Source organism: Curtobacterium pusillum (assembly GCF_013359865.1).
Taxonomy (GTDB): Bacteria; Actinomycetota; Actinomycetes; order Actinomycetales; family Microbacteriaceae; genus Curtobacterium; species Curtobacterium pusillum.
In genome coordinates this window covers 1-52,637 of sequence record NZ_JABMCE010000072.1, presented here as the reverse complement: position 1 = coordinate 52,637, position 52,637 = coordinate 1, and the positions used below count along the sequence as shown (strand labels likewise).

The 52,637-nt window shown below is 71.3% G+C and carries 48 protein-coding genes and 2 tRNA genes; 35 read left to right on the top strand and 15 right to left on the bottom strand.

The features are described 5' to 3' along the window. The 5 genes from HP507_RS17565 to HP507_RS08110 form a co-directional block, all read left to right on the top strand. The coding region (locus tag HP507_RS17565) for a hypothetical protein (RefSeq protein WP_217508607.1) at positions 1 to 205 on the top strand (205 nt) is incomplete at its 5' end. Further along, positions 202 to 999 carry an isoprenyl transferase gene (locus HP507_RS08125; RefSeq protein WP_175351280.1) on the top strand — a complete coding sequence of 266 codons (798 nt, stop codon included), beginning with the start codon at positions 202 to 204 and terminating at the stop codon, positions 997 to 999. The genes HP507_RS17565 and HP507_RS08125, both read left to right, overlap by 4 nt. A 114-nt stretch (positions 1,000 to 1,113) precedes the next feature. Beyond that, positions 1,114 to 2,499: a glycine--tRNA ligase gene (locus tag HP507_RS08120; RefSeq protein WP_175351279.1), complete on the top strand. Its 1,386-nt coding sequence runs from the start codon at positions 1,114 to 1,116 to the stop codon at positions 2,497 to 2,499. Between the two features lie 167 nt (positions 2,500 to 2,666). Next, positions 2,667 to 3,404, top strand: a complete 738-nt coding sequence (locus HP507_RS08115; RefSeq protein ID WP_175351278.1) for a DsbA family oxidoreductase — start codon at positions 2,667 to 2,669, stop codon at positions 3,402 to 3,404. Continuing rightward, positions 3,401 to 3,652 (top strand): hypothetical protein, encoded by a 252-nt coding sequence (locus HP507_RS08110; protein ID WP_175351277.1) that lies wholly within the window; start codon positions 3,401 to 3,403, stop codon positions 3,650 to 3,652. Before HP507_RS08115 ends, HP507_RS08110 begins: the two co-directional genes overlap by 4 nt. A gap of 9 nt (positions 3,653 to 3,661) precedes the next feature. On the opposite strand, the gene HP507_RS08105 is transcribed toward HP507_RS08110, so the two are convergent. Beyond that, the gene (locus HP507_RS08105) at positions 3,662 to 4,144 is read right to left on the bottom strand and encodes an aminoacyl-tRNA deacylase (RefSeq protein WP_175351276.1); all 483 of its coding nucleotides are present in this window, start codon (positions 4,142 to 4,144) and stop codon (positions 3,662 to 3,664) included. A gap of 47 nt (positions 4,145 to 4,191) precedes the next feature. Between HP507_RS08105 and dusB the strand changes: the two genes are divergently transcribed. The 11 genes from dusB (at position 4,192) to HP507_RS08050 (ending at position 17,825) form a co-directional block, all read left to right on the top strand. Further along, positions 4,192 to 5,364, top strand: a complete 1,173-nt coding sequence (gene dusB / locus HP507_RS08100; protein ID WP_175351275.1) for a tRNA dihydrouridine synthase DusB — start codon at positions 4,192 to 4,194, stop codon at positions 5,362 to 5,364. Beyond that, positions 5,361 to 6,650, top strand: coding sequence for a deoxyguanosinetriphosphate triphosphohydrolase (locus tag HP507_RS08095; protein ID WP_175351274.1), 1,290 nt, complete (start codon positions 5,361 to 5,363; stop codon positions 6,648 to 6,650). Before dusB ends, HP507_RS08095 begins: the two co-directional genes overlap by 4 nt. Positions 6,651 to 6,963: 313 nt before the next feature. Next, the gene (dnaG, locus tag HP507_RS08090; protein ID WP_175351273.1) at positions 6,964 to 8,895 is read left to right on the top strand and encodes a DNA primase; all 1,932 of its coding nucleotides are present in this window, start codon (positions 6,964 to 6,966) and stop codon (positions 8,893 to 8,895) included. Between the two features lie 451 nt (positions 8,896 to 9,346). Continuing rightward, entirely contained in the window at positions 9,347 to 10,963 is a 1,617-nt protein-coding gene (locus HP507_RS08085; protein WP_175351272.1) for an ABC transporter substrate-binding protein, read from the top strand. 72 nt (positions 10,964 to 11,035) lie between these two features. Beyond that, the gene (locus tag HP507_RS08080) at positions 11,036 to 12,133 is read left to right on the top strand and encodes an ABC transporter permease (protein ID WP_376984204.1); all 1,098 of its coding nucleotides are present in this window, start codon (positions 11,036 to 11,038) and stop codon (positions 12,131 to 12,133) included. A gap of 2 nt (positions 12,134 to 12,135) precedes the next feature. Beyond that, on the top strand, positions 12,136 to 13,131 hold the full coding sequence (locus tag HP507_RS08075; RefSeq protein WP_175351271.1) for an ABC transporter permease: 996 nt from the start codon (positions 12,136 to 12,138) through the stop codon (positions 13,129 to 13,131). After that, complete coding sequence (locus tag HP507_RS08070) at positions 13,128 to 14,828, top strand: ABC transporter ATP-binding protein (RefSeq protein ID WP_175351270.1); 1,701 nt, start codon at positions 13,128 to 13,130, stop codon at positions 14,826 to 14,828. Before HP507_RS08075 ends, HP507_RS08070 begins: the two co-directional genes overlap by 4 nt. Positions 14,829 to 14,974: 146 nt before the next feature. Continuing rightward, positions 14,975 to 15,907 (top strand): ATP-binding cassette domain-containing protein, encoded by a 933-nt coding sequence (locus HP507_RS08065; protein WP_175351269.1) that lies wholly within the window; start codon positions 14,975 to 14,977, stop codon positions 15,905 to 15,907. Positions 15,908 to 16,071: 164 nt separating this feature from the next. Further along, a complete protein-coding gene (locus HP507_RS08060; RefSeq protein WP_175351268.1) occupies positions 16,072 to 17,046 on the top strand; it encodes a D-isomer specific 2-hydroxyacid dehydrogenase family protein in 975 nt (324 codons plus the stop codon). 112 nt (positions 17,047 to 17,158) lie between these two features. Further along, positions 17,159 to 17,231 (top strand) — tRNA-Asn (locus HP507_RS08055). Between the two features lie 105 nt (positions 17,232 to 17,336). Beyond that, positions 17,337 to 17,825, top strand: a complete 489-nt coding sequence (locus tag HP507_RS08050; RefSeq protein ID WP_175351267.1) for a hypothetical protein — start codon at positions 17,337 to 17,339, stop codon at positions 17,823 to 17,825. A gap of 29 nt (positions 17,826 to 17,854) precedes the next feature. Here the strand turns inward: HP507_RS08050 and def are convergent, their stop codons facing one another. After that, entirely contained in the window at positions 17,855 to 18,430 is a 576-nt protein-coding gene (gene def, locus HP507_RS08045; RefSeq protein WP_175351266.1) for a peptide deformylase, read from the bottom strand. A 39-nt stretch (positions 18,431 to 18,469) separates the two neighbouring features. On the opposite strand from def, the gene HP507_RS08040 reads away from it, so the two are divergent. The 6 genes from HP507_RS08040 (at position 18,470) to HP507_RS08015 (ending at position 23,420) form a co-directional block, all read left to right on the top strand. Next, entirely contained in the window at positions 18,470 to 19,381 is a 912-nt protein-coding gene (locus HP507_RS08040; protein WP_175351265.1) for a multidrug DMT transporter permease, read from the top strand. 121 nt (positions 19,382 to 19,502) lie between these two features. Then, positions 19,503 to 20,714 (top strand): glycosyltransferase, encoded by a 1,212-nt coding sequence (locus HP507_RS08035; protein ID WP_175351264.1) that lies wholly within the window; start codon positions 19,503 to 19,505, stop codon positions 20,712 to 20,714. A 13-nt stretch (positions 20,715 to 20,727) separates the two neighbouring features. Beyond that, positions 20,728 to 20,802 (top strand) — tRNA-Ile (locus tag HP507_RS08030). 1 nt (position 20,803) lies between these two features. After that, a complete protein-coding gene (locus HP507_RS08025) occupies positions 20,804 to 21,937 on the top strand; it encodes an AI-2E family transporter (RefSeq protein WP_338085073.1) in 1,134 nt (377 codons plus the stop codon). Continuing rightward, complete coding sequence (locus tag HP507_RS08020; protein ID WP_175351262.1) at positions 21,934 to 22,749, top strand: DUF1684 domain-containing protein; 816 nt, start codon at positions 21,934 to 21,936, stop codon at positions 22,747 to 22,749. Before HP507_RS08025 ends, HP507_RS08020 begins: the two co-directional genes overlap by 4 nt. A 170-nt stretch (positions 22,750 to 22,919) precedes the next feature. Further along, positions 22,920 to 23,420 (top strand): DUF3145 domain-containing protein, encoded by a 501-nt coding sequence (locus HP507_RS08015; protein ID WP_376984210.1) that lies wholly within the window; start codon positions 22,920 to 22,922, stop codon positions 23,418 to 23,420. Positions 23,421 to 23,692: 272 nt separating this feature from the next. On the opposite strand, the gene fabF is transcribed toward HP507_RS08015, so the two are convergent. From fabF to aceE, 6 genes are all read right to left on the bottom strand, one after another. After that, a complete protein-coding gene (gene fabF, locus HP507_RS08010) occupies positions 23,693 to 24,937 on the bottom strand; it encodes a beta-ketoacyl-ACP synthase II (RefSeq protein ID WP_175351261.1) in 1,245 nt (414 codons plus the stop codon). A 115-nt stretch (positions 24,938 to 25,052) separates the two neighbouring features. Next, positions 25,053 to 25,301: an acyl carrier protein gene (locus tag HP507_RS08005; RefSeq protein ID WP_022903951.1), complete on the bottom strand. Its 249-nt coding sequence runs from the start codon at positions 25,299 to 25,301 to the stop codon at positions 25,053 to 25,055. 111 nt (positions 25,302 to 25,412) lie between these two features. After that, the gene (locus HP507_RS08000; protein WP_217508606.1) at positions 25,413 to 26,468 is read right to left on the bottom strand and encodes a beta-ketoacyl-ACP synthase III; all 1,056 of its coding nucleotides are present in this window, start codon (positions 26,466 to 26,468) and stop codon (positions 25,413 to 25,415) included. Beyond that, on the bottom strand, positions 26,465 to 27,406 hold the full coding sequence (locus HP507_RS07995) for an ACP S-malonyltransferase (RefSeq protein ID WP_175351260.1): 942 nt from the start codon (positions 27,404 to 27,406) through the stop codon (positions 26,465 to 26,467). The genes HP507_RS08000 and HP507_RS07995 overlap by 4 nt, the downstream gene beginning before the upstream one ends. 78 nt (positions 27,407 to 27,484) lie before the next feature. After that, positions 27,485 to 28,711, bottom strand: a complete 1,227-nt coding sequence (locus HP507_RS07990) for a PucR family transcriptional regulator (RefSeq protein ID WP_175351259.1) — start codon at positions 28,709 to 28,711, stop codon at positions 27,485 to 27,487. 7 nt (positions 28,712 to 28,718) lie between these two features. Then, complete coding sequence (gene aceE, locus HP507_RS07985) at positions 28,719 to 31,463, bottom strand: pyruvate dehydrogenase (acetyl-transferring), homodimeric type (protein ID WP_175351258.1); 2,745 nt, start codon at positions 31,461 to 31,463, stop codon at positions 28,719 to 28,721. A 241-nt stretch (positions 31,464 to 31,704) separates the two neighbouring features. Between aceE and HP507_RS07980 the strand changes: the two genes are divergently transcribed. After that, a complete protein-coding gene (locus tag HP507_RS07980; protein ID WP_175351257.1) occupies positions 31,705 to 32,193 on the top strand; it encodes a peroxiredoxin in 489 nt (162 codons plus the stop codon). Positions 32,194 to 32,242: 49 nt separating this feature from the next. On the opposite strand, the gene HP507_RS18365 is transcribed toward HP507_RS07980, so the two are convergent. From HP507_RS18365 to HP507_RS07950, 6 genes are all read right to left on the bottom strand, one after another. Continuing rightward, the gene (locus HP507_RS18365) at positions 32,243 to 33,829 is read right to left on the bottom strand and encodes an alpha/beta hydrolase (RefSeq protein ID WP_175351256.1); all 1,587 of its coding nucleotides are present in this window, start codon (positions 33,827 to 33,829) and stop codon (positions 32,243 to 32,245) included. Then, on the bottom strand, positions 33,826 to 34,788 hold the full coding sequence (locus HP507_RS07970; RefSeq protein WP_175351255.1) for an amino acid--[acyl-carrier-protein] ligase: 963 nt from the start codon (positions 34,786 to 34,788) through the stop codon (positions 33,826 to 33,828). Before HP507_RS07970 ends, HP507_RS18365 begins: the two co-directional genes overlap by 4 nt. Further along, positions 34,785 to 35,999, bottom strand: coding sequence for an acyl-CoA dehydrogenase family protein (locus HP507_RS07965; protein WP_217508605.1), 1,215 nt, complete (start codon positions 35,997 to 35,999; stop codon positions 34,785 to 34,787). Before HP507_RS07965 ends, HP507_RS07970 begins: the two co-directional genes overlap by 4 nt. Beyond that, positions 35,996 to 36,283 (bottom strand): acyl carrier protein, encoded by a 288-nt coding sequence (locus tag HP507_RS07960; protein WP_175351254.1) that lies wholly within the window; start codon positions 36,281 to 36,283, stop codon positions 35,996 to 35,998. The genes HP507_RS07965 and HP507_RS07960 overlap by 4 nt, the downstream gene beginning before the upstream one ends. A 100-nt stretch (positions 36,284 to 36,383) precedes the next feature. Next, positions 36,384 to 36,761: a holo-ACP synthase gene (locus HP507_RS07955; protein ID WP_217508604.1), complete on the bottom strand. Its 378-nt coding sequence runs from the start codon at positions 36,759 to 36,761 to the stop codon at positions 36,384 to 36,386. 9 nt (positions 36,762 to 36,770) lie between these two features. Further along, positions 36,771 to 37,751, bottom strand: a complete 981-nt coding sequence (locus HP507_RS07950) for an aldo/keto reductase (protein WP_175351253.1) — start codon at positions 37,749 to 37,751, stop codon at positions 36,771 to 36,773. A 169-nt stretch (positions 37,752 to 37,920) separates the two neighbouring features. Between HP507_RS07950 and HP507_RS07945 the strand changes: the two genes are divergently transcribed. The 6 genes from HP507_RS07945 to HP507_RS17555 all read left to right on the top strand — a co-directional run bounded on the left by HP507_RS07945 (position 37,921) and on the right by HP507_RS17555 (position 44,488). Next, positions 37,921 to 39,054 (top strand): Lrp/AsnC family transcriptional regulator, encoded by a 1,134-nt coding sequence (locus tag HP507_RS07945; protein WP_175351252.1) that lies wholly within the window; start codon positions 37,921 to 37,923, stop codon positions 39,052 to 39,054. A 35-nt stretch (positions 39,055 to 39,089) separates the two neighbouring features. After that, positions 39,090 to 40,040 (top strand): polysaccharide deacetylase family protein, encoded by a 951-nt coding sequence (locus HP507_RS07940; protein WP_175351251.1) that lies wholly within the window; start codon positions 39,090 to 39,092, stop codon positions 40,038 to 40,040. A 98-nt stretch (positions 40,041 to 40,138) separates the two neighbouring features. Further along, positions 40,139 to 41,482 carry an MFS transporter gene (locus HP507_RS07935; RefSeq protein ID WP_175351250.1) on the top strand — a complete coding sequence of 448 codons (1,344 nt, stop codon included), beginning with the start codon at positions 40,139 to 40,141 and terminating at the stop codon, positions 41,480 to 41,482. Next, entirely contained in the window at positions 41,479 to 42,297 is an 819-nt protein-coding gene (locus tag HP507_RS07930) for an SDR family NAD(P)-dependent oxidoreductase (RefSeq protein ID WP_175351249.1), read from the top strand. Before HP507_RS07935 ends, HP507_RS07930 begins: the two co-directional genes overlap by 4 nt. Then, complete coding sequence (locus HP507_RS17560) at positions 42,294 to 43,322, top strand: ketopantoate reductase family protein (RefSeq protein ID WP_217508603.1); 1,029 nt, start codon at positions 42,294 to 42,296, stop codon at positions 43,320 to 43,322. Before HP507_RS07930 ends, HP507_RS17560 begins: the two co-directional genes overlap by 4 nt. Next, a complete protein-coding gene (locus tag HP507_RS17555; RefSeq protein WP_217508602.1) occupies positions 43,319 to 44,488 on the top strand; it encodes a M20 family metallopeptidase in 1,170 nt (389 codons plus the stop codon). Before HP507_RS17560 ends, HP507_RS17555 begins: the two co-directional genes overlap by 4 nt. A 343-nt stretch (positions 44,489 to 44,831) precedes the next feature. Here HP507_RS17555 and HP507_RS07920 read toward each other — a convergent pair whose 3' ends face one another. Beyond that, positions 44,832 to 44,978, bottom strand: coding sequence for a hypothetical protein (locus tag HP507_RS07920; RefSeq protein WP_175351248.1), 147 nt, complete (start codon positions 44,976 to 44,978; stop codon positions 44,832 to 44,834). 169 nt (positions 44,979 to 45,147) lie between these two features. On the opposite strand from HP507_RS07920, the gene HP507_RS07915 reads away from it, so the two are divergent. From HP507_RS07915 to HP507_RS07890, 6 genes are all read left to right on the top strand, one after another. Continuing rightward, positions 45,148 to 46,152, top strand: a complete 1,005-nt coding sequence (locus HP507_RS07915) for a site-specific integrase (protein ID WP_175351247.1) — start codon at positions 45,148 to 45,150, stop codon at positions 46,150 to 46,152. 135 nt (positions 46,153 to 46,287) lie between these two features. After that, entirely contained in the window at positions 46,288 to 47,838 is a 1,551-nt protein-coding gene (locus HP507_RS07910; RefSeq protein ID WP_217508601.1) for an Hsp70 family protein, read from the top strand. A gap of 63 nt (positions 47,839 to 47,901) precedes the next feature. After that, a complete protein-coding gene (locus HP507_RS07905) occupies positions 47,902 to 49,029 on the top strand; it encodes a tetratricopeptide repeat protein (protein WP_175351246.1) in 1,128 nt (375 codons plus the stop codon). Then, positions 49,026 to 49,577: a nucleotide exchange factor GrpE gene (locus HP507_RS07900; RefSeq protein WP_175351245.1), complete on the top strand. Its 552-nt coding sequence runs from the start codon at positions 49,026 to 49,028 to the stop codon at positions 49,575 to 49,577. The genes HP507_RS07905 and HP507_RS07900 overlap by 4 nt, the downstream gene beginning before the upstream one ends. Further along, a complete protein-coding gene (locus HP507_RS07895) occupies positions 49,561 to 52,284 on the top strand; it encodes an FtsK/SpoIIIE domain-containing protein (RefSeq protein ID WP_175351244.1) in 2,724 nt (907 codons plus the stop codon). The genes HP507_RS07900 and HP507_RS07895 overlap by 17 nt, the downstream gene beginning before the upstream one ends. After that, the coding region (locus HP507_RS07890; RefSeq protein WP_217508600.1) for a hypothetical protein at positions 52,281 to 52,637 on the top strand (357 nt) is incomplete at its 3' end. The genes HP507_RS07895 and HP507_RS07890, both read left to right, overlap by 4 nt.

Genomic DNA, 52,637 nt, shown 5'->3' with positions numbered 1-52,637 from the left:
GGCCCCGGCGGTGCCCACCCCGGCTGACGCCCTCGCGACGGCGGCCCCGGCGGTGCCCACCCCGGCTGACGCCCTCGCGACGGCGGCCCCGGCGGTGCCCACCCCGGCTGACGCCCTCGCGACGCCGGCCCCAGGCACGACGTCCTCGGCGGCACACGCCCGGAACGCGCCGACCCCGTCCGATCCCGAAGGAAACCCTGCATGACCCCTCGCCGGTACGCCGAGCCCGAGCCACTGCGACCCGTCGACTGGACGGGCGAGCAGCCCCCGGCGATCCCGAAGCAGTTCGTGCCCGACCACGTCGCGATCGTCATGGACGGCAACGGCCGCTGGGCGAACCAGCGCGGGCTCACCCGGGTCGAGGGGCACCGCGCGGGCGAGGCGTCCCTGCTCGACGTCGTCGCCGGCGCCGTGCAGATCGGCGTCAAGCACGTGTCGGCGTACGCGTTCTCCACCGAGAACTGGAAGCGCTCCCCGGACGAGGTCCGGTTCCTCATGGGCTTCAACCGTGAGGTCCTGCACCGCCGCCGCGACCAGCTGAACGCGTGGGGCGTGCGGATCCGGTGGGCCGGTCGCCGGCCGAAGCTCTGGCGCAGCGTCATCGACGAGCTGCAGACCGCGGAGCGGATGACCGCCGACAACGACGTCTGCACCCTGACGATGTGCGTCAACTACGGCGGCCGGAACGAGATCGTCGACGCCGTGCAGGGCATGGCCGAGGACGTCGCAGCCGGTCGCCTCAAGCCGAGCCAGGTCACCGAGAAGACCCTGGCGAAGCGGCTGTACGTGCCGGAACTGCCGGACGTCGACCTCTTCCTGCGCAGTTCGGGGGAGCAGCGCACGTCCAACTTCATGCTGTGGCAGTCGGCGTACGCCGAGATGGTGTTCCTCGACCGGCTCTGGCCGGACTTCCGCCGCACCGACCTGTGGGGAGCGATCGAGGAGTACGCGCGCCGCGATCGCCGCTACGGCGGTGCAGTGGACGCACCCGCGGTCTGACGGCCGGTTCTCCACAGGACCCGCGCCGCGCCTCCAGGCCGGAACGAACGCCGGTACGCTTGCGGGGTACGTTTCCGCACCGAGCACCCGGCTCGGCGACCTCTGGAGCATTCCTTGGCACAGTCCTCCCGTCTCGACAGCGTCATCGCCCTGGCCAAGGGCCGTGGCTTCGTCTTCCAGTCGGGGGAGATCTACGGCGGATCCCGCTCCGCATGGGACTACGGGCCCCTCGGCGTCGAGCTGAAGGAGAACATCAAGCGCCAGTGGTGGCAGCGGTTCGTCCGCGGCCGCGGCGACATGGTGGGCCTCGACTCCGCCGTGATCCTGCCGCGCAAGGTGTGGGAAGCCTCGGGTCACGTCGCGACCTTCACCGATCCGCTCGTGGAGTGCCTGCACTGCCACCACCGCTTCCGGGCAGACCACCTGGAAGAGGCGTTCGAGGCGAAGAAGGGCCGCAAGCCCGAGGGCGGCATGGCCGAGATCGCGTGCCCGAACTGCGGTACCCGCGGGCAGTGGACCGAGCCGCGCGAGTTCTCCGGCATGCTCAAGACCTACCTCGGCCCGGTCGAGTCGGAAGAGGGGCTGAACTTCCTCCGTCCCGAGACCGCGCAGGGCATCTTCGTCGACTTCGCGCAGGTCGTCACGACGAGCCGCATGAAGCCGCCCTTCGGCATCGGCCAGGTCGGCAAGGCGTTCCGCAACGAGATCACGCCCGGCAACTTCATCTTCCGCACGCGAGAGTTCGAGCAGATGGAGATCGAGTACTTCGTGCCGCCGGCCTCCGCGGAAGAGCACTACGAGCAGTGGATCGCCGACTCGGTCGCGTTCTTCACCGACCTCGGCATCGACCCGGAGAACCTGCGTCGCTTCGACGTGCCGGACGGCGAGCGTGCGCACTACTCCGACGCCACCGCGGACATCGAGTACCGCTTCGGCTTCGCGGGCTCGGAGTGGGGCGAGCTCATGGGCGTCGCGAACCGTACCGACTTCGACCTCAACAACCACATCGAGTCGTCCGGCAAGGACCTGCGCTACTTCGACCAGGCCGCGAACGAGAAGTACGTGCCGTACGTCATCGAGCCGTCGTTCGGTCTCACCCGTGCGCTCATGGCGTTCCTGCTCGACGCGTACCACGAGGACGAGGCCCCGAACGCGAAGGGCGGCGTCGACAAGCGCACCGTGTTGCGACTCGATCCGCGCCTTGCTCCGGTCAAGGCCGCGGTGCTGCCGCTGTCCCGCAACGAGCAGCTGTCGCCGGTGGCCCGCGGCCTCGCGGACGACCTGCGGAAGTACTGGAACGTGGACTTCGACGATGCCGGTGCGATCGGCCGTCGCTACCGCCGCCACGACGAGATCGGCACGCCGTTCTGCATCACGGTGGACTTCGACACGCTCGACGACAAGGCCGTGACGGTGCGCGAGCGCGACACGATGTCGCAGGAGCGCGTGGCGCTCGACCAGCTGCAGGGCTACCTCGCCGCGCGGCTGCTCGGCGCGTAGCCGCGCGCGGGCTGCGGTCCGCAAGACACCGGTGTTCGTGCGTTGCACACCCGCAAGCGGGTGTTCGACCCGCGAACACCGGTGTTTTGCATCGGGAGAACCGCGGCGCGCGCGGCGGCGCGGCGCGGCGCGGGAATGCCGCGATGGCGGCGCCGGTTGCGTCGGGCATGAACGACTCTGTGAAGGTCGATGTCTGGTCGGACATCGCCTGCCCCTGGTGCTACATCGGCAAGCGGAAGTTCGAGGCCGGTGTCGCCGCGTTCCGCTCCGCCGCCGACGACCGACCGACGGTCGAGGTCGAGTACCACTCCTTCGAACTCAGCCCCGACACCCCCGTCGACTTCGAGGGCACCGAGGCGGAGTTCCTCTCCGGCCACAAGGGCATGCCCGTCGAGCAGGCGCAGCGGATGCTCGACCAGGTCACCCGCATCGCCGCGAGCGTCGGGCTCGACTACGACTTCGAGTCCATGCACCACACCAACACGGTGAAGGCGCACCAGCTCATCCACCTCGCGAAGCAGCAGGGCAAGCAGCTGGAGATGGTCGAGCGGCTCTTCGCCGCCTACTTCGAGCGCGGTGAGCACGTCGGGCAGGACGAGTCACTCGCGTCCCTCGCGGCGGAGGTCGGACTCGACCGTGACGAGGTCCTCGCGACGCTCCGCGACGACGCGCAGCTCGCGGCGGTCCGTGCCGACCAGGCGCAGGCACAGGCGTACGGCATCAACGGCGTCCCGTTCTTCGTCATCGACGGCAAGTACGGCGTCTCCGGTGCGCAGGACCCGGCGGCGTTCGAGCAGGTACTCACGCAGGTGGTCGCGCTCCGGGACACCACTCCCGAGGAGGTCGCGCAGGCGTCGCAGCGCGCCACCGACGACGAGGCAGCAGATGCGGCGGTGACCCGGTGACGGACGCGATTCCGACGGGTGCGGCCGAGCCGCGCCTCCAGGCCGCGCCGCCCGTCTCGGTGCCGGACGCGCTGACGGGTGAGCTCACGCTGAACGGTCTGGCCGCTCCGGCGGGCCTGGAGGCGCGCCCCGGCCTGCTCACGCTCGTCACGCCCGGTGGTGCGCCGGTCTGCGAAGGTGACAGCTGTCTCGTGGATGCTGCCTTCGTCCCGGGGGCCGAGGGTGTGTGGGTCGAGGTGCCCGACTGAAGCCGTCGACTACCGGACGGGTTCCTCGTCGGTGATGTCGGCGAGCGTCGCGTCGTACGCGGCGACGAGGTCGTCGGCATCGACGAAGGCGCTCGCACCGTGGCGGCCCGCGCCGAGGGCGACTCGTCGACCGGCGATGCGCTCGTCGGCGTAGACCGGCAGGTCGCCCGTCGCACCGATCGGGGTGATGGTGCCGCGCTCGTAGCCCGAGGCCTCGAGCGCGGTGCCGGCGTCGGGCATGGAGAGCTTGTTGACCCCGACGACGGTGCGGAGCTTCTTCCACGCGATGCTCCGGCCGCCCGGCACGAGCGCCAGCAGGAAGCCGCCGTCGTGCCGCTTCACGACGAGGGTCTTCACGATGTCGCCGGGCTCGATGCCGAGGAGCTCCGCCGCTTCGTGCAGGGAGTTCGCGGCGGGCCGCTCGACGACATCCACCCGGAGACCCCGGGCGGCTGCGTCGGCGTCGAACCTGGTGCTGGCGTCGGTCGTCATGTGGAGAACGCTACCGGCGGGCACCGACGTGGGAGAATGGGACAGGTATGACGATCACAGACGCACCCGGAACGGCCACCCGTCCGGCGAAGCCCCTGCGCATCGGCCCCATCGAGGTCGACGTGCCGGTCGTGCTCGCACCGATGGCGGGCATCACGAACATGGCGTACCGCCGGCTCTGCCGCGAGTACGGCGCCGGACTGTACGTCTGCGAGATGATCACGTCCCGCGCGCTCGTCGAACGGACGCCCGTGTCGATGCAGCTCATCCAGCACCACGAATCCGAGACCCCGCGGTCGATCCAGCTGTACGGCGTCGAGCCGAACACCGTGGCCGAGGCGGCATCGATCCTCGTCGGTGAGGACCGAGCCGACCACATCGACCTCAACTTCGGCTGCCCCGTGCCGAAGGTCACGCGGAAGGGCGGGGGAGCGGCACTGCCGTGGAAGCTCGAGCTGTTCCGTGAGCTCGTGACGAAAACCGTCCGCGCCGCCGGTGACGTCCCCGTCACGGTGAAGATGCGCAAGGGCATCGACGGCGACCACCTCACCTACCTCGACGCCGCCCGGATCGCCCGGGACGCCGGCGTCGCCGCGGTCTCGCTGCACGCCCGCACCGCGAACGAGCACTACTCGGGGCACGCCGACTGGTCGGCGATCGCGACGCTGAAGGAGACCATCACCGACATCCCGGTGCTCGGCAACGGGGACATCTGGTCCGCGGCCGACGCGCTGCGCATGGTCGACGAGACCGGCGCCGACGGCGTGGTCGTGGGGCGCGGGTGCCTCGGCCGACCGTGGCTGTTCGGGGACCTCGCGGCGGCGTTCCGCGGCGAGGGGCTGCGCTACATGCCGACCCTGGGCGAGGTGGCAGTCGCGTTCAAGCGGCACGCCGAGCTGCTCGTCGAGTTCTTCGGCTCCGAGGAGCACGGCTGCCGGGACATCCGGAAGCACGTCGCCTGGTACTTCAAGGGGTACCCGATCGGCGGTGACGTCCGGTCCGGGCTCGCGATGGCGTCCAGCCTGCAGGAGATCGACGACCTGCTCGGGCAGCTCGACCACGACGCGCCCTACCCCGGTGCCGACGCCGAGGGACCTCGCGGCCGCGCCGGGCACCCGAAGCGCACGGCCCTGCCGGACCGCTGGCTCGATTCGCGCGATGTCGACAGTGAGTTCCGGAAGGTCCTCGCCGCCGCCGAGCTGCACCACAGCGGCGGATGAGCGCCACGAGTTCGTACGGGCCGGCCGACGCCGAGCGCTGGCTGCCCGAGACCCACGGCAACCGTCGGTCCGACTTCGCCCGCGACCGTGCACGGCTCCTGCACTCGAGCGCGCTCCGGCGTCTCGCCGCGAAGACCCAGGTGCTGAGCCCCACGACCGGGCTCGACTTCGCCCGGAACCGCCTGACGCACTCGCTCGAGGTCGCCCAGGTCGGCCGAGAACTCGCGGACTCGCTCGGCCTCGACCCGGACGTCGTCGACACCGCGTGCCTCGCGCACGACATCGGGCACCCGCCGTTCGGGCACAACGGCGAGACCGCCGTGAACGCCTGGGCAGCGGGCATCGGCGGGTTCGAGGGGAACGCGCAGACGCTGCGGCTCCTCACCCGGCTCGAGCCGAAGGTCTACGGCTCCGGCCCGGACGACGACCGTGCGTACGGGCTCAACCTCACCCGCGCGTCGCTCGACGCGAGCTGCAAGTACCCGTGGCCGGCCGCGCAGGGCGTGTCCGAGGCGTCGTCCGGTCGCACCAAGTTCGGCTTCTACGACGACGACCACGACGCGTTCGAGTGGCTCCGCGCGGGCGCTCCCCGACGTCAGCGCTGCATCGAGGCGCAGGTCATGGACCTCTCCGACGACATCGCCTACTCGGTTCACGACTTCGAGGACGCCGTCGTGGCGGGGTTCATCGACGTCGCCGCGCTCGGGGACCGCGTCGGGGAGAACGACATCGTGTCGGCCATGCACGCCTGGGTGGGGTCGGACCTCAGCCGTGACGAGCTGCTCGAGGCGTTCGACCGGCTCCGGTCGCTGCCGCTGTGGATGACGTCCTACGACGGCTCGCGGCAGGACCTGGCGCGGCTGAAGAACCTCACCTCGCAGCTGATCGGGCGGTTCGCGCGGACGGCGACGAGGGCGACGCGGGAGTCCTACGCCTCGGGCTCGCTCGTCCGGTTCGCCGCCTCGGTGGTCACGCCGCCGGAGATCATCGGGGAGATCGCGGTCCTCAAGGGCATCGTCGCGGCGTTCGTGATGACGCAGGGCGACCGGCAGCCCGTGTACGAGGAGCAGCGTCGGGTCCTGACCGAGCTGCTCGACGCCCTCGCCGCCGGCGGCTGCGCCGACCTCGAGCCGGGGTTCGCGGCGGACTGGCGCGCCGCGTCCGACGACACCGGACGGCTGCGGGCCGTGGTCGACCAGGTCGCGAGTCTGACCGACCAGGGCGCGCTCGCGTGGCACAAGCGGCTCGTGGTCGGCGACCGCGAGTCCACGCACATCCCGGTCTGACGCGCGACCTCCAGGTGTGACATCGTCGCGGGGGTACACCGAGGCACCGGCCGTGACCGCTTGCGAGCGCCCGGGGCGCCGCACCGGACCGCTCGCGCGGACGCACCGGAGGCGCCGCACCGGACCGCTCGCGCGGGCGCACCGGAGGCGCCGCTCCGGAGCGCTCGCGCGGACGCGCCCGGAGTTGCCGGACCGGACCGCTCGCGGGCGCGACGGTGGCCGCTCGACCTGCACCGCGCCTCCAGGCCGGCGAACGGTCCACGGAAGCCGCCGGCGGCCAGCGGGGGTCGGTCCCACGAACTAGGATCGAGGGGTGGCTGGGAGGATCGCGCGGAACGACATCGACGAGGTCCGCTCGCGTGTCAACATCGCCGACGTCGTCGGCGACTACGTCACCCTGAAGTCCGCCGGGGTGGGGTCGCTGAAGGGTCTCTGCCCCTTCCACGACGAACGCTCCCCGTCGTTCCACGTGCGGCCCCAGGTCGGCCGCTACCACTGCTTCGGCTGTGGCGAGGACGGCGACGTCTTCGACTTCGTGATCAAACAGGACCACACTTCCTTCCAGGAAGCCGTCGAGCGGATGGCCGCGAAGATCGGCTTCACGCTCCACTACGAAGAGGGCGACGGGCCCCGCACCGACTACAACACCCGTGCCCGGCTCATCGCCGCGAACGAGGCGGCGCTGCAGTTCTATGTGGCGCAGCTCACCACGGCCGCGGCCGAGCCTGCCCGGCAGTTCCTGGGGGAGCGCGGGTTCGACCCGGCCGCGGCGCAGCACTTCGGCGTCGGGTTCGCCCCGAAGTCGTACGACGCGCTCAAGGACCACCTGCGCGGCCGGGGCTTCACGCTCGAGGAGCTCACGAGTGCCGGGCTCGTCAGTCAGGGCGACCGCTCCCCGTACGACCGGTTCCGAGGGCGCCTGATGTGGCCGATCCGCGACGTGACCGGGGCGACGATCGGCTTCGGTGCGCGCCGGCTGCTCGACGACGACAAGGGCCCGAAGTACCTCAACACGCCCGAGACGCCGATCTACCACAAGAGCCAGGTGCTCTACGGGATCGACCTCGCCCGGCGGGAGATCTCGAAGCAGAAGCAGGTCGTCATCGTCGAGGGCTACACCGACGTGATGGCGTGTCACCTCGCCGGAATCACCACGGCGGTGGCCACGTGCGGCACGTCGTTCGGTGTCGACCACATCAAGGTGCTCCGTCCGATGCTCGGCGACTCGGTCGGGCGCGATCTCTCGCAACTCGGCAACATCGTCTTCACGTTCGACCCCGACGAAGCCGGTCAGCGAGCCGCGTCTCGTGCCTTCGCCGAGGAGAGCCGATTCGCTTCGCAGACCTACGTCGCAGTCGCGCCCGGCGGTCTCGATCCGTGCGATCTTCGTCTGGCACGAGGAGACTCCGCCGTCGCGCGCCTGATCGAGACCAAGCGTCCGATGTTCGAGTTCATCATCCGCCGCAGGCTCGCCACGCACGACATCGAGACGGCCGAGGGGCGTGTCGCCGGCCTTCGCGATGCTGCGCCCGTGGTCGCCGGGATCCGCGATCGCACGCTCGCGACGGCGTACACGCGTGAGACGGCCAAGTGGCTCGGCATGGACATCCCGGAGGTGCGCCGCGCCGTCGAGAACGCACGGCAGCGGGCAGGTGCGGCCTCCGGTGGGCGGCACGACGACCACCGCTCAGGAGGCACGGTGCCGGCCTCGCACGTCGGCCCCGGTGGCGAGGCGGTCGCCCCGCCGGAGGAGCCCGTGGCCGGACTCCGACTGCTGCCGAACGACCCGATCACCCGGATGGAACGCGACGCCGTGATGGCGATGGTGCAGCAGCCCGGACACGTCGGAGCGCCGCTCCTCGGGTTGGCCGCCGCCGCGACGTTCTCGGCGCCGATGCTCTCGGTCGTGCGGGACGCCGTCGTGGCGAACGTCGATGCCATCGGCGCGGGGAACTGGCTCGACCGGCTGCTGCAGGACGTGCCGGCGCCGTTCCGTGGCCTCGTGCAGGAGCTCGCGCTCGCGCCGATCCCAGCCCGTACCGACGAGGACCTCGCGCTCTACGCACGGAGCATCGTCGTGGCCCTGGTGGAGCGGGACCTGCTCGCGCGCAAGGCGTCCCTCCTCGGGCAGCTGCAGCGGGCGGACCCGCACGAGCAGGCCGGCCGGCGCGCGGAGATCCAGCGGCAGCTCGTCGACATCGACGCGCAGCGGATGCGGCTCCGCGCTGACGCCGAGGCGTCGTAGCGGGCACGCTGACGCGGACGCGCACGAGCGCGGTCGAGGCGCAACCAGGTCCCAGCCGCTGGTGATTGTCCCCGAGTGGTCATGGCACGTCGCCGGCGGAGTGTCGACCGGTCGCAATTCGTCGCTGGGGAGCCGCGCGTGCGACATGTCGTGACCGCTCGGCACAGGACGGCGGCATGTCGTGACCGGGTGGCGCACTGCTCGCGGCACCCGGAACGCACCCGGAACGCACCGCGTTGCAGGACGCAACTTTCCTGCGCGACTCGCGTGCCCATGCGCACGCATGATGCGCCACAGGACGCTCCCGCGCATTACAGCGGTGTAAACAAATCGCCCCCGGTTCGTGGAGTTCCGTGACAGGGTGATAGCAATGAGCGTTCCTGGTCGGGCACACAGACGTTCCACCACCGGCCCAGGACCCTTGCATTCATCACCAAGAGAGGCATCGGACATGGCATCCGTGACCAAGTGGGGCAAGCGCGGCATCGCGCTCGGCGCCGGGGCAGCAGCGACGGCGCTGGTGCTCACCGGCTGCGCGGGCGGCAGCGTGAGCGACACCGACCTGAACGGCCTGAGCATCGGGACGACCGACACGATCACGTCGCTCGACCCGGCGGGCTCGTACGACAACGGCTCCTTCGCCGTGCAGAACCAGGTCTTCCCGTTCCTGATGAACACCCCCGTGGGCAGCCCGGACGTGAAGCCGGACATCGCCACGAAGGGCGAGTTCACGAATGACACCACCTACACGGTGACGCTCAAGAAGGGCCTCGAGTTCGCGAACGGCAACAAGCTCACGTCGAGCGACGTGAAGTTCTCGTTCGAGCGCGAGCTGAAGATCAACAACGAGAACGGCCCGCAGTCGCTGCTCGCCAACCTCAAGAGCATCGACACGCCGAACGCCACCACGGTCGTGTTCCACCTCGACCACGCCGACCAGACGTGGCCGCAGGTGCTCTCCAGCCCGGCCGGCCCGATCGTGGACGAGGACGTCTTCAGCGCGGACAAGCTCACCAGCGCCGCCGACATCGTCAAGGGCAAGGCGTTCGCCGGGCAGTACGAGATCACCTCGTACAAGGAGAACCAGCTCATCCAGTACAAGGTGAACAAGAAGTACGACGGGCTCCTCGGCAAGGCGAAGACCGACGAGGTGACGGCGAACTACTACACCAAGGAGACCGACCTCAAGCTCGCCGTGCAGAAGGGCGACGTCGACGTGGCGTACCGCTCGCTGACGCCGACGGACATCGCCGACCTGCGCAAGGACGACAAGCTGAAGGTCACGGACGGCCCCGGCGGCGAGATCCGCTACGTCGTGTTCAACTTCAAGTCGCAGCCGTTCGGGACCGGCCAGTCCGGCGCGGACGAGAAGAAGGCCCTCGCGGTGCGCCAGGCGGTCGCGGACGTCGTCGACCGTGACGCGCTCGCGAAGGAGGTCTACAACGACACCTACACGCCGCTGTACTCGATGGTGCCGGACGGCCTGACGGGTGCCGCGACGCCGTTCAAGTCGCTCTACGGCGACGGCAACGGCGCCCCGGACCTCGACAAGGCGAAGAAGACGCTCTCCGACGCCGGTGTCACCGGCAAGGTGCAGCTCGACATCCAGTACGCCCCGGACCACTACGGTTCGGCGTCGGACGACGAGTACGCGCTGCTGAAGACCCAGCTCGAGAAGTCGGGCCTGTTCGACGTGAACATCCAGTCGACGGTCTACACGACCTACGCCCAGGAGCGCACGAAGGACGCCTACCCGGAGTACCAGCTCGGCTGGTTCCCGGACTTCTCCGACGCGGACAACTACCTCTCGCCGTTCTTCACGAAGGACAACTTCGTGCAGAACCACTACGACGACTCGGTCATCCAGGACCTGATCGCCAAGGAGCAGGCCGAGTCCGACACGGCCAAGCGGGCCGACCTCATCGAGCAGGCCCAGCAGCGTGAGGCCGAGCAGATCTCGACCCTCCCGCTCCTGCAGGGCAAGTCGGTCGCGGTCGCGAACAAGGACGTCAAGGGCCTGAAGCTCGACGCCTCGTTCAAGTTCCGCTACGCAACCCTCTCCAAGTAACACCGACGACGGCCAGGGGGCGTTCTCGAGCAGAACGCCCCCTGGTCACGTCCTCGAAAGGCACCCCTCCCCGTGACCCTCACCACCCCAGAGGCGATCGAGACCGAGCCGACCAAACCACAGGCACAGCGACGTGCAGGTGGCAGCGGCGGCGGACTCGGCCGGTACGTCCTCGTCAGGTTCCTCCTCATCTTCCCGACCGTCTTCATCCTGGTGACGCTCGTGTTCTTCCTGATGCGCGTCATCGGGAACCCGATCACCGCTTCGGTCGGCGGCCGTCTCACTCCGGACCAGCTGCAGGAGCGCCTGCACGCCGCCGGGTACGACCGGCCCGTGCTCGTGCAGTACTTCGAGTACCTCGGGAACATCCTCCGCGGCGACTTCGGCACGACGTCGACGGACCACCGACCGATCACCGAGATCATCGTCACGTACGGCGGCGCGACGGCGGAGCTCGTGTTCTACGCGCTCATCGTCGCCCTCGTGCTCGGCATCCCGCTCGGCATGCTCGCCGCGTACATGCGCGACAAGTGGCCCGACGTGCTCTTCCGCGCGCTCGCGATCCTGACCTACGCGACCCCGGTGTTCTTCGGCGGCCTGCTGCTCAAGCTCGTCTTCTCGGTGTGGCTCGGCTGGCTGCCGCTCGGCGACCGCGCGTCCACCCGTGTCGAACTGGTCCTCGACCGCATCCCGGGTGCGACCGGCATCTACATCATCGACGCGCTCCGCACGGGCAACGCCGAGATCATCACCGACGTGCTCGCGCACGCCGTGCTGCCGGCGCTGACGCTCGGCCTGCTGACCGCAGGCATCTTCCTGCGCCTGGTGCGCGCGAACATGATCGGTTCGCTCGGTTCCGAGTACGTGGACGCGGCCCGCTCGCGCGGCGTCCGGGAGGCGCGGCTCGTCCGGACGCACGCGTTCCGTCCCGCCCTCGTGCCGATCATCACGGTGATGGGACTCCAGATCGCCATGCTCCTGGGCGGTTCCGTCCTCACCGAGACCACCTTCGGGTGGCGCGGGCTCGGCTTCGAGCTCAACCAGTACCTGTCGGCCCGCGACTTCGTCGCGGTCCAGGGCATCGTCGCGATGCTCGCGGTGATCGTCGCGGTGACGAACTTCGTCGTCGACGTCGTCGCCGCACTGATCGACCCGAGAGTGAGGTTCTAGAGATGGCTGACACCTCCCTCGTCGACCGCCACGAGCCGCTGTGGAAGCGGCTCCCCGTGGTGGTGCAGCTCCGCAAGAGCACGGGCTGGCAGCGCGCCATGCTCATCACCGGCGTGGTCATCTGCGCCCTGTACATCATCGTCGCGATCGCCGCGCCGCTCATCGCCCCGTACGGCTTCGGCCAGCTGCAGGGCGCGGACGGCCACAGCTTCCCGCGTACCGGCGAGCCGAGCTCCGTCCACATCTGGGGCACGACCGTCGGCGGCTTCGACGTGTTCAGCCGCGTGGTCTACGGCGCCCGGACCGCGGTCCTCGTGGTGATCGTGGCCGTCGTCGTGTCGATCATCGTCGGCGTGCTGCTCGGCATGGTCTCCGGCTACATCGGCGGCTGGCTCGACCGGATCCTCGTCGTCGTCGCGGACGCGATCTACGCGTTCCCGTCGCTGCTGCTCGCGATCGTGGTCTCGATCGTCATCTCGGGCGGCAACTCGAGCTACGCCGGCGGCATCATCGCCGCGGCGATCTCGATCACGGTCGTGTACGTCCCGCAGTACTTCCGGGTCGTCCGCGCCGAGGCCGTGCGCCTGAAGAACGAGGCGTTCGTCGAGTCGGCGCGCGTGATGGGCACGAACCCGTGGCGGATCATGACCCGGCACGTCCTGCGGAACTCCACGCGCTCGCTGCCGCTGATCCTCACGCTGAACGCCAGCGACGCGATCCTGACGCTCGCGGGCCTCGGCTTCCTCGGGTTCGGCATCGGCCCGACCAGCGGTGCGGAGTGGGGCTACGACCTGAGCCGCGCGCTGTCCGACGTGGCGAGCGGCGTCTGGTGGACCGGTGTCTTCCCGGGTGTCGCGATCGTGGTGCTCGTCCTCGGTGTCACGTTCATCGGCGAGAGCCTGAACGACATCTCCGATCCCCGTCTGCGTGCCCGCCGGCGGCTGAAGCAGCTGGTGTCGCGCAAGCAGGCGACCAGCACGGAAGGGGCGGCCGCATGAGCGACGCAACCACGCGCCTCCAGTCCGGTGACACCACCACGGAACCCGTCGTCGTCGTCGACGACCTGACCGTCACGTTCGCCACCGACAACGGTGCCGTCGACGCCGTCAAGGGCGTCACCCTCGACGTCCGCCCGGGTGAGGTCCTCGCCCTCGTCGGCGAGTCCGGCTCCGGCAAGTCCGTGACCGCACGGAGCATCCTCCGGCTGATGCCCGAGACGGCGACGCTCGGCGGCGCGGTGTACCTCGACGGCACGGACGTCGTCACGGTCGGCTCGCAGAAGCTCCGGAGCCTGCGCGGCACGGCCGGCGCGATGGTCTTCCAGGAACCCTCCACGGCGCTCAACCCGGTCTTCACGGTCGGGTGGCAGATCGCCGAGGGACTCCGGGCGCACGGCGGGATGTCGAAGAAGGAAGCGCGCGCGAAGGCGATCGACTACCTCGGCCGTGTCGGCATCCCCGACCCGGAGACCCGTGTCGACCACTACCCGCATCAGTTCTCCGGCGGGCAGAAGCAGCGCGTCGTGATCGCGAGCGCGCTCGCCCTCGAACCGTCGGTGATCATCGCCGACGAGCCGACGACGGCCCTCGACGTGACGGTGCAGGCGGAGATCCTCGACCTGCTCCGCCGGTGCCGCGACGAGTTCGGCACGGCGATCGTGATCATCACGCACAACATGGGCGTGGTGGCCGACCTGGCCGACCGCGTCGCCGTGATGTACCAGGGCGAGGTCGTCGAAGAGGCCCCGGTCGGTCAGCTCTTCGCGGCACCGCAGGCCGACTACACCAAGCGCCTGCTCGCCGCCGTGCCCCGGCTCGAGGCCTCCACCGGGGCCGCCCGCCGCGCCGCGATCACGTCGGACGTCCAGCCGCTGGTGTCCGCGCGGGGTCTCGAGATCGAGTACCCGGGCCGCCTCGGCTCGCACGCGTTCAAGGCGGTCAAGGGCGTCGACCTCGACATCCGCCCCGGCGAGGTCCTCGGGCTGGTGGGGGAGTCCGGTTCGGGCAAGACCACCATCGGCCGGGCGATCGCCGGACTGACGAAGGTCACGGGCGGTTCGCTCGAGGTCCTCGGCACCGAGATGCTCGGGTACCGCGAGCGGGACTTCAAGCGGCACCGCAAGGACATCGGGTTCGTGTTCCAGGACCCGGCGACCTCGTTCAACCCGCTGCTGACGATCTCGGAGTGCGTCGCCGAACCGCTCGTCGTGCACGGTGAGGCATCGAGCCCGCGAGCCGCCCGGAAGCGAGTCGGCGAACTGCTCGAGGCCGTGCAGCTGCCCGCGTCGTACGGCGACCGCTACCCGCACGAGCTCTCCGGCGGGCAGCGCCAGCGCGCGTCGCTCGCCCGGTCCCTCGCGCTCCGGCCGAAGCTGCTCATCGCGGACGAGCCGACGAGTGCGCTCGACGTGTCGGTGCAGGCACGCGTGCTCGAACTGTTCCTCGAGCTGCAGCAGGACCTCGGGTTCGCATCGCTGTTCATCAGCCACGACCTCGCCGTCGTCGGCGCGCTGTCGGACCGGATCGCGGTGCTGTACCGCGGCGACCTGGTGGAGACGGGCACGACCGCCGAGGTCCTCGGCGCACCGCAGCACCCCTACACGCAGCGTCTCCTGGCGTCGCTCCCGGTGCCGGACCCGGCGGAACAGGCGGAGCGACGGCGTACGCTTGTGGAACTGGAGAACGCCGGGTCCTGACCCGACGTGACCATCCTGGAGGCGCGGCTCGCGTCGACGACGCACGCCGCGCCTCCAGGCGGTCGCCTCCACCGCAACACGCACGACGGTCGGCGTACCCCGGTCCGTCGCGAACCGCCGCCAGGGGGCGGCGTGGAAGGGGACCCATGATCGCGGTGAACGGACCGGCGGTCGTCGCTGACGACGTGTCGATCGAGTACCGGAGCGGGCGGGGAACGGATGCGATCCGGGCTGTCGACGGCGTCAGCCTGACGGTCCGCCAGGGGGAGATCCTCGCCGTGCTCGGCGAGTCCGGGTCCGGCAAGTCGACGTTCGCCGCGGCCATCGCGGGACAGCTCGGTGCCACCGGCGAGGGCGAAGGAGCCCACCGCCGGCACATCGTCGGGGGTGAGCTCACCGTCCTCGGGCAGAAGACGCGCGGGCTGCGGGCGAGCTCACGGAAGCTCGAACGGCTCACCGGCCGCATCGGGTACCTGCCGCAGGACGGCGCGGACCGGCTCAGCCCGGACCTCACCGTCGGCGAGGCGATCGCGGAGCCGATCTACGTCAGAGACCGCCGCTTCGACCGGAAGGAAGCGGGGCTCATCGTCGCGCGCCTGGTGGACGCCGTGCACCTGCCGCTCGGCGTGATGCGCCTCAACACGTGGGAACTCTCGAGCGGACAGCGGCAGCGAGTCGCCCTCGCCCGTGCGCTCGTCCTCGAGCCGCAGCTGCTCGTCGCCGACGAACCCGCCCGCGGCGTGGACGTGCTCGTGCGCCAGTCCGTGCTCGAGGCGCTCGCGACCCTGCAGCGGAACCGGCACTTCTCCGCCGTCGTGGTGTCGAGTGACCTGCGCGAGGCCCGCGCCCTCGCCGACCGGGTGGCCATCATGGCCGAGAGCCGGCTCGTCGGCCTCGGCACCTTCGACGAGGTCCTCGACAACCCCGTCGACCCGTACGTCAAGACGCTCGCGTCGACGGCGGCCCGTCCGGTGAAGCGCCGGCAGCCCGCCGCCGCGGCCCCCCGGCGTTCGTCGGCGCCACGCCGTCCGGTCGGTGCCGGTACCGGTCCCCGTGCGGAACGGCAGGAGAACGCGTGAGCGCGGGTTTCGGTTCGCCGGTGTCGTCGGGTCCGTCTTCGTCGGGTTCGTCGTTGGGTTCGTCTTCGTCGGGTTCGTCGTCGTCGGCTCCGTCGTCGTCGGTTCCGTCGTCGTCGGTTCCGTCGTCGTCGACCGCGGCCGGCGTCCGTGGGCACCGTGCGGTCGTGACCGACGCGGGCGCGGCGCTGCCCGTCGCGCCGCCGACCGCCGGACCGATCGCGATCCTGCCCGCCGGCGGCGGGACCGCTCTGCACGAGGACGCGGTGACCTCGGCCGGTGGCACCGTCTCGGAGCTGGACGACTCCGCCCGCGGACTCGTCTGGCTCGACCCCCGGGACCCGACCGGTCTGTCCGACGCGCTCGACGCCGCGCCCGGGGTGGGCTGGGTGCAGCTGCCGTTCGCCGGAGTCGACGCGTTCGCGTCCTTGATCGCTTCTCACGGCGACCGCATCCTGTTCACCTCCGCCAAGGGGGCGTACGCCGAACCCGTCGCCGAGCACGCCCTCGCGCTGACCCTCGGCACGCTGCGGGTGCTGCAGAAGCGCGCGCGGGCACGCTCGTGGGCGACCGAGCCCGAGGGCGTCTCGCTGTACGGCCGGAACGTCGTCGTCATCGGTGCCGGCGGAATCGCCCAGGAGTACATCCGGCTGCTCGCACCGTTCGAGGTGTCGATCACCGTGGTCCGCCGTTCGCCCGACCCCGTCCCCGGAGCCGACCGCACCGTCACGACCGACGCGCTCGACGAGGTCCTGCCCGACGCGGACGTCGTGATGATCGCCGCGGCGATGACCTCCGGCACGTCGAAGCTGTTCGGCCGGCGACAGTTCGAGCGCATGAAGCCGTCGGCGCGTCTCGTGAACATCGCACGGGGCGGGCTCGTGGACACGGACGCCCTGGTGTCGGCGCTGAGGGACGGCTCCATCGCCGCCGCGGGACTCGACGTCACCGATCCCGAACCCCTGCCCGACGGCCACCCGCTCTGGGACGAGCCCGGCGCGATCATCACGCCGCACCAGGCGGACACGCCGGAGATGGTGGCGCCGTTGCTCGCCGAGCGCGTGCGGCTCAACACCGCTGCGTTCCTCGACGGAGCGGGCACCGGCTTCGTGGGCGTCGTCGACCCGGTCGCGGGGTACTGAGCCGCGCCACCGTGGCGGCGCGCCCGGGATGCGCAGCCGATGCGCGGGGTGGCTCCAGGTTGCTGCTATGCTGTTACCCGTTGTTCAGACCGATTCGGTTTCTGGGCAGTGATCCTCGATAGCTCAATTGGCAGAGCAGCCGGCTGTTAACCGGCAGGTTGTTGGTTCGAGTCCAACTCGGGGAGCATACAGGCCCTCACCTCCGGGTGGGGGCCTTTTGCGTGGCACGCGGCGCTGGCGGCGCCCGAGCTCGCAGGTGGCTCATGGATCGAAGCTGTTAGCGTTCACAGGTGATCACCGTGCGCCGAGCCATCGCTGCGAGCGTGCTCGTCGCCGCCGGGATCGGTCTCACCGGGTGCACCACCGGCGCGGAGTCCGAGCCCGAGGACTCGCTCGACCCCTCGGCGACCTCGGGTGTGTCGGCCTCCGGCACGTCCCCGATCGTCTTCGCGTTCGTGTGCTCGGTGGGGTCGTCCGACCGCACCGAGACCTACACGACGTACTCCGCGGTGTGGGCTGACCGCCGTACGGACTGCACCGCCGAGCGGATCACGGGCACGGAGATGTCGTCGCAGCAGCGCGCAGCGGTCGACGCGGCCAACGGGGACGCAACGCTCGAGGAACTCGCCGCAGGGTGCGCGGTGCAGGGGACCGGGCGGTGGGCCGGAACGATCGGCAGCGCCGCCGAGGCGCACGTCGCCGTGGGCCTGCTCGAGTACTGCCCGGGGCACCCCGAGACGGACCACCTGCGCGACGCGATCGCTGCCTGGCGGAGCTGAGCCGCGCCTCCTGGGCCGGGTTCCTCGACTCAGCCCTCGGGGTGGTCGCGGCCGGGCAGCCAGGACTTGCCGGGGCCGCCCCAGCTGTTCTTGCGGATCGCCTTCGCGACCTGCTTGCCGAAAGGGTGCACGAGCCGGTCGGCGTAGAGCCAGCCGTCGAGGTGGTCGTACTCGTGCTGGAAGATGCGGGCGAGCCAGCCGTGCGCCTCGACCTCGAAGGGTTCGCCGTGCTCGTCGAACGCGCGGAGGAGCGCACCCTCGGACCGGCGGAGCGGGAACCGCTCGCCCGGCACGGACAGGCAGCCCTCGGACTCCTCGTCCTCGTCGAGTTCCTCCACAGACTCCGGGACCGGGGGAGTGATCCACAGGACCGGGTTCACGGCGACGCCGCGGTGCAGGACCTCGTCATCATCGGTCCATGAGTACACGAAGAGCCGCTTGCCCACACCGACCTGGGGGCCCGCGAGCCCGACCCCGGGCGCCAGGTCCATGGTCTCGTACATGTCGGCGACCAGGGAACGGAGGTCGTCGTCGAACTCGGTGATCTCGGCTGCACGCTCGTGCAGGACGGGTTCGCCGGTGATGCGGATCGGGAGAACGGGCATTCGCCCAGGTTATCCGGCGGGGGACGATAGCCTCGACGCGTGACGACGGACCTCCAGATCCCGGACGCGGTGAACCTCACGCCGTTCCAGGCGCTCATGATCCCCGTCGCGTTGGTGGGGGCGGTGTTCCTGTCGCTGGGTGCGCAGTTCCAGAGTCGTGGGGTGCAGCGGGTGGAGGCTCGGCTGGGCCGTCAGTCGAACGGGCTGAGCGTCCGGCACGTGCTGGGGTTGGTGTCGAGCGGGTACTGGGTGCTGGGCACGGTGATGCTCGGTCTCGCGGTGGTGCTGCAGTTGGTCAGCATCACGTTCGCGCCGTTGATCGTGGTGCAGCCGTTGGGTGCGGTGGCGTTGGTGATCACGACGTGGTTCTCGTCGCGGTCCAGTGGTGTCCCGTTGGGTCGTCGTGCTCGTCGGGCGGTGTGGACGTGCATCATCGGGGTCGCGATCTTCGTCGGCATCGCGGCGTTCGTGGGGCACGAGAGCGTGATCACGCGGGGGCAGCTCGTGACCGTGCTGGTGATCCTGGCGATCGTGCTGGTGCTCGTGCTGGTGTCGTTCCGGTTCGTCGCGAAGCACCGGAACGCGTTGTACTACATCGTGGGTGCGGGGGTGCTCTACGGGTTCGTGGCGACGTTGGCGAAGGTGACCTTGAACCGGTTCGTGAACCACACGTTCGATTGGTTGACGGTGCTGGCGATCGTGGGTGTGGTCGTGGCGGCGTCGTTGGGTGGGTACTTCGTGCAGAACGCGTACTCGAGTGGGTCGGCGGACCTGGTGATCGCGGGGTTGACGGTGATCGATCCGATCGTGGCGGTCGGGATCGGTGTGGTCGTGCTCGGTGAGGCTGCGGGGGCTCCGTGGGTCGCGGTCGCCGGGTTCGTCGTGGCCGCGGCGATCGCGATCACCGGTGTGTTCCTGCTCGCGAAACACCACCCCCAGTCACGCGCCTGACCGCCGCCGGCGTCGTACCTGGGTAGGGGCGGGTCAACCGCGAGGCGGACGCGCTGCCCGGACACCGTGCGGTAGCGTCGTCGAACGACCAGCAATCGCCCACGAGAGGACGACGCCAGCCGTGTCAGACGACGCCACCACCGCCACCGCCGAGCCGACGGGTGCGACGGCGAGCCGACGTCCGCTGCGCGTGATGATCGCGGCGGACACGTTCGCGCCCGACGTGAACGGCGCCGCGACCTTCGCCGAACAGCTCGCCGTCGGTCTCGCCGAACGCGGGCACGAGGTCCACGTCGTCGCCCCCGCATCGAGTCGCCACTACGGCACCTTCGACGAGGAGCACCGCGGGGTCACCCTCGTCGTACACCGCCTGAAGTCGTACAAGTGGCCGCTGCACGCGTGGCTCCGCTTCGTCTGGCCGTGGAGCGTCCGGAAGTGGACGGGACCCATCCTCGACGCCGTCAAGCCCGACGTCCTGCACATCCAGTCGCACGTCGTCATCGGGCGCGGGATCGTCCACGAGGCGAAGGAGCGCGGCATCCGGGTCGTCGCGACGAACCACTTCATGCCCGAGAACCTGCTCGAGTACACGCCGTTCGGCAAGCGCACCCTGCCGATCGCGCTGAAGATCGCGTGGAACGACGCCGCCAAGACCTACCGGCTCGCCGACACGATCACGACGCCGACGAACCTGGCGGCGGACTACCTCCGGCGGGCGATCGCCGGGCAGCGCGTGCTCGCGATCTCGTGCGGGATCGACGCCTCGCGCTACGTCGCGCGCGAGGGCCGTCCCGCCAACAACGACATCGTGTTCGTCGGCCGGGTCGCGCCGGAGAAGAACCTCGACGTCCTCGTGCGCGCGCTGCCGGCCCTGCCGGCCGAGCTGGACGCGACGCTCACCATCGTCGGCGACGGCGAGATGATCCCGAAGCTCAAGGCGCAGGCGAAGGAGCTCGGGGTCGAGGACCGCGTCCGATTCCTCGGGTTCGTCTCCGACGAGGTCAAGCGGCAGGCGCTGACGAACGCCACCGTGTTCGCGATGCCGTCGACGGCCGAACTGCAGAGCATCTCGTCGCTCGAGGGCATGGCCTCCGGGCTCCCCGTCGTGGCGGCGGACTCGATGGCGCTGCCGCACCTCATCGACGGCAACGGCTACCTGTTCACCCCGGGTGATGAGCACGACCTCGCCGCGAAGCTCACGGCGGTGCTCACCGCCTCCGACGACGACTACGTCGCGATGCGCGAACGCAGTCTCGCCATGATCGAGGCACACGACATCAACCGCACGCTCTCGACGTTCGAGTCACTGTATCGTGGGGATCCGGTGGCCTGACGGTCTCCGGCGAGGGGCGGTAGCCAAGCTGGTCAAGGCAGTCGGCTCATAACCGAACGATTCGCGGGTTCGAGTCCCGCCCGCCCTACGTGCACTTGCCCAGGAAGCGCGACACGCAGCAACAGGACGACCACAGCCCGACGCCGAACGTGACGTTCGAGGTGACCCGTGGTGGCACCGGCGTGCGCGTCAACGCGTTCCGCATCGGCTTCATGGGTGCCATCGGTGTCCTCGTGGCACTCGTCGCCGGCTCGATCGTCCACCAGCTGTCGACCGTCCTCGTCTACATCGGCGTCGCCCTGTTCCTGGCGCTCGGTGTCGACCCGCTCGTGTCGTTCCTCGAACGGCTCGTCCCGCGTTGGGTGGCGATCACCGTCGTGGTCGTCGGGGTCCTCACCGCGTTCGCCGGCGTCGTGTTCGCGGTCGTCCCGATCCTCGTGGAGCAGGCGACCAACCTCATCCAGAACTTCCCGGATGTCGTGCAGGACATCTCGGGTCAGAAGTGGGTGCAGGACCTCTCCGACCAGTTCTCGGGGTCGTTCGACATCGACCACACGCTGCAGTCCGTGCAGTCCTTCGTGGAGAACCCGGGCAACCTGCTGAGCCTCGGCGGCGGGATCCTCGCGGTCGGCAGCGGCATCCTGTCCGGCCTCACCGGTGCCGTCATCGTCATCATCCTGATGCTCTACTTCCTCGCGTCGATGCGCGGCATGAAGTCGATGACCTACCGGTTCGTCCCGGCGTCGCGGCGGCAGAACTTCATCGACGTCAGCGAGCAGATCACCCAGGCGGTGGGTCGCTACGTCGTGGGGCAGATCTCGCAGGCGCTCATCAACGGCATCCTGAGCCTGGTGTTCCTGCTCATCATCGGCGCGCCGCTCCCGGTGCTGCTGGCGTCGTTCGCGTTCCTGGGCTCGCTCATCCCGCTGGTCGGGACGCTCGCCGCCGCGATCGTGATCTCGCTGCTCTGCCTGTTCGCCTCGCCCGCGACCGCCCTCGCCGCGGCGATCTACTACCTGGTGTACATGCAGGTCGAGGCGTACGTGATCTCGCCGCGCATCATGTCGCGCGCGGTCCAGGTGCCCGGAGCCCTCGTCGTCATCGCCGCCGTCGCGGGCGGCACGATCGGCGGTGTGCTCGGCGCGCTCGTCGCCCTGCCCGTCGCGGCCTCGGTGATCATCATCGTGCAGAAGGTCATCTACCCGCGGCAAGAGCAGGCATGAGCGCGTACGAGGACCACGTCGCCTCCCGCGAGCGCTGGGCGACGGGGCCTCGCGGTCCGCTGGCGCTCGTGAACGCCCAGCGCGTCGACCACGCGCAGCCGGTCTGGCCCGTGCCCGGGCAGTGGGCGCCCGCGCCGGGCGGCCTGTCCGTGACCGCGTCGGCGGCGGACGGCGTGGTCGTCGACGGTGTCCCGGTGGACGGCACCGTGCTCGTCGCGGGCGACGAAGCCGTCGTCGCGTCGACCGTGACGTTCCCCGACGGGTTCGCGGGGTCGGTGTCCGCGGGCACGTTGCGCGTGTGGGACCCGTCCTCGGAGTCCATCGCCCGCTTCGCCGGGATCGCGCGTTTCGACCGCTCCGCCGACTGGGTCACGTCCGGCAGGTACACGCCCGTCACGGGCCTGGAGGCGCAGGGTGTCGTCCTCGACGCCGCCGGCGCTCCGCTCGAGGTCGCCGGGCACATCGAGACGGCCTTCGGCAGTACGTCCGTCCGGCTCGTCGCGGTCCGGTCCGCGGCGTTCCGGGGTGCGGCGCGGCTGCAGCTCATCGTGCAGGACACCACGAGCGCGCTGCCCGAGGAGGACCCCGGGAGCACCTACTCGATGGGGCGCTTCCTGTACCTCGACGACCCCGGCACCGACCCCAGCGCCGGCGCCGACGTCGAGCTCGACTGGAACCTGCTCGTCCTGCCGCCGTGCGCGTTCTCGTACCAGTTCGCCTGCCCGATCCCGCCCGAGGACAACCACGTCCCCGTGCCGATCACCGCGGGGGAGCGGCACCCTGTCGACACCGCTGGCCACGTGTTCCACTGAGCGTCCGGAGCGTCTCGGCGCCGTTTCCGCTCCGCCGTCTGGCGTTCCCGGTGCGCAGGCTGCATAATGGGCGTGTCCGCAAGGACATCACAATCGGATATCGATGGTTCCGAACGAACCTCCGTGGTCCAGGTCGATGGGGAAGTCGCACCTGACGAATCGGAGGAATCGTGAACGGAACGACCACCGGGGTGCTCTACGTGCACTCCTCACCACGCGCGCTCTGCCCGCACGTCGAATGGGCGGCAGGTCGCGCCATGAGCCGTGCCGTGAACTTCTCGTGGCTCGACCAGCCGGCGCAGGACGGCGCTCGGCGCACCGAGTTCACCTGGACCGGTACGGTCGGCACGGGTGCCGCGATCGCGTCTGCGCTCCGCGGCTGGGAGCACCTCCGGTACGAGGTCACCGAGGAACCCACTGCTGGTTCGGACGGCGGCCGGTGGATGCACACGCCGGACCTCGGGGTGTTCTACGCGCAGACCGACGTCACCGGCAACATGGTCGTCCCCGAGGATCGCGTGCGCTACGCCATGGAGGTCGCGGGCAGCAACGCCCTGGAGCTCCACCGCGAGCTGCGGCTGGCGCTCGGCCAGGCGTGGGACGACGAACTCGAGCCGTTCCGTCACGCCGCCGAGGGCAACCCCGTCGTCTGGCTCCACCGCGTCGGCTGACCCGGACGCACTTCCTCCGACACGAACGCCGCCCGGCCCCGAGCCGGGCGGCGTTCCTGCGTCCCGGCCGTCCCGGCGCCGCGCTCCGCGACCGTTCTCGCGCTCGCGAAAGCGACAGTCTGCCGCCTGACTCCGGCGGCAGACTGTCGCTTTCGCGGCAGGGCCGGGGACGGTGGCCGGGGATGTGTCGCTTTCGCGGCAGTGGTGCCGGCCACGGAACGAGCGGAGGCCCGTCCCGCGGACGCGGGACGGGCCTCCAGACAGGCAGTGCGTCAGGCGCTGCGGAACGCGACGACCGCGTTGTGCCCGCCGAAGCCGAACGAGTTGCTCACCGCGAGCAGATCGCCCTGCGGCAGCTCGCGCGGCGCCGTCGCGACGTCCATCACGATCTCCGGGTCCTGCTGGGTGAGGTTGATCGTCGGCGGCGCGACCCGCTCGTGCAACGCGAGGGCCGTGAACACGGCCTCGATCGCACCGGCACCGCCGAGGAGGTGTCCCGTCGACGCCTTCGTGGCGGACACCACGATGCTGTCGAGGTGGTCCCCGAAGACGCGGCGCATCGCGTGGTACTCGGCGACGTCGCCCACGGGCGTGGAGGTGGCGTGCGCGTTGACGTGCACGACGTCCTCGCGGGCGGCGCCGGCGTGCTCGAGCGCCTGCAGGACCGCGCGGGCGGCAGCGCTGCCCTCGGGGTCGGGGGCGGTGATGTGGAACGCGTCCGAGGTGATGCCGGCGCCGGCGACCTCGGCGTAGATCTTCGCGCCGCGGGCCTCGGCGTGCTCCTTCGTCTCGAGGATGAGCGCCGCGGCGCCGTCACCGAGCACGAAGCCGTCGCGTGTGACGTCGTACGGACGCGACGCGGTCTCGGGGGAGTCGTTGCGGCGGGACAGCGCCTGCATGGCCGCGAAGGACGCGAGGGGCAGCGGGTGCAGGGCCGCCTCGGCGCCACCGGCGATGACGATGTCGGCGTCGCCGCTCGCGACGTGGCGGTACGCCTCGGCCAGGGACTCCGTCGAGGACGCGCACGCCGACAGGTAGGTGCGGGCGCCGCCGCGGGCGCCGAACTCCATCTCGATGGCCGCGGCCGGGCCGTTCGCCATGAGCATCGGCACCGTCATCGGCATGACGCGGCGCGGACCCTTCTCGCGCAGGGTGTCCCAGGCGTCGAGCAGCGTGTTGACGCCGCCGATGCCGGTCGCCCAGTCGACGATGAGGCGTTCCGGGACGACGGACTCGGCGTCGATGCCGGCGTCGGCCCACGCCTCACGTGCGGCGACGAGCGACAGCTGCGACGAGGGGTCGAGGCGCCTCGTCTCCGGACGGGTGAGCTGGTCGGTGAGGAAGCGGCGCGCCTGGCCGGCGAACTCGACGGGGAGTTCGAGCTCGGCGTAGCGCGGGTCCTCGATGCGGGTGATGCCGGACTTGCCGGCGAGCAGCGCCTCCCACGTTTCCGGGGCGGTCGCGGCGAGGGGCGTGATGGCACCGATCCCGGTGACGACGACGGTTCTGTTGGTCATGGAACGACGTGTTCTTTCGTGTGGACGAGCGACGAGCGACGGCCGCCCGCCGTGGTGAACGAGATGAGCGCCGCGGCCGGGGGTGTCCGCGGCCGCGGCGCTCAGGAAGCTCGCGTCAGGCCTGGGCCTTGACGATGTAGTCGACGGCGTCGCCCACGGTCTTGAGGTTCTTGACCTCTTCGTCGGGGATCTTCACGTCGAACTTCTCCTCGGCGTTCACGACGATGGTCATCATCGAGATCGAGTCGATGTCGAGGTCGTCGGTGAACGACTTGTCGGCGGCGACGGTGTCGGTCGCGATGCCGGTCTCGTCGTTGATCAGCTCGGCCAGGCCGGCGAGGACTTCTTCGTTGGACAGGGCCATGGGGATTCTCCTTGAGGGGGTGTCGTTTGACCGTGGACCAGCCTAGGGCACGAGTGGTGCTCGTGCCCGGAGCCGAGCCGGTGGGATCTGGCGACCGGCGGTGCCGGGGGACTAGGGGAGGACGACGACCTGCGCGCCGAACACCAGACCGGCGCCGAAGCCGATCTGCAGCGCGAGGCCGCCGGACAGCTCGGGGTTCTCCTCGAGCAGCCGGTGCGTGGCGAGCGGGATGCTCGCGGCGGACGTGTTGCCGGTGGTCGCGATGTCGCGGGCGATCACCACGGACCCGGGCAGGCCGAGCTGCTTGGCGAACTCGTCGATGATGCGGATGTTCGCCTGGTGCGGGACGAACGCGGCGAGGTCGGACGGTTCGACCCCGGCGGTCTCGAGGGCTTCGCGGGCGACCTTGACCATCTCCCAGACGGCCCAGCGGAACACGGTCTGACCGGCCTGCCGTATCGTCGGCCGCGCGGCCCCCGCTTCCCACTCGTTGTAGGTCGAGGTCATGCCGATGGCGTCCCACTTCGACCCGTCCGAGCCCCAGATCGTCGGGGCGATGCCGGGGAAGTCGCTCGGCCCGACGATGGCCGCGCCCGCGCCGTCCCCGAGCAGGAACGAGATGGAGCGGTCGGTCGGGTCGACGATGTCGCTGAGCTTCTCGGCGCCGACGACCAGCACGTGGTCGGCGATGCCGGACTTCACGAACGAGTCCGCCTGGGCGATGCCGTACGCGTACCCGGCGCAGGCGGCGCTGATGTCGTACGCGGCCGCGGGCGCCGCTCCGATGCGCTCGGCGAGCAGTGACGCCATCGACGGGGTGGCCACCGTGTGCGTGACGGTGCTGACCAGGACGACACCGATCTGCGACGGCTCGATCCCGGCCTTCGCGATCGCGTCGAGCGCAGCGGCCTCGGCGAGGTCGACGGCTTCGACGTCCTTGCCGGCGCGCATCCGGGTGATGATCCCGGTGCGCTGACGGATCCACTCGTCGGAGGAGTCGATCGGCCCGACGAGGTCGTCGTTGGGCACCGCGTTCTCACCGCGCGCGGCGCCGAACGCGAGGATGCGGGTGAACTCGTGTCCACGACGCTGCGCGAGCACCGGCCTGGAGGCGCGGCTCGGCTCGGTCGCGTCCGTCGCGGCGGACGAGGTGGTGGCGTCGGTCATGCGGTTGCTGCTGCTTCCTGGCCTGCGCTCTGCAGCAGGTCGATCGCTGCGGGCAGGTCGTCGGGGGTCTTGATCGCGACGGTCGGCGTGCCGCGCAGTCCGCGCTTCGCGAGGCCGACGAGGGCGCCGGCGGGCGCGAGCTCGATGATGCCGGTCACGCCGGCGCCGGAGAAGGACTCCATCACGGCGTCCCAGTGCACGGGGTTCGCGATCTGCTTCACCATGAGGTCGACGAAGCGACGGCCGTCGTCGACGAGCGAGCCGTCGGCGTTCGTCCAGATCGGGAGCGTGGGGTCCTGCACCGTCGCGGCGGCCGCAACCGGCGCGACGCGCTCGACCGCGGGGGCCATGTACCGGGTGTGGAACGCACCGGCCACGGCGAGCGGGATGACCCGGGCCTTGGCGGGCGGGTCCGCCACGAGCGCGGCGATGGCGTCCGCGGCACCGGCGACGACCGTCTGGCCACCACCGTTGTGGTTGGCGGGCACCAGGCCGTGCGTGGTCAGCGCGGCGGCGACCTCGTCGGCGTCCCCGCCGAGGACCGCGGCCATCGAGGTCGGTTCGAGTGCGGCGGCGTCCGCCATCGCCCGTCCGCGCTCGGCGACGAGGGCGACCGCGTCGCTCGGCTCGAGGATCCCGGCGATCCCGGCGGCGGTGAACTCACCGACCGAGTGGCCGGCGACACCACCCACGAGGGCACGGCGTCCGTCGGCGAGCAGCGCGTCGGCGGTCACGAGTCCGGCGGCGACGATGAGCGGCTGGGCGAGGGCGGTGTCCTTGATGGTGTCGGCGTCGGACTCGGTCCCGTGTGACACCAGGTCGACGCCGATGGCCTCGGACCATGCACCCACGCGGTCACGGACGGCGGCGTCCTCGAGCCAGGGAGCGAGGAAGCCGGGGGTCTGGGAGCCCTGTCCGGGCGCGACGACGACGATCACCGGACAATCCTCCCGGGAGCGCCCCGCCGTGCCCGTGTGGACTTCCGACACGAAACACGGCGGAACATTGTCGAGTTCCTAGCGGCGGTGCGGGATGCGCCGGCGACCGGCCGTCGACTCCGACATCGCACCGAGGATCAGCGCGGACTGCACGATGAGGGCGTCCCGGGCGTGCGTCGCGTCCCACCCGATGATGTCCGCGACGCGGCGGAGCCGGTAGCGCACGGTGTTCGGGTGCACGAAGAGCTCGCGGGCCGTGGCCTCGAGCGACCGCCCGGTGTCGAGGTAGCACCACAGCGTCTGGAGGAGCTCGGTCGACTGGTCCTTGAGCGGCACGTAGATCCGCTGCACGAGGGCCGAGCGGGCGAGCGGGTCGCCGGCCAGGGCCCGTTCGGGCAGCAGGTCGTCAGCGAGTGCCGGACGGGGTGCGCCGCGCCAGGCACGTGCGACGGCGAACCCGGCGAGGGCTCCCTTCGCGCTCGTCGACGCGTCGACCACGCCCGGGACCTCGTTGCCGAGCACCAGGTGGCCCTCGCCGAACGACGGCTCGAGCGCCTGCGCGATGGAGGTGAACGAGACCGGTTCCTCACCCTCGGGGACGTCGTCCCGCGGGGTGGCCCGTCCGATCACGACCACGAGCCGTGAGCCCTGCACGCCGACGAGCACGTCGGCGTCCATGTGGCGCGCGGTCCGGCGGATCTGGTCCACCTCGAGCTGCTTCGGCGCGTTGCCGACCAGGACCGCGACCTCGCCGTGGCCGTGCCAGCCGAGGGCGGCGATGCGCGACGGCAGTTCGTCGTCGTACTCGCCGGAGAGGATCGAGTCGACCACGAGCGCTTCGAGCCGGGCGTCCCAGAGCCCGCGGGCCTCGGCCGCGCGCGCGTAGACGTCGGCGGCCGCGAAGGCGATGTCCCGCGAGTACTTGAGGATCGCCTCCTGCAGCATCTCGTCGTCCTTGGCGCGTTCCTCGACCACGGTGACGACCACGCGGATGAGCTGGAGCGTCTGCTGCAGGCTCACCGAGCGGAGGAGCTCCCGTGGTGCCGAGCCGAACACGTCGGCCGCGGCGATCCACGGCGTCGACGCGCTGCCCTCGAGCCAGCTGATGAAGGACGTGATGCCGGCCTGGGCGACCAGTCCCACGGCGGAGCGGCGGCCCGGGGGCATCTCGCTGTACCAGGGGAGGGTGTCCTCGAGTCGTTTGATGGTGGCGGTGGAGAGTTCACCGGACACCTGACGGAGCCAGGAGAGCGCCCGCTCGCGCGCGCTCTCCTGGCTCTCGGAGTCCGGTCGGACCGTCGTCACCGGCAGATCAGCTCTCGCCGCCCGCGCTGCCCGTGGTGCCGGCGGTCACGTCGTGCAGGCGGTACTTGTCGATCGCCTGCTGGACGAGCGCGCCGTCGACCTTGCCCTGGCGTGCCAGCTGCTGCAGCGTCCGCACGACGACCGAGGGGCCGTCGATGTGGAAGAAGCGGCGGGCGGCCGGACGGGTGTCCGAGAAGCCGAAGCCGTCGGCGCCGAGCGTGGCGTAGTCGGTCGGGACGAACGGGCGGATCTGCTCCTGGACCTGGTGCATGAAGTCGCTCACGGCGACGACCGGGCCCTCCGTCGCGAGCAGGCGCTCGGTGACGTACGGCGTGCGCGGCGCCTCGTTCGGGTTGAGGAACGCGTGCTGCTCCGCGTCGAGACCGTCGCGGTACAGCTCACCCCAGCTCGTGACGCTCCAGACGTCCGCCGACACGCCCCAGTCCTCGGCGAGGAGCTGCTGCGCCTCGAGGATCCACGGCACGGCCACGCCCGACGCGAGCAGCTGGGCCTTCGGGCCGTCGTGCTCGCTCCGGTTGAGCAGGTACATGCCCTTGACGATGCCCTCGGCGTCGACGCCCTCCGGCTCGGCCGGCTGGACGATCGGCTCGTTGTAGACCGTCAGGTAGTACATGACGTTCGGGTCGGCGTGCTTCGGGGAGCCGTCCTCGTTCGTGCCGTACATCCGGTCGAGGCCGGCCTTGACGATGTGGCCGATCTCGTAGCCGTACGCGGGGTCGTAGGACACCACGGCCGGGTTCGTCGCCGCGAGGAGCAGCGAGTGACCGTCCGCGTGCTGCAGGCCCTCACCGGTCAGCGTCGTGCGGCCGGCGGTCGCGCCGATCATGAAGCCGCGGGTCATCTGGTCACCGGCCGCCCAGATGGCGTCGCCGGTGCGCTGGAACCCGAACTGCGAGTAGAAGACGTACACCGGGATGAGCGGCTCGCCCTGCGTCGAGTACGAGGTGCCGACCGCGGTGAACGCCGCGAGGGCGCCCGCCTCGTTGATGCCGACGTGGATGATCTGGCCCTGCGGGCTCTCCTTGTAGGCCAGGAGGAGCTCGCGGTCGACCGACGTGTAGTGCTGGCCGTTCGGGTTGTAGATCTTCGCCGTCGGGAAGTACGCGTCCATGCCGAACGTGCGCGCCTCGTCGGGGATGATCGGCACCACACGGTCGCCGAAGTCGGGGGAGCGGAGCAGGTCCTTCAGCAGACGGGCGAAGGCCATGGTGGTGGCGATCTCCTGCTTGCCGGAGCCCTTCTTGACGATCTGGTACTTGGAGTCGTCGGGCAGGGTGATCGACGTGTACTTCGTGCGGCGTTCCGGCACGTACCCGCCGAGCTCACGCCGGCGCTCGTGCATGTACTGGATCGCCTCGTCGTCGTTCCCGGGGTGGTAGTACGGCGGCGTGTACGGGTTCTCCTCGAGCTGCGCGTCGGAGATCGGGATGCGCATCTCGTCACGGAACTGCTTGAGGTTGTCGAGCGTGAGCTTCTTCATCTGGTGCGTCGCGTTGCGCCCCTCGAAGCTGGGGCCGAGGCCGTAGCCCTTGACCGTCTTCGCGAGGATGACGGTCGGCTGGCCCTTGTGCTCGGTCGCCGCCTTGAAGGCCGCGTAGACCTTGCGGTAGTCGTGACCACCGCGCTTGAGGTTCCAGATCTGGTCGTCGGTGTAGTCGGACACCAGCTCGAGCGCCTTCGGGTCACGCCCGAAGAAGTTCTCGCGCACGTACGCGCCGTTCTCGGCCTTGTACGTCTGGTAGTCGCCGTCCGGCGTCTGGTTCATCAGGTTGAGCAGCGCGCCCTCGGTGTCGCGGGCGAGCAGGTCGTCCCACTCGCGACCCCAGACCACCTTGATGACGTTCCAGCCCGCACCGCGGAAGAACGCCTCGAGCTCCTGGATGATCTTGCCGTTGCCGCGCACCGGACCGTCGAGACGCTGCAGGTTGCAGTTGATCACGAAGTTCAGGTTGTCGAGGCCGTCGTTCGCGGCGACCTGGAGCTGTCCGCGCGACTCGACCTCGTCCATCTCGCCGTCACCGAGGAACGCCCAGACCTGCTGGTCGGAGGCGTCCTTGATGCCGCGGTTGGACAGGTACTTGGCCTGCTGCGCCTGGTAGATCGCGTTGATCGGACCGATACCCATCGACACGGTCGGGAACTGCCAGAAGTGCGGCATGAGGCGCGGGTGCGGGTACGACGACAGACCGCCGCCGGCGTGGGACTTCTCCTGACGGAAGCCGTCGAGCTGGTCCTCGCCGAGGCGCCCTTCCATGTACGCACGGGCGTACATGCCGGGGGAGGCGTGGCCCTGGAAGAACACCTGGTCGCCGCCGGACGGGTGGTCCTGAGCGCGGAAGAAGTGGTTGTAGCCGACCTCGTACAGGGCGGCGCTCGACGCGTAGGTCGAGATGTGGCCGCCCACGGCGATGCCGGGACGCTGCGCGCGGTGCACGGTGATCGCGGCGTTCCACCGGATCCACCGGCGGTACCGGCGCTCGAGCTCCTCGTCGCCCGGGAACTCGGGCTCGTTCTCCGGCGCGATGGTGTTCACGTAGTCCGTGGTCGGGACCATCGGCACACCGAGGTGCAGTTCCTTGGACCGCTTGAGCAGGCTCAGCATGATCTCGCGGCCACGCTGGTGGCCGTGGGTCTGCACCAGACCGTCGAGGGACTCACGCCATTCGGCGGTCTCCTCCGGGTCCTGGTCGTTGCTGCCGTGGCTGTACGGGTCCTGGTCGTTCACCGTCACCCTTGACCTCGTTCGTTCTCGTGGTGGACATGGCGGGCCACCGGTTGGTCGGGTCGCGACCGGATGGGGCCCCGACCACTCTAGGCCCACACACCGACCGTCAGCCTGATGGTGACGTGCACGTGGACAGGTGCTTGCATTCGGGTGACGTCGGCGTACGATTGCCGATCGTGCACTCGCGACCCGTGCGTGCGCGCGGACACCGGGCACACCCCACGCCCGAGGAAGAAGCAACGCACTGATGGCACTGGAGATCGGCTCCCTCGCGCCGGACTTCGAACTCCCGAACCAGTTCGGGGAGCACGTCCGCCTCAGCGACTTCCGAGGTGTCCGCCCGGTCGCGCTCGTCTTCTTCCCCCTGGCGTTCTCGTCCACGTGCACGAACGAACTCTGCGCCCTGCAGGACAACATCGCGATGTTCGAGGACCAGCGCGTCGAGCTGATCGGCATCTCGGTCGACTCGAAGGCGACGCTCCGCTCGTTCGCCGAGTCGAACGGCTACGACTTCGAGCTCCTCGCCGACTTCTGGCCACACGGTGCCGTCTCGAAGGAGTACGGCGTGTTCCTCGAGAAGAAGGGCTTCGCCACCCGCGCGACCTTCGTGATCGACGTGCAGGGCCGCATCAAGGCCTCGATCATCTCCGAGCCGGGCGTCGCCCGCGACGTCACGGAGTACCGGGCGGCCCTCGACCGCCTCGCCGCCTGCACCGCACCGGTCCCCGTCGGCTGACGTCCCGAGCACCGCTCATCCGGGCGGGTGCTCGGCCCCGTCCGACGACTCAGACGCGCACGGGGAAGGTCGCGGCGACGCGTGAGCGGACCTCGGCGAGCACGGCCTCGCGCATCAGCGGGGAGTAGAGCGCGTGGTCGCCGTCCGGCACCCGCACGACCTCGACGCTGCCGGTCCGGCCACCAGCGGGCCAACGGCGCACGGCCCGCCGGCCGCCGAGACGGTCGAACAGGTCGGCGTCCTCGGGTGCCGCGATCACCACCACGTCGGTGCCGCGCTCGACGAGCGGCCGCACGTGCGCCACGACGCCGCCGACGCGGTCACGCCGGGTGACCCACTCGCGGACGACCTTCGGCACCACGGCGTTCCACCAGCCGCGGACCCGGAGGCGCAGGGCCGACGGTTCGTCGATCGCACGGAGCGCATCGGCGTAGGCACCCGAAGGGGCCGTGTGTCGGCGGTAGTCGTTCGGGCTGATCTCGATGACGAGGCGGGGGGACACGTCCGCCGAACGGCCGGCGAGCCACGCTCCCGCGCACATGCCGACCAGGACGAGCCGGTCCGCCGGCGTCGCCAGGGCCTCGACGACCGCGTCCTGGTCGTCGATCCAGTCCTGCGTGAAGAGCCCGGAGCGCTCGTCCTCGCGCACCGCCGTGCTCTCACCCGTGCCCCGACGGTCGACACGGACCACGCGGGCACCGTCGCGGGCCAGGCCCCGGGCGAGGGCGACCTGGTAGTCGGCGGATCCCACGCGGTGTTCGGCAGAGCCGTTGTGCAGCACGACGACGGGGGCGTCCTCGACCTGCCCGGACGCGACGGTCTCGACCGCGAAGAGCTGTTCCGGGCCGAACCGGACGATCCGCTCGGACACACGGCTGTCGATGTCGAGCACCTCGTCGAGCACCGGCGGCACCGTCGACAGCGCCCCCACCGGCGCCCAGGCGTCGACCCACCCGACGACCACGTCCACCGCCGCACCCGGGATGCGGGCCACCATGCTCGTGCCGTCGAGGAGCTCGGCGCTGCCCGTCACCTCGGTCGTCGGCACCGCCCCGAGCGCTCGGGGCGCCGTGGTGCCCGGGCGGACGAGGGCGATCGTCGGACCGGTGCGCGGCGCGTAGGCCAACGCGGACAGCGCTGCGGCCTCCTCCGGTTCCACGTCGATGCCGACGAGCGTCTCGACGTCGCCGACCACGCGATCGTCACCGATCGTGATCGTCGCGAGCGCCCGCTGCTTGCGGAGCCAAGCGCGGCCGGACGGCGGGGCGTCCCACACCACCAGCCCGTCCGAGTCCCCGGCCGCCGCGGCGGCGACCGGGGCGGCGGACGCGAGACCGACGAACGCGACGCGGTCGACCCCGACGGACCGCAGCAGCGCTGCGGCACGCTGCGCCGACCTGACCTGCGCGTCCGGGTCGGTGTCGGGCGCCGCGTCTCCACGTCCGGACGGGTCGTAACGCACCGAAGCCACGCCACGCGCCTCCAGACGGTCCGCCAGCAGGCGGAGTGTGCGGTACGCGATCACGCCCTCCTGCCCGAGCGGCGGGCAGATCACGACGCCCGCGCGGGCCGCTGCCGGCAGCTGCACCGCGACCCGCAGGGCGGGACTCCCCGACCAACCGTGGAACGTGCTCACAGCGCCAGAGCCGCCCGGACGGACCTCGGCCACGCGTCCGGGTCCGTGCCGTGGGCGGCGAACAGCGCGATGGTGACGCGCTCCAGGCCGAAGGCGACGCAGGCGCTGTGGGCCACTCCTCCGTCGGCCGTGCGGATGGCGAACGACGTGCCGAAGTGGTCCTCGTGCAGGTTCGCGGACCCGATCGCGGTCCACGGGCGGTCCTGGCCGTACACGGGCGTCACGAGCTCGAACTTGAGCGCCTGCTCGACCTGGTTCCGGGCGAGCATCTGCCCGACCCGCCCGAAGAACGGGTCGTTCGCCGGGACCACGTCGATCTCCAGACCGAACGACTCGAGCAGGGCGCGCATCCCGGGGATCCGGCCGTCACGGTGCTGCTTCGCGGACTCCGGGGTGCCGACGTGCACGAACTCGTGCATGTGGAACGCCTGGAGCCGCATCGGGTCGAGCGACGGCTCGCGGCGGAACGAGTCACCGAGGATGTCGAACGTGCGACCGCCGACGGGGAGCGTCCCGGACAGGAGCCCGTAGACCGGGTGGCAGACCGCCGGGGTGAGCATCAGGTCCGCGGGCTGGAGGAACGACTCCCAGCGCTCGCCGCGCTCCCGCGCCGCGAGCAGCGCCCGGTGGGTCCGGTCGTCGCCGGTGAAGCCGGAGATCGACGCGGCGAGGTCAGGGAAGGACGCGATGTAGTCGGTGCGCTCGAACGCCGTCAGCGGCTCCACGGGCGGGAACCGGAGGACCTCGGCGTCGAGGTCCTCGTGGATCCGGACCTCCGCGGCGTCGACGGCGGAGTAGACGCGCTCGAAGACGCCGGTGCGGCCGTACAGTCCCGGGGAGCCGAGGTCGACGAGGACGCCGTCGTCGAGCAGCCGCGAGCGGAGTGCTGCGCGGGCGGCGTCGAGGTCGGTCGTGCTCGTGGCAGTGGCGCCGGCGGTGCCGGGTGCGGTGACGGTCACAGGATCGCTCCGCTCATGAGGGCCAGTCCGGCGTCGTTCTGCAGGAGACGGTCGTTGCTCACCATGACGGCGGCACCGTGGGCGTCTCGGAGGTGCCTGGCGATGCTGAGCGGCCCGGTGGCGGCGAAGCCGGCGATGCCGACGATCCGGAGCGCCTTGGTGACGAGGTCGGTGACCCGTTCGGACGCGCCGATCTTCAGCGCGTTCGCGGCGAGCGCGTACGCGGTCGACTCGAGGACCTCGGGGTCGTCGGCGACCGCATCGAACCGGGCGGCGGCGTGCCGCACGCTGTCGGCGAGGGACTGCAGGTCGACGAGGAGCTCGGCGAGCCGGAGGGCTCCCGGCGGGGTCTGCCCGACCGCGGCACGGGCCTGCTTCCGGACCGCCCGACGTGCACGGTCGGCAGCGTCCGCGGCGATGCCGAGCCACACCGACGCCCAGAGGACGTGCGACACCGGCAGGACCGTCCGGGCCGAGATCGCGGCGTAGTCGTCGCGGAGGATCCGGTCCTCGTGGGTCTCGGCGTCCAGGACCCACCCGTTGCTGCACGTGCCGCGCAGGCCGAGCGCGTCCCACGTCGACGTCCGGGTCAGCGTGGTCTCGGCGGGCAGGCAGATGACGAGCCGCTGGTCGGACGCCGGGGCGTCGAGGTCGCGGCGGGCGGTGACGAACACCGCGTCGGCCTCGGTCGCGTAGGAGATCACCGGTGCGTCCTTGTGGAGCCGGATCCGTCCGGCCTGGTCGGGTTCGATCGCGCAGGTGCTGCGTCGGCTGTCACCGCCGATGCCGCGTTCGGTGGTGGACGAGGCGACGAGCGCGCCGGCCTTCACCGCGTCGATCATCGCCGTGACGCCGAGGGCCACACCCCCGTGCCGCCACAGCGCCATGGCCTGGCCCTGGTGCATCGCGAAGACCATCGCCGTCGCGGCGCACGCCCGCCCGAGTTCGGTCGCGATGACCGAGAGCTCGGCGAGGGTCGCGCCCTCACCGCCGAGCTCCGTCGGCACCGCGGCGGCCAGGAGACCGTGCTCCTTCATGGCGGCGATTGCCTCGCGCGGCGGCCGGGCGTCGCGGTCGACCTCCTCCGCGAACTCGGCGGCGATCTCGACGACGAGCGCGGTGCGGGCGGCGAACCGGTCGGTGGTCGGCACTCCGGCGCGTTCGGTCGCGGTCTCCGGGCTCGTGTCCGCAGTCCGCTCCTCGGTGATCACGAGGCCGTCTCCGCCGCGGCCGCGATCGACTCGATCGTGCCGAAGGTCGAACGGTGCAGTGCGGAGTCGGGGAACTCGACGTCGAGTTCGTTCTCGACCGCGAGCATCACGTTCACGGTGGCATGCGAGGTCAAGCCGAGGGCGTACAGATCGGCGATCGAGGCCACGTCCATGGCGTCGACGGTGAGACGGCCGTGGGCGGCGAGCGCCCGTCGGACGGTCTCCTCGGTCGTCGGTGTGGCGAGTGCGACGGAGGTCGCTGCGGTGGTCGGGTCCTGGTCCATGCTCGCAACGATAGGGAGGAGCGAGGCCCGGAAAACCGCCGTGCCGGTGCGCGAAACCGCACGCGGCGGTCCGAGCCTGAGCGCGGTGACAGTGCTCGGCTCAGCGGTCCGTGAGTGCCACGGCGGTCGCGACGGCGAGTCCGCGCTCGTGCGAGAGCGACACCGCGATGGTGTCGCAGCCGATCGCCTCGGCGAGCTCGGCGGCGCGTCCGGTCAGCTCGACGACCGGCGCCCCGACGGCGTCGTGCACGACGGCGACGTCGGTCAGCGGGACCGCGTCCGAACGGTCCGGCCGGAGCAGCTTCAGCACGGCCTCCTTGCCGGCGAACCGGGCGGCGAGGCGCTCGGGATCGTCACCGGCATCGGCCCGCTCCCGCGGCGTGAACACGCGGGACAGGTAGCGCTCGCCGTGCGCGGTGATGCCTTCGAGGACGTCCTCGACGGCCGCGAGGTCGGTGCCCGTCCGGATCGTGGTCACGGCAGCACGTCACCACCGGTCGTGGACGGCCGCGCGGAACCACTCGTCGTACAGTTCGCGGACCGTCTCGTCGAGTCCCGGGACCTCGGGTAGGTCGCCGGCGCCCGCGTTGGACCGTGCCTGGGCGGGGTTGCGGGCACCGGGGATCGCCGCGGTCACGCCGTCCTGCGCGATGATCCACGCGATCGCGGCCTGCGGCACCGAGACGCCCTCCGGCAGCGCCGCCGCGAAGGCCTGGGCAGCGTGGACACCGTCCTCGAAGTCGACACCGCTGAACGTCTCACCCTGGTCGAACGCCTCGCCGTGGCGGTTGTAGTTGCGGTGGTCGCCCTCGGCGAAGGACGTCTCGGTCGTGTACTTGCCGGAGAGCAACCCCGATGCCAACGGGACGCGCGCGAGGATGCCGACCCGCGCCTCCAGGGCCGCCGGCAGCACGCGGTCGAGCGGCTTGAGGCGGAACGCGTTGAGGATGATCTGGACCGTCGCGACGCCGGGGCGGGCGATCGCCGTGAGCGCCTGGTCGGCGGTCTCGACGCTGACGCCGTAGGCGGCGACCGAGCCGTCCGCGACCAGGGCGTCGAGCGCGTCGTACACCGCGTCGTCCTCGAACACCGGCGTCGGCGGGCAGTGCAGCTGGACGAGGTCGAGCGTGTCCTGGCCGAGGTTCCGGCGGGAACGGTCGACCCACTCGCGGAAGTTCGCGGCGACGTAGTTCGACGGGACCTGCTCCGCCCGGCGCCCCATCTTCGTCGTGACCGTCAGCGGGACGTCCCGGTTCGCGGCACGCCACGCGCCGATGAGCTGCTCACTGCGGCCGTCGCCGTACACGTCGGCGGTGTCGAAGAGCGTGACGCCGGACTCGACGGACGCGTCCATGACGGCGTTGGCGTCGGCTTCGGAGACGGGGCCCCAGTCACCGCCGAACTGCCAGGTGCCGAGGCCGACGACGGACACGGGGCGGCCGGTACGGCCGAGGGTGCGACTCTCCATGCTGGCGAGCGTAGTCAAGCGCTGCTCGTGCGACGGTCAGCGCGCGGGCGTCGCTCGTAGTGCCGGACGCAGGAACCATCCGACGCTGAATGAAAACATCATGAGACAGGTCGCCTGTGACGAAAAACATCTATTGACGCCGAGTGGATGACCGAATACGTTGTCCATCATGACGGTCGTGAATGCTCGCCCGGGCGGTGCCGATGACGTCGACCGCGCCGTCCTCCGAGCGCTCGCCCACGACGGTCGGGCATCCTGGGCCAGGATCGGCGAACTCGCGGGCTGCTCCACGTCGACCGCCCAGCGCCGGGTGACCCGCCTCCTCGAGGACGGCACGGTCCGGATCATCGCCGCGTCCGACGTGCTCGCAGCGGGGTTCGGCGTGTCGACGAAGGTCCGTATCAGGTCCGGGGCCGCCCGCGCCGACGCCCTGGCCGACGCGCTCGCCCGTCGCCCCGAGGTGCGGTTCGCCGCAACGCTCACCGGGTCCGCGGACTGCACGGCCGAGGTCGTCCTGCCCCGTGTCGGCGACCTCACGTCGTTCCTCAGCACAATCGAGGTCGACGGGCGACCGGTCGAGACCGAGGCACTGCCGATCGTCCGCACCTTCACCGCGCCGTTCACCGTCTTCCCCGGGGACGCTCTCGCGCCGACCGGGCGAGCAGCGGACGCGGATGCTCCGCGATCGGCGACCGCCAACGCGCCCGCGCCCGATCCGTCGACGCGGCAAGGCGTCTCGCCGCTGCACGCCGACGCGATCCCGGAGGAGCGAGCGGTCTTCGCCGCGCTCGTCCGCGACGGCCGGAAGCCGCTCACCGACCTGGCGCGTGAGGTCGGCCGGACCGAGGCCGCGACCCGTCGCACGCTCGAGGACCTCGTGCAGAGCGGACGACTCCGGATCGGCCCGCTCGTGGCACCGGCGCTGCTCGGTCGGGCGACCGAACTCGAGGTGTGGATCTCGGTGGCACCGGACCGGCTGTCGGACGCCGCCGCTCAGCTCGCCGGTCATCCCTCCGTGCACTACGCGGCGGCGTCGCTCGGGCGCTTCAACCTGATCGGACAGGCGTTCCTGCCGGACTTCGCCTCCGTCTACACCTTCACGACCGACGTCCTGGGCGCGCTGCCCGGCGTGCGGGAAGTCGACGTGACCGTGCAGCTCCGCACCGTGAAGCGTATGTGGAGCCGTATCGAGGACGGCCGGTTCGTCCCCGCCAGCGAGGCGTCCGCCCCGGCGATCACGTCACCGGCGGACCAGGCGGCGGCCACCCCATCACCGGCGGTCCGGGTGCCCGACACCGCCTGACCGGCGTCCCGACCATCAGACCCGAGGAGGACACGATGCCCCAGTCCGATCCCCAGCAGCCCTGGCAGTGGGACGAACCCACCTGGCGCGGCCATGTCGAGCAGGTCCGCGCCGGACGGAACCTGCTCCCGCCAGAGGGTCCCGGCCGCTGGCCCGGCGGTGCCCGCGTGGCGGTGGCGATGTCGTTCGACTCCGACCACGAGACCCCGTCCCTCCGCGACGGCGAGACCTCGCCCGGACGGATGGCGATGGGGGAGTACGGCGCACGCGCGGCCGTCCCGCGGATCCTGCGCCTGCTCGACCGGTACGAGGCCCCGTCGTCGTTCTACATGCCCGCCGTCTGCGCGCTGCTCCGTCCCGACGAGGCCCCGACCTACGTCGAACACGGTCACGAGGTCGCCGTGCACGGGTGGATCCACGAGCGCAACACGCTGCTCGGCCACGACGACGAGCTCGACCTGCTCGGTCGCGCCGTCGACGTGCTGACGTCCCAGACCGGAGTGCGCCCGACCGGCATCCGGACCCCGTCGTGGGACTTCAGCGACTCCACGCTCGACGTCGCCCGGGAGCTCGGCTTCCGCTACGACTCCTCGCTGATGGCCGACGACGACCCGTACGAGATCCTGCACCGCGGGGAACCGACCGGGATCGTCGAGATCCCCGTCGACTGGATCCGCGACGACGCGCCGTACCTGATGATGGAGCGCTTCCAGTCGCTGCGGCCCTACACCCCGCCGCACGAGGTCGGCCGGATCTGGCGCGACGAGTTCGACGTCGCCCGCGCCGAGGGCGGCGTGTTCCAGCTCACCATGCACCCGCACTTCATCGGGCACCGGTCGCGCCTCGTCGTCCTCGAAGCCCTCCTCGCCCACATCCGCTCGTTCGACGACGTCTGGTTCACCACCCACGCCGGACTCGCCGAGCACGTCGCGACCGCCAGCGGTCTCGACCCGGTCGTCGCGTTCGCCACGGACGCGACCGTCTGACGGACTGGAGGCACGGGTCGTCCCCGCCCCGTGCCTCCAGTCCACTGCTCCACCCGTTCCGCACCCCCGTTCCTCCCACCCAGGAAGTCGACGCAACGATGACAGCAGAAGCAACCAACCCGAGGGTCGGCGCCGACGGCGCCGAGCCGACAGCCGTCCACGAGACACGGCTCACGGCCCGCGGCCGCAAGGCGATCGTCGCCGGCGGCATCGGCAACACCGTCGAGTGGATCGACTGGGCCGTATACACGACGTTCTCGTCGGTGTTCGGCCACCACTTCTTCCCGCCGGGCAACGACGCCGCGGCGCTCCTCGCGACCCTGGCGGTCTTCGCCGTCGGGTTTGTCATGCGCCCGATCGGCGCAGCGGTGCTCGGCGCCTACGCCGACCGGTACGGCCGCAAGAAGGGCCTGATGCTGACGATCGGCCTGATGGCGGCGGCTTCGCTCGTCATCGGCATCACGCCGGACTACGCGACCATCGGGATCGTCGCCCCGATCGTCCTGCTCCTGGCACGACTCGTGCAGGGGTTCTCGGCCGGCGGCGAGTTCGGCTCCTCGTCGGCGTTCCTCGTCGAGTCGGCCGCCCCGAAGCGCCGAGCCTTCGCCGGCTCCTGGCAGCAGGTGTCGGTCGGAGCAGGCGTCCTGATCGCGTCCGGGATCGGCGCGATCATCACCTCCGCGCTGTCGGCGGACGCACTCGACGCGTGGGGCTGGCGCCTCGCCTTCGTGTTCTGCGCGCTGATCGGCCTCGTCGGCATCTGGCTGCGGACCTCGGTCGAGGAGACCGACTCGTTCACTGCCCAGCGGGCCCGGGACGAGCAGCACGCGGCACCCAAGCGGAACGCCGTCGTCGCGATGTTCCGCGACCACCCCGGCGCGACCGCACGCGTGTTCGGCATCACGATCGCGGGGACGCTGCTCTACTACATGTGGGTGTCGTACATGCCGACCTACGCGCACGTGACGACCGGGCTCCCACTCAACCAGGCCCTCATCGCGAACGTGATCGCCATGGTCGTCTTCCTCGTGCTGCTGCCCTTCGCCGGCATCCTGTCCGACAAGATCGGACGCAAGCCCACGATGTCGATCTTCGCCGGCGGGTTCCTGCTGTTCGCGTGGCCGGCGTTCACCTTCCTGAGCGGCACGTTCTGGTCACTGCTCGTCATCCAGGTGATCGGGATCCTGTTCCTGCTCGGCTACTCGGCCAACTGCGCGGTGATCATGGCCGAGCAGTTCCCGCCCGAGGTCCGAGCGACCGGGATCGGCCTGCCCTACGCCCTCGCCGTCGCGATCTTCGGCGGCACCGCCCCGTACATCACCACGTGGATGAGCGGCGCCGGACTCGGGAACCTGGTGTGGGTGTACTGCGCCGTCGCCGCCGCGATCGGCCTGGTCGTGTACCTGACCATGCCGGAGACGAAGGGCAAGGTGCTCCGATGACCCGGCACGTGCTGGTCACGGGTGCCGCGAGCGGCATCGGACTCGCCGTGGCGCAGCGGTTCGCGGCCCTCGGCGACCGGCTGACCCTCGTCGACCACCGGGCGGAGGCGCTCGCCGCGGCTGCGGCGACGCTCGCGGGACCGGCCGGGTCCGGTTCGCCTGCCGGAGTCGTCGTCGCAGATCTGCGCGACCCGGAGGCCCCGGCCCGGGCCGTGACCACCGCCTGGGAGCAGGAACCGGTCGACGTGCTCGTGAACGCTGCCGGGGTCTACCCGGCCACTCTGTTCCTCGAGCTCGACGCGACCACGTGGGACTCCGTGCAGGACGTCAACGTCCGCGCGCCGCTGCTCGCCACCGTCGCCCTTGCGCGGCTCGCCACCGAGGCCGGACGTACGCCCACGGTCGTCAACATCACCTCGGGCGCCGCGCTCCGCGCCCGGCCCGGTGCCGCGCCGTACAGCACCTCGAAGGCGGCCCTGGAGATGGTGACCCGGGCGAGCGCCCTCGAACTCGGTGCGGCCGGCATCCGGGTGAACGCGGTCGCGCCCGGGTTCGTCGTGGTGGACAGCGAGGTCAACCGCGTCAGCGACGAGTACGCCGCCGCCGTCTCGTCGAACCCGCTCGGGCGGCCCGGCAAGCCGTCGGACATCGCGAAGGCCGTCGTCTGGCTGGCCGACCCGGAGCAGTCCGGGTGGGTCACGGGGACGATCCTCCGCGTCGACGGCGGGTCGTCGACCGGCGCCCACACCCTGCCGCTCAGCACCCCATCCCACCCCGCATCGCCGAGCCCCGGACGAGAGGAAGCCCCCGCATGACCGAACCAACCCCGTACACGATCGTCGGCGCCGGCGCGATCGGCGGCACCCTCGCCGTCCACCTCGACGCCGCCGGCGTCCCGGTCCAGCTGATCGACGCCGACCCGCAGCACGTCGAAGCCGTACGGAGCAACGGCCTCCGTCTCCGGACCGCGGACGGCGAACGCGTCGCCCGGCTGCCGATCTGGCACCTCGACGACCCAGACGCGCCGACCGCGCTCGGACCGGTGCTGCTCGCGGTGAAGGCACTCGCCACCGACTCGGCGGCCGCGTGGATCGCCCCGCGCCTGGCCGCCGACGGCTGGGTCGCATCGTTGCAGAACGGTCTCAACGAAGCGACGATCGCACGGCACGTGGGCGCGGACCGCACGGTCATCGCGTTCGTCGACCTGTTCGCCGACGTCGTCGCACCCGGTGTCGTGCAGGACGGCGGACTCGGCGCGATGGCACTGGGCGAGTACGCCGGCGGGACGAGCGACCGGAACCGCCGGCTCGCCACCGACCTGCAGCACTGGGGCGGCCCCGTGGTGACCGACAACGTCGCCGGGTACCTCTGGTCGAAGCTCGCCTTCGGCGCGATGTTGACCGCGACGGCGCTCGCCGACGACGACATGAGCGTGCTCATCGACCGCAACCGGGACGTGATGGCCGCCCTCGCACGCGAGGTCCTCGCGGTCACCGAGGCCCAGGGCATCGCGCCCGAGGCCTTCGATGCGTTCGAACCGGCCGCGTTCGCACCCGGTGCCGACCCGACCACGACGGCATCGGCGCTCGACGGCCTCGTCTCGTGGCTGGCCACCCAGTCCAAGACGCGCTCCGGGATCTGGCGCGACATCGCCGTGCGGCACCGGAAGACCGAGGTGCCGCTGCACTACGGCCCCGTCATCGACGCCGGCGAGTCGCTCGGCGTGCCCACGCCCGGCATCCGCGCACTGGTCGCGGAGATCGTCGCCGTCGAGGAGGGCGCTCCCATGCACGAGGACCGGATCCGCGGACTCGTCGCAGCCATCGGGGCAGCACGATGACGACGAGCGCCGTCGAGGGCAGCCTGCTCGACGCCGCCACCGTGCGCCGCGGCCGGATGGTCGACGATCTCATCGGGTACGTCGAGACGGAGACGCCGTCGGACGACCTCGCGCTGCTCCGCGCCGGACTCGGCCACGTCGAGCGCTTCCTCGGCGACACCGTCGGACCGTTCGCCGAACGGACGTTGCACGAGCCGGAACGGCACGGTCCCGTCGTCGTCGGTGACCTGATGGCACCTCACCCCTCCGGGCGCTGGACGGTGGTGCTGTGCCACTACGACACCGTCTGGGCCGCCGGGACGCTCGCCGACTGGCCGGTCCGCATCGACGGTGCTCGCCTGACCGGTCCTGGCGCCTACGACATGAAGGCCGGCCTCGTGCAGTTCGCCCACGCGGTCGCCCTCCTCGACGAGCGCGACCTCCCGCGCCCGAACATCCGGCTCGTCCTGAACGGGGACGAGGAGATCGGCAGCATCGGCTCCCGGCCGATCATCGAGGACGTGGTCCGTCGGACACCCGGACCGGTGCTCGTGTTCGAGGCGTCGGCCGGTCCCGACGGAGCGCTCAAGACGGCCCGCAAGGGCGTCGGGCTTTTCGACGTGCACATCCGCGGGGTCGAGGTGCACGCCGGCCTCGACCCGGCCGGTGGTGCCAGCGCGGTCGACGAGCTCGCCCGCGTCGTCCTCGCCCTGCACGGCGCGGCCGACCTCGACGCGGGGACGTCGCTCAACGTCGGCGTGGTCAGCGGCGGGACCCGGCCGAACGTCCGGGCCGGTGCTGCGACGGCGGCGCTGGACGTCCGGGTCTCGTCCGACGCCCAGGCTGCACGGATCGACCGTGTGCTCGCCGACCTGCGGCCGGCCGTGCCCGCTGCCTCCATCACCGTGACCGGTGGCTGGAACCGACCGGTCATGGAACGCACGGACGCGAACGTCGAACTCTTCCGGACCGCGCAGGCCGCTGCCGAGGCGCTCGGCCTGACGATCACCGAGACGAGCGTCGGGGGAGCGAGCGACGGGAACTTCGCGGCTGCCCTCGGCGCTCCCGTGCTCGACGGGCTCGGCGCTGTCGGGGACGGCGCGCATGCCCGGCACGAGTGGGTCGACCTCGACCGGATGGTGGAGCGGACCGCGCTCGCAGCCGGGGTGTTGCAGCGCTTGGCGTGAGTGCGGCGGCCGCTGCGGCGCTTGCCCTCTAGAATCGTGGTGAGGGCCTTTAGCTCAGCTGGTAGAGCGCCACGTTTACACCGTGGATGTCAGTCCCGTCGCTCGCGCTCCGCTGGTTGTCGAAAGACCAGGTCAGGACGGTGATCGTCCCATTCCCTCAGACTGGTCCGAGCGTTGCGCTCGTGTCCGTGTCGGTCTGGTGTCGGTGCGGGAATGGGGACGTACTAGGCGGCAGCGACCGGTTCTACTGCGACCGAGGACGCACCGATGTTCGAGAGGTCCGGCAAGACGGCGGCGCTCAGCCCGACAGTGACCAGCATCCCGGCGAGCAGCCGTTGATTCCTTAGTCAACGAGTCGGTTCGCTTCGCGTCCTCGCGCGCTGCCCTCCTTCGTGAGCCGCTTGAAGAGTTCGAGTTCGTTCCGGTCGAGCGAGCTGACCCCCTTGATCTTCGCCTTGGTGAGGACTTGGTCGTACTTGTCGTCGGCCATGCGTGTGCTCCTGGACCGTGTGCGGGTGGAAGGTGTGTCCTCGGATCGAACCACGGTGTCCGAACGCCAGGGGCCCGTCCTTTCCGCTTTTTCCGGTTTGTCCGGTCCGGCCCCCGGACGGTGGCACGGCTGTCACGATCGGCTCGACCCGATCCCGAACGGAACGCCCTTGCCCGCTGCCCGCCCGCCCCTCTCCCCCGCGACGATGCGCGCCTACCGCGGCGACCTCAACGACGTGGCCGCGTGGTGCAACCGACTGGGTGTCGAGGCCGCCGTCCACGAGCTCCAGGAGCGGCACCTCTTCGCGTACCTCGTCGACCAGGTGCGACGTGGGCGGTCGGCGGCCACGATCCGGCGCCGGATGGCGGCCTTGACGGGCGAACGCCGTGCACACGTCGAGGTTGACGGGGCCGGACGCTCTCCGGTCGACCGGCGCCGGCTCCTCGAGACCGAGCGGCTCATCGCCGCGGGGGTGGCGACGCGGACGGCAGCACTCGTCGTGTCGGACGACCCGATCTTCCGGGCGGGCGTGCGATCGGTGCTCGCCGACCACGGGATCCTCTGCTGGGCCGACCGCGTCTCCGAGCTCGACCCGGCGACCATCGGTGTCTGGGACGTCGTGCTCGCGAAGGTCGCGAGCCGCGACCGCCTCGACCCGTACGCGCCAATCCGTACGCTCCGTGCGCTCGGCGACCGTCTGGCGACCGTGCCCGTCGTCGCGGTAGCGCACCCGGGTCTGCACCCGGTGGTGCGGCTCCGGCTCGCGGAGGCGGGTGTGCGGTACCTGGTCCCGGACTCGTGGCTGGCCGACCACCTCGACTCGCTCGCGGAGCGGATCCGCGACGCTGATATCCCGATCCGTTATCACCTGGAGACCCCACTCGCGATGCGGCAGTCCCTCGGCCTCAGCCTGGCGGGCGACCTGCAGCCGCTCCTCGACGCGGCGCTGGCCCTCCCGCCCGCGGTGTGGCTGTCGGGAGCTGCGCTCGACCGTCTCCCGCTCTCCCGTGCGGATGTGCGCCGGATCCGGACGCTCGCGCTCGAGGTCGCCGGGATCCCCGCGCCGGACTTCGCTCGGTACGCGTCGTCGATGCGGACCGCGCCGTCCACCCCCGAATGGGTGACGGTCAGGAGCGTCGTCCGGGCCGCCCTCGGGATCGAGGAACCCTCGTGATACCAGAAGAGCGGCGGCGGAACAACACTCTCGTGGTGACCGCGGCCGCGCTCCTAGCGTCATCCCACGGCGATCATCCCGAATCGTCGGAAGTCCCGGCGACGACCCGCGTCGCCCGCACCCATGGGGGCACTGATGAGCGCTGTCGGCATCGACCTCGGCACCACCTACTCCGCGGTCGCCGTGCTCGGCGACGACGGGCAGCCCCGGATCCTCGTGAACCGCGACGGCGACCCGATCACCCCCTCCGTGGTGCTCTTCCAGAGCTTCGACGGTCAGGACGAACCCATCGTCGGCACCATGGCGAAGCACTCGGCGGCGAGCGACCCGGACGCCTACATCGACTTCGTCAAGCGGTTCATGGGCGACCCCGACTGGAAGTTCGACTCCGAGGGCGGGACGTCCTACGGGGCCGTCGAGATCTCGGCGATCATCCTCAAGCGTCTCAAGGAGGACGCGGAGCTCGCGCTCGGCGAGCCCGTGACCTCCGCCGTCATCACCGTCCCGGCGTACTTCGACGACGCACGACGCACCGCGACCAGGCAGGCGGGGACCATTGCCGGCCTCGAGGTGCTGCGCGTGCTCAACGAACCGACCGCCGCAGCGCTCTCGTTCGGACTCGACGCACTCGGGGCCGATGACCACGCGCCGGGGACCGTGCTCGTCTACGACCTCGGCGGCGGCACCTTCGACGTCACGGTCATGCGGATCACGGACGGCGTGTTCGACGTCATCGCGACCGACGGCGACCGGAACCTCGGCGGGTTCGACTTCGACAACGCGCTCATCTCGCTGATCGCCGAGGCGGTGCAGGCGCAGGGCGGACCGGACCTGCTCGACGCGCCCGGCGACGTGACGATGCTCCGCGAGAAGGCGGAGATGGCCAAGCGCAGCCTGACGACCGTGTCCACCGCGAACGTGCACCTGTCCGCCGGCGGCCAGCAGTACCGGGTGCGGATCGAACGGGCCGACTTCGAGCGGGCGACCGCCGACCTGCTCGCGCGGACGCGGGACCTCACCGAGTCCGTGCTGGAGGAGGCGTCGTTGCGCTGGGCGGACGTCGACCACGTGCTGCTCGTCGGTGGTTCGACGCGGATGCCGATGGTCCGCGCGATGGTCGAGGGCCTCGCCGGTCGACCGGCCGACCGCACGGTCGACCCGGACCAGGCCGTCGCGCTCGGCGCTGCCGTCCAGGCCTCGATGGAGCGCACCGAACCGGCGACGGCGGGCGGCGGACAGGTGGTCCCGGCGGCGGTCGGCTTCGTCGTGCAGGACGTCACGTCGCAGAGCCTCGGTGTCATCACGCTCGAGCACGGCACCACCCACGAGGTGAACAGCATCATCATCCCGCGCAACAGCAAGGTCCCGTCGACCCACAGCGACGTGTTCACGACCACGACGGACGGGCAGACGGGGATCAACGTGCAGGTCACCGAGGGCGACGACTCCGATCCCGAGTACGTCACCGTCATCCGCGAGGAGCTCGTCCCGATCCCGCCGTACCCGCGGGGCGCCCGCGTCCGGGTGACCTACCACTACGACATCGACCAGACGGTGTTCATCGAGGTCGAGGACCTGACCGCCGGCGTGCGCATCGCCTCGTTCGAGACGGACGCCCGGACCGCCCTGAGCGACGCGCAGGTCGCCGCCGCGGCGACGCGGGTGTCCGCGCTCACCGTCTCCTGACCACCGCTCGTACCCACCGAACCCGAACCCGAACCCGAACCCGAACCCGAACCGGAGCATCCCATGGCACTCGTGAACTACTACGAGGTGCTCGACGTCGCCCAGCACGCCGACACCACGACGATCACCGACGCGATCAAGCAGCAGCGGACGACCTGGCGGAAGCGAGCGACGCTGCCGAAGGCCGAGACCCGTGCCGCGGCCGAGCAGATGACCGCGAGGCTCGCCGAGGCGGAACAGGTCCTCCTCGACGCGGCGCGCCGCACCGCGTACGACCGGCAGCTCGCCGCCGAGACCGAGGCGGCCAGGGCATCCGGCCACTCGACCGCCGGCGCACGTGACTGGGTCGCCATCGCCGCGCAGCACCTGCAGGACGGGAACGCGAGCGCCGCGAACATGGCCGCGCGGGAGGCCACGACGAACACCCCGGACGTCCCGCTCGCGTGGGCGATGCGCGGGACCTCGTCGAACCACCTCGGCAACACCGCCGACGCCGAGTTCGCGTTCCTCGAGGCGATCCGCCTCGACCCGACCTCGGCGGCGCTGTACAGCGACCTCGCCGACGTCTACTCCGGCACCGAGAACTGGCGGCAGGCCCTCGCGGCCTTCGAGCGCGCCGCAGCACTCGACCCCGGCGACCCGTCCAATGCGGTCGGCGCCGCGATGTCGCACGCCGCACTCGACGAGTACGAGGAGGCGCTGCCGATCCTCAAGCAGGCGGCCGAGGAGCACCCGGAGGTCGACTCGTTCCAGCACTCCTACGCCGCGGTCCTCGCGGACTACGCCGCCAGCCGCTGGTCGAAGTACCCCGACGGGACCAGCTCGATCCTCAGCCAGGCCCAGCTCGACCAGGGCTACCAGGTGCTCGCCGTGATCGACGACCTGCGCATCTCGGACCCGGAGCTCATCGGCCACATCCAGGAGTTCCGCGCCCACGTCGACGAGTCCGCGAAGGTGCGGAACCACCCGTCGCAGCACGTGCGGGCGTACGTGTTCGGGTACTTCGTCGCGATCTTCGTGGTCCTGTTCGGGCTCGGCGGCGGTTCCGGGGGCCTGACGACGCTCGGCATCGTGCTGATGGTCCTGCTCATCGTCGTGATGGTGATGCGGCACCGGATGGCGAACTGGAAGTGGCGTCGGAAGCACTCCGACAAGGCGGTCGCCGCGACGGGCCTCCAGGACGCACGATGAGCGAGACGACCACGCCCGGCGTCGCCTCGACCGCGCCCGGCGTCGCCTCGACCGCGCCCGGCGTCGCCGAGGCGGTCGACGGGCTGCGCGAGGAGGTCGCGCAGCTCCGCGACCTCTTCGTCCGACGACTCGCCGAGGACCGGGCGCGCGCGTCGCTGTACGCGACCGTGCAGGACCAGCTCCGCGAGTCCCAGGAACTCCTCCGGTCGCGCGCCCTCGAGTCACTCGTCCTCGAACTCCTCCTCGCGATCGACCGACTGCGCGACGAGCCGGTCAGCGAGGCCCTCGTCGACTCGGCGGTCGACGAGGTGCTCGAGGCGTTCGCGCGCCGCCAGGTCCTCCCCGTCGAGCACGACGGCGGGTTCGACGCGCGCTTCCACGAGGCGGTCGCGACCGTCCCCGCCGACGAGCGCACTCCCGTCGGATCGGTGGTCGTCGTGCACCGCGACGGGTACCGCATCGGCGACCGCCTCCTCCGCCCCTCGCGTGTCACGATCGCCGTGGCCCCGCGCACGACCGCGGCGGACGACGGTGCCGTCGGCGTCTGAGGCCGCCGCTGCGGCGCTGGCCGCGACCCACGCGTCCGTCCTCGGGGCGCTCGATGCGCTCGGCCTGGAGGCGCGGGGTGCGGCCGCCACGCGGGTCACCGCGCACCGTGCGGCGCGTGAGCACGCACTGGTCGTCGCGCGGAACACGGCGGCGCAGCGGGTGACCGAGATGCGCCTCCGGGCGCGCGACGCGGCCCGGCTCCTCACCGCACCCGAGGACGGGCCGCTCGCCGTCGCCGACCACGTGTCGCTCGGCGAGGTCCGGCTCAGCGGACGGGACGCCGGCGTCAACGAGGAGATCGTCGCGCCGCTCGTCGTCCCGCTCATCGGCTCGGCGAACCTGATCGTGCACGCCGCGCCGGACGCCGCGCTCCCCGTGGTCCGGCGCGCGATGCTCGAGGCCCTGCGACGGACCGCACCGGGGCAGCTCGACGTCGTCGCGTACGACCCGGCGATGTCCGGCGCGCTCGCACCGTTCGCGGCGATCCGCGCTGCCGCGCCCGAGTCGCTGCGCGTCGTCTCCGGCCGGACGGAGTTCGCCGTCGTGCTCGACGAGCTCACCGCCGAGGTGCACCGCACCACCGAGATGATGCGTGGACAGAGTCCCGACCTGCTCTCCTTCCGGCGCCGCGAGGACTCGCCGGTCGGCCGGCTCGTGCTCGTCGTGCTCCTCGAGGACCCGACCGGGAGCGATGAGGACGCCGCACGCCGCCTCGCGACCCTCATGGCGGTCGGACCGGCGGCCGGCGTCACCTTCGTCGTCGCGACCGAGGACGACCGGGACGACCGGGCCGACCCGACCCTCCGCGCGGTCGAGGGCGGGATGGTGTGGGAAGCGGCGCCGGGATGGCGCGTCGAGGTCCCGCCCGTGCCGATCGCGACGATCACCGCGGAAGCCGACGCGCTCGCCGCCCGCATCACGGCGGCGAGCGTGCCCGCGGTGCCCTTCACCCGCGTGCAGCCGCTCGACGCACCGTGGGCGACGTCGAGCGCCGAGCGCATCACGTTCGCGGTCGGCGCCGAGGGCAGCCGCACCGTCGAGGTCACCCTGGGCGACGCGGTCGACCAGCGGCACAACGTGCTCGTCACCGGCGCCGTCGGGCAGGGCAAGTCGAACCTCCTCAGCGTCGTCGTGCACAGCCTCGCCGCCCGCTACTCGCCCGACGAGCTCGAACTCCACCTGCTCGACTTCAAGGAAGGCGTCACCCTCTACCCGCTCGCACCGACGCCGGGGTCGCCGGACTTCCTGCCGCACGCGAGGGTCCTCGGGCTCGAGAGCGACCGCGAGTTCGGCGTCGCTGCTCTCGAACACGTCGAGGCCGAGTTCGCCAGGCGCGCGAGACTCTTCCGCCCGCACGGCGACAGCATCGCCGCGTACCGGCGGACCGTCCCCGACGCGGTGATGCCCAGGATCGTGGTCGTCGTCGACGAGTTCCATATGCTCTTCGACCCCGCCGACGAGACCGCCGACCGCGGTGCCCGCGTGCTCGAGGCGATCGCGCGACGCGGTCGCTCGTACGGGGTCCACCTCGTGCTCGCGTCGCAGACCGTGGCCGGCATCAGCGCGCTCATGACGCGGGAGAACGGCATCTTCGCGCAGTTCCCGATCCGGATCGCCCTGAAGAACGCGCTCACCGAGTCCTTCGCATCCCTCGCACCCGGCAACGACGGCGCCGCGAGGCTCCGTGCCCGCGGCACCGCGATCCTCAACCTCGACTACGGGGAGGTGACGGCGAACCGGACGGTCGTGATCGCCGCGGCCGACGCTGAGGAGCTCGCCGGAGCGCGCCGGGCCTGGTGGGCGCACTCCGGACGTCGGGAGCACCCGCCGCTCGTGTTCGACGGCAGTCGTCGTTGGCGACCGGTCGACGCGATCGGCGTCATCCGGGACCTCCGCGCCGCGGTCATCGGCGGCCGGGCGACGCCGGCGGCCGTCGTCGGCATGCCGGTCGCCGTCGGGGGACCGCCGGCCTCGGTGCCGCTCTCCCGCGAACCCGGACGCCACCTCGCCGTCCTCGGTGCGGGGGAGGACACCAGGAACGCCGACGAGGACACGGCGAACGTCGCGGTCGGCGTCCTGCAGACCGCAGCGTTGTCCCTCGCGATGCAGCACCCCCGAGGCGACGCGGAGTTCGTCGCCGTCGACCTGCTCGACGACGAGGGGCGGCGTCGAGCGGACCAGGACGGATGGCTCGCCCTGATGGCCAGACTCGGGTTCCCGGTCCGCACCGTCGGTCGCTCCGACCTGGCCGCGTTCCTCGCCGAGACGGCCTCGGTGGTCCGGGACCGCGCGGAGGTCGACGATGCGCCGTCGCTCTACGTCGTCGGGTTCGCGCTCGACCGCGCCGTGGGACTCGACGTCCCCGACGCGTTCGCGAACCGACCGGTCGAGGCGTTCCAGGACCTGCTGGTGTCCGGCCCGGCGGTCGGCGTGCACGTGCTCGGCTGGTGGACGAACGTCGCCACGTGGAAGGCACACATCGGCCTGATGAACGAGGGCAGCATCGACGGGCTCCTGCTGCTCCGACTCGACCGGTCAGCGACCGCGGACGCCGTCGGTCCGCTCGTCCCGTGGACGGTCCGCGACAACCGCGGGCTGCTCCTCGACAGCACCCAGCGCCCCGAGCCGACCGTCATCGTGCCGTCGTCGCCCCTCGCCGCCGGCCAGGCCGCCGCCTTCGCCGCCACCGACTGGGGCACGACGTGAGTCCGGGAGATCCGCGCGAGGAGTTCCGCACGGCGCTCGCGGCGCTCTCCACCGTCGGCACGGAACTCGACGCCCGGGCCGCGGAAGCCCGCCGGGTGGAGGCGGCCGCGATCGCCACCGAGGACCGCCGACGGGACGACGCGACGCGCGCGGTCGAGCGAGCTCGTGCGACGGTCACGCAGGAGTACCGGGCGGCCGCCGCGGCGCTCGCCGAGATCGGCGTCAGGATGCCGGCACGGGTGCGGCCCGCCGCGTCGGAACCCGGGACGACCCTCGACGACGCGTTCGCCCGGCACACCGAGGCGGTCCGCGCGGTCGAGCGCGCGGTCGCCGACGCCCGGGTCGCCCAGCGC

Excerpts from the sequence above, each read along its gene's own strand:
- HP507_RS08125 (WP_175351280.1), top strand. The coding sequence starts at position 202 with ATGACCCCTCGCCGGTACGCCGAGCCCGAGCCACTGCGACCCGTCGAC.
- HP507_RS08115 (WP_175351278.1), top strand. The coding sequence starts at position 2,667 with ATGAACGACTCTGTGAAGGTCGATGTCTGGTCGGACATCGCCTGCCCC.
- HP507_RS08105 (WP_175351276.1), bottom strand. The coding sequence starts at position 4,144 with ATGACGACCGACGCCAGCACCAGGTTCGACGCCGACGCAGCCGCCCGG.
- dusB (WP_175351275.1), top strand. The coding sequence starts at position 4,192 with ATGACGATCACAGACGCACCCGGAACGGCCACCCGTCCGGCGAAGCCC.
- HP507_RS08095 (WP_175351274.1), top strand. The coding sequence starts at position 5,361 with ATGAGCGCCACGAGTTCGTACGGGCCGGCCGACGCCGAGCGCTGGCTG.
- HP507_RS08085 (WP_175351272.1), top strand. The coding sequence starts at position 9,347 with ATGGCATCCGTGACCAAGTGGGGCAAGCGCGGCATCGCGCTCGGCGCC.
- HP507_RS08075 (WP_175351271.1), top strand. The coding sequence starts at position 12,136 with ATGGCTGACACCTCCCTCGTCGACCGCCACGAGCCGCTGTGGAAGCGG.
- HP507_RS08070 (WP_175351270.1), top strand. The coding sequence starts at position 13,128 with ATGAGCGACGCAACCACGCGCCTCCAGTCCGGTGACACCACCACGGAA.
- HP507_RS08065 (WP_175351269.1), top strand. The coding sequence starts at position 14,975 with ATGATCGCGGTGAACGGACCGGCGGTCGTCGCTGACGACGTGTCGATC.
- def (WP_175351266.1), bottom strand. The coding sequence starts at position 18,430 with ATGCCCGTTCTCCCGATCCGCATCACCGGCGAACCCGTCCTGCACGAG.
- HP507_RS08020 (WP_175351262.1), top strand. The coding sequence starts at position 21,934 with ATGAGCGCGTACGAGGACCACGTCGCCTCCCGCGAGCGCTGGGCGACG.
- fabF (WP_175351261.1), bottom strand. The coding sequence starts at position 24,937 with ATGACCAACAGAACCGTCGTCGTCACCGGGATCGGTGCCATCACGCCC.
- HP507_RS08005 (WP_022903951.1), bottom strand. The coding sequence starts at position 25,301 with ATGGCCCTGTCCAACGAAGAAGTCCTCGCCGGCCTGGCCGAGCTGATC.
- HP507_RS08000 (WP_217508606.1), bottom strand. The coding sequence starts at position 26,468 with ATGACCGACGCCACCACCTCGTCCGCCGCGACGGACGCGACCGAGCCG.
- HP507_RS07980 (WP_175351257.1), top strand. The coding sequence starts at position 31,705 with ATGGCACTGGAGATCGGCTCCCTCGCGCCGGACTTCGAACTCCCGAAC.
- HP507_RS07960 (WP_175351254.1), bottom strand. The coding sequence starts at position 36,283 with ATGGACCAGGACCCGACCACCGCAGCGACCTCCGTCGCACTCGCCACA.
- HP507_RS07950 (WP_175351253.1), bottom strand. The coding sequence starts at position 37,751 with ATGGAGAGTCGCACCCTCGGCCGTACCGGCCGCCCCGTGTCCGTCGTC.
- HP507_RS07945 (WP_175351252.1), top strand. The coding sequence starts at position 37,921 with ATGACGGTCGTGAATGCTCGCCCGGGCGGTGCCGATGACGTCGACCGC.
- HP507_RS07940 (WP_175351251.1), top strand. The coding sequence starts at position 39,090 with ATGCCCCAGTCCGATCCCCAGCAGCCCTGGCAGTGGGACGAACCCACC.
- HP507_RS07935 (WP_175351250.1), top strand. The coding sequence starts at position 40,139 with ATGACAGCAGAAGCAACCAACCCGAGGGTCGGCGCCGACGGCGCCGAG.
- HP507_RS07930 (WP_175351249.1), top strand. The coding sequence starts at position 41,479 with ATGACCCGGCACGTGCTGGTCACGGGTGCCGCGAGCGGCATCGGACTC.
- HP507_RS17560 (WP_217508603.1), top strand. The coding sequence starts at position 42,294 with ATGACCGAACCAACCCCGTACACGATCGTCGGCGCCGGCGCGATCGGC.
- HP507_RS17555 (WP_217508602.1), top strand. The coding sequence starts at position 43,319 with ATGACGACGAGCGCCGTCGAGGGCAGCCTGCTCGACGCCGCCACCGTG.
- HP507_RS07920 (WP_175351248.1), bottom strand. The coding sequence starts at position 44,978 with ATGGCCGACGACAAGTACGACCAAGTCCTCACCAAGGCGAAGATCAAG.
- HP507_RS07910 (WP_217508601.1), top strand. The coding sequence starts at position 46,288 with ATGAGCGCTGTCGGCATCGACCTCGGCACCACCTACTCCGCGGTCGCC.
- HP507_RS07905 (WP_175351246.1), top strand. The coding sequence starts at position 47,902 with ATGGCACTCGTGAACTACTACGAGGTGCTCGACGTCGCCCAGCACGCC.
- HP507_RS07900 (WP_175351245.1), top strand. The coding sequence starts at position 49,026 with ATGAGCGAGACGACCACGCCCGGCGTCGCCTCGACCGCGCCCGGCGTC.